Genomic DNA, 44566 nt, shown 5'->3' with positions numbered 1-44566 from the left:
GGCAGGTTTTTTTTCATAATTGCTATATTCTACTTTCCAGTATCACACTTGTCAATACCCACCACCTGAATCCTTACGTTGGTGCGGGTGTGGCACGGATTGGGGATATCTTTACTCGTCAGCCTGGTTTCTGTGGGTGCGGGTTTAATTGTGGGAGCGGTTTTGGGGCTAGTGGCCGGCTATTTTCGGGGGTTTCTGGAAATTGCGATCGGCACTTTGGCGGATATTTTGTTAGCTTTTCCTTCTATTTTACTGGCGATCGGTGTTGTTACCGTCACCGGACCGAGCCTGCAAAGCGTAATTATCGCTGTCAGCCTCGTGCAAATTCCGATTTACATCCGTTTAACTCGCAGTATGGTGCTGTCTCTGCGGGAACAAGAATTTGTTTTGGCTGTTAAGGCCTTGGGCGCCAGCGACTTACGGATTATTTTTCGCCACATTTTGCCGGGAAGTCTCGCGCCTCTAGTTGTACAAGCAACTCTTTCGACTGGTACGGCGACACTAGAAGCTGCCGGTTTGGGTTTTTTGGGTTTGGGCGCACAGCCGCCGGTTCCTGAGTTGGGGACGATGCTTTCTGATGCTTTTAAGGGCGGCTACGCTCTTTCTTCTCCTTGGACTATTTTGTTTCCAGGTTTGCTGATTACCTTGACTGTTCTTGGTTTCAACCTTTTGGGGGATGGGCTGCGAGACGTTTTAGATCCCAGAGGGAATTAGAGGGGGAAGTGGGGGAATTTATACTGTTGCGTTTTGCCTTATGCCTTTTATCTTCTGCCTTCTTTCCTCTGCGTCCTCTGCGCCCTCTGCCGTTCATCCCCTCTTCCTTCTTCCTCCCTCTAAAATCTCAAATCTAAAATCTACATATATAGTGACTTGACTGCTGTCACAATCTACGCGAAACTTTACATACAACTGATGTATTGCTTCTACCTATTAATAAGTTCTGTTAAGTTGTGACTCAAAACCTATCAATTCGTCAAAATTGATATAGCGCTTTGTCAGTCAGCCAACTCTCAAGAAGCTACTTCAGGAGGCATCGTCCCTGGCTTGCTGGTGTCGGTGTCTGTTCTCAATATTCCTATTCAGTCAGCCCGCATTATGGAAACACTAGAGTTTGTGATCTATCCAGATGGCCGCGTACAGGAAACAGTCACCGGCATTGTCGGTGCTTCCTGTGCTGAGGTAACGGCTGCAATTGAAGCTCAGCTCGGCGTGGTGCTTCACCAAGAGTCAACATCTGAATATTTCACGCAAGCGCTGCATCAGTCAGCCGAAGCGACGGCCCAAGTGGCTTTTAGCGATTGGTAATTTTTTTGTTGAGTTCACTTAAATTTTTTTGGAACCACCATGTCACATTTTAGCCAAATTAAGACCCAGATCCGCAATTTGAATTCTTTGGAAGCTGCTTTAACTGACTTGGGTATCGACTGGAAGTCGGGCCCAACTGAGGTGCGTGGCTATCGCGGCCTAACCAGCACCGCTGAGGTCGTGATTGAGCAAAAAAACGGCTACGACGTAGGTTTTAGCTGGAACGGGACTGAGTATGAATTGGTGGCTGACTTGCAGTTTTGGCAGCAAGCTTGGTCTGTAGACCGTTTTCTGAATAAGGTGACTCAGCGCTACGCTTACCATACTGTGGTGAATGAAAGCGCTAAGCAGGGTTTCCAAGTTTCTGAGCAAAAGCAAAATCAAGACGGTTCGCTCCGCTTGGTGGTGCAACGCTGGTGCGCTTAGTAATTTTGCGAGATTTTTGCAATCTTGTTTCATCAAAGTCCGGCTGTGCGGACTTATTTACTATTGTGGGGGTCTAAATGTCTGAGCTTTCTGGACTCGGAATAGATACAGCAAGCGATCGCTCTGGTTTTGAGCCGGAGTTGGGAGGTTTTTTGCGGGATGCGCCCGATCGCTCTGGTTTTGAACCAGAATTGGGCGGTGTGTTGCGCCAAAAAGGTGTCTATGTTGATGAGATTACCTGTATTGGCTGCAAGCACTGTGCTCACGTTGCTCGCAATACTTTTTATATTGAACCGGATTACGGTCGATCGCGCGTAGTTCGACAAGACGGGGATTCTGAAGAGTTGATTGCTGAGGCGATCGACACTTGTCCGGTGAATTGCATTCACTGGGTTGATTACACCGAACTCAAGAATCTGGAAGAAGAACGCAAGGATCAGGTGATTCCTGTCGTTGGTTTTCCGGTGGATTTGGCGATGGTTCAGGCCAGTGTTCGCCAGCGACAAAAGAATAAGTTGCGCGATCGTAAGTTCAAAGGTAGCCATTGAAATCCCCAATTCCCATCCGCAGCTTGAAACCTGTGGATCGAACAACAAAAACAGCCCGCGCGGGCTGTTTTTTATATACATTGTATAATTAAATTTATTTGAGAGGATGGTGTTCAGCGAGAATTTTCTCAACTCTAGCTTCGTCGATTCTGGCAGTTAATGTTGTTGCCTCGTTGTTATCGCGAATGGTTTTTGCTAAAGTAAAAGACGAGCCGACAGAAAAAGTTAAACCCATACCCATAAAAGCTTTCTGCCAGGGGTCTACCTGTAAATAAATGATACCTACAGTAGTTGCGGAAAGGGCAACAATAAAAGAAACCCAGCACTGAAGTATCCAAGCATTAGTATCTTTTTGGCGTATGATTTGTTTCTGCATAGTGCCTCTAGATCAAATATATCTTTTGGTTGATTAACTTAAAGAATAGATAGCGTGAGTGAAGCGGTCAGGAGAGCAAGGGACAGTTTCGATAAGTGAACAGTGCGATCGAACTTTTTACTAAAAACTCTAACGCTGTAGATAGGATTTGAGGCTCAACAAAGACTCGCATCCAGTAGACAGTTTGAAAACTCCACTAAGGAAAGCCAGTTTTTTCTCAAAATAGCGTAAGGTGCGCCGAAGAGCACCTTACTTCTCCCAGTCGGCCTCCGCAGACTTCGTTTGACTCTCGACAGCGGTTGAAACCGCCGGGTCTTATCTAGTTCGTTTGTGTAGCCCCGGTTTCAACCGCCGAGTTTTATTTACTTATTTTTCTGCTGAGTCTTAGCTTGTTCGATCGCAATTTCCCTCACTGCTTGGAACGAATTCAAATTCGACGCACCTTCAATTGCTTTTACCGCCAAATCTTGCACCTGTTTCAAAGCAGAATCAAGTTGTTTCGACAAGCTAGCAAGGCGCGCATCTTGATTTTGAATTGTCTGCAACATCCCTTGAATTTGCAGTTCATAATTTTGCTTTTGCCCTTCGATATCTTTAGCCGACAAATCCGCCTTAATTTTAGCTTGATAATTGCCAATATTGCGGCCGTTATCTTTCCCGTTCTTGATATTAGCTTCCAGTTCTTTCGGGAAAGCTTCTACCTTCGCTTTCACCTCAGCATAAAGTTTTTCCCGTTCCGAAATAGATTTTTCGCGTTCCGCCCACTGTTTCTCCTGTTCTTGCTGAAACTCTTCGATTTCTTGATACAGCGTTTTCTGGCGCTGTTCATATTCTTCGATGTCCATATCTCGCTGAAGATTCAAATCATAATTATACAATTCTTCATCCCGATCGCGAGCTTTTTGCTGATTCTCATTGCGTTCTTTAACAGCCAACTTATGGACTTCCTGCTCTTTTTCCCACGCTTGCCGCCGTTCCAACAATTCCTGTTCAACCGTTTCGCGCTGTTCGCTGAGTTCGCCAGCAAAAGTTTTCGCGCTTTCTTCGTACTGTTGAATTAAATTGTCCAGCGTATCTTCTGCAACATCTTCTAAACTGTGCAACTCTTGCAGTTGTTGAATTTCCTCGCCCACAGTGCGCCGCAATTCTTCGACTTTAGCAGCTTCTGAAGTTAATTTTTCAGACAACTCGCTGACAGCGCCACCAAAGCTAAATTGCAGTAAGATTAAATTGTCGATTGTAGACTGCATTTTTTGTTGATTTTGAGTTAATGCCATGGGTTTCTTTGCCTCCACAATAGGTTTTTCTGGGGCGGTTGTTTGCTTTTGGGAAGCGTTTAGCTGTTGGATTTGTGATTCTAGCTGCGCTTTTTCTTGCGCTGCTTCCTTGTACGCTTCTAAGATTTCAGCCTTGGTGCTTTTGTCGCTAACTTTTTTGTTCATGACTTTTTATTTCTTAATAGCGTGGAAAATTTCTGTCATTTTTTTGTAAGGTGTGTATTGCACACCCTACTAGGTTTTAAGCTTTGCTGGCAAAAGCTTTCATTGCCAAATCTTGCGCTTGCTTCATAGTGGCTTGCAGTTGCGCGGAAATTTCGGCAATTTGTTCGGTTTGTCGCCCAATTGTCTGCTGTAGAGATTGGACTTTCAATTCATATCCTTGCTTGCTTCCTTCCCACTCTTTCTCCACTAAATCTGCCTTGACTTTAGCTTCGCGGGAAACTTCTTGAATTGCTTCTTCTTTGGCTTTGACATAAGCCTGTTTGAGTTCTTCTTCAAATCCGGCGGCTTTTCTTTGATTCTCTTCAAACTCCGCTTGATTATCGCTGAGGACTTTTTCCCGTTCCACCCAATTTTTTTCTTTTTCGCGGGTAGATTCTTGCAAATGCCGTTCTAGTTTGCGCTTCGTTTCTTCGTATTCGTCGGTTTCGATTTGGCGACTGCGCTGTAATTCGTATTGATAATCGGCTGTTTCTTCCTGGCGCTTTTTAGTTATGAGTGCAGTTTCTTCTTGAACTGCTGCATCAAATTCTTGCTGTTCTTTTTCCCAAATTTTGCGTTTTTGGGTCGTGTCTTTTTCGATAATTTCGCGTTGGTTAGCAGCGTTTTGTTCGAGCAGTGTCAATTTTTCTTGGTGCTCTTGAGTTAAAATGTGGAGGGCGTCTGCTACAACTCTGATTTGCTGCAAATCTTGCAATTGCTCGGCTTCTATTTCGATCGCGCGTTTTAATTCGTCTAATTTGGAAGATTCCGCCTTCAGTTTTTCCGAAAGTCCGCTGATGGTGCTGCCGAAATCTAATTGCAAGTCAGCCAAGCCTTTGACGATGCTGTCAATTGTGTAGGTGGAAGCGACTTCGAGGAGTTGTTTGTTTTTGGCTTTTTCGGCTGACTGTTCTTTGGTTTCGACTTTAGATTCGATCTTTTTTTGGTCTGCTAAAATCTGCTGAAAGTTTTGCAAAATTTGGGATTTGCTATCCTTGGCAGGTGCTAGTGTCATAATGCTTTTTTCTCCTGATTCTATTTTTTTGAGTCTTTTGAGTGACAAATTTTCAGTTATTCTAAGTCGCGGAGTTGGCTGAGAATAGCTTGGTATTTTCTGGCTGCGTCGGGTTTTTCTTCGGGATTGGCGCTGGCTAGAGTTCTGAGAATTTTCCAGCAGCGAGCGCACCGATTTCCTTCCCAGCAGCCGCACTCATCAATTATACTTAAAAGTGTGCCTTTTAGCAATTGATTTTCGGCTAACAAAGCTCGGTAATTCCGCTGGACTGATTCGGCTACTAAAGTCATGTGCTGGAAGTCTTCGGTGAGACTTTCGATGTCGTTAACTGCATCTGTCCGAATTTGGTCTAGCAGCTCAAGATTCTCTTTCAAACGACTTTCTTGCAGGTTTGGTTTGGTTTTCAGCTTGGTTAATTTCTTCATTTCACTCTGCGTTGTAACAGTTATGGTAAAGGCGCGAGTAAATCGCGCCTTTACAACAAAATTAGAACAAGTCAGCAGTTAATTGCTCTTCGGCTGGCGGTAGCGACATACTGCCGTTGGAATTCAAAGCAATAGCATCGCTTTCACCGCTAGCGTGAGCAGCCATCAAGCAGGCAACTTGCTGCGCCGGCAGGTTATCTAAACACACCATAGCTTTTGTTCCTTCTAAGTCAATCATCCGCGATTGATTGCTAGAATCTGACAAAACTGCTGCGGCTTGGTCGATAACCGCCCAATCTTTCCGCTCGTTCCAAGACCATTTCAAGCTGTAGTAGTTGATCGGTTTTACTACTCCGCTGTCGTCTGGTTTCTGACCGGAATGCTTGACAAATTCGGGAACAAAAATCCCGGTCGCAGGTTCTACGCCGCGAGATTGAACTGATGCTACCAAACGGTTAAAATCGTTCAAGCTGCGGTTTTTGATGTATGTCACCATGACAACTCCTTGCGGCAATTCTCCACTTTCTGCGACAAACCACAGTTGACCCCACAATGTGTGCGAAGTTTGACCTAAACTGCCGAAGAATTTGGAGAATTTGAGGATTGTCATGGAACACTTGGAACCGTAGTCTGTATCGCCGATCGCCCATTGGCCACTTTGGCAGTTATTGCGGACGGCGATCGGGATTTCTGGTACTAGCAAAGCATTGCTCGGTTTGGCACCAAATACTGAAAATGTAGGTCTTTCTTGTGTTTTAGTAGTCATTGTTCGTTTTTCCTTAGTTATTGATTTATGTTCTGACAATTAGGAATCGGTAATTGGGAATTGAGAACTCACAACAATCGAATTATTTTTCTTCCTTCTTCCTTCTTCCTTCTTCCTTCTTCCTTCTTCCTTTTTCCTTCCATTACCTAATGAGATGTGTTGTCGCTTTTGGTTCTGGATAGGTATACTCAAGCATCGCCTCTTGTTGAGCTTTGATAATCCGCAGCGCGGCGAGCAAATGCTCTAATGTTTCTAGGTGCGCTGGGGTGAAGTGGATGCTGAAGCCTTCGCCATCCCGCGCGTAGCCGGGACAAACCAGTGAGGCTGAGCTTTGTTCTTCGTGGGTGGCGATGTATAGCCAGTCATCGTCTTCGAGCTTGTAATGCGTGTCTGTCCAGGTTCTCAGCATTTGCGATCTGCTCCTCCTTATTTGCTGCGTACAAGCGTTTTGACGCCCAGCGCTTCTCACTCCTCTGAAGTTGACGACGCTATACGTAGCGTGTGAGCTAGGCTAATTTGCACCCTTAACCCTACCAGTCAGGCTCAGGTGGTTGATTAAACCGTCAACTAACCTCATGGTAGCGCGGGTTGATTTTCCCGTCAAGTATTTTGTTGAACTTTTCATCAAAACAGGCTAGAATGCTTGTCAGGAGGCGAAAAACCGTGGAACAAACATTTGGAAGACTGATCCGTCAAGCTCGCAAGGACAAAGCTTACTCACAACGTGAGCTAGCAGCTATGCTAAGTGTGGACTTTACTTATTTGTCGAAGTTGGAGAACGATCGAGCGGATTATGCGCCAAAAGAGGAGGTAATCCGATCGCTAGCGCGGAATCTAGACATAAACGAAGAGGAATTGATTTTCTTGGCGGGGAGGCTGCCACAGCAGTACGAAGCGCTGCTGAAGCAGAATCCGAAGGAAATGCAGGCTCTTTTCCGCCGGATGCAAGAAAATCCCGATTGGCTCAAACAGTCTTTTGAAGCGTAAGAGAGGCCCCTCATAGTGAGTATTTTTAAGCCGTATTGCTTCTATCCCAAAGAATCGATCGAGCGTTTGGCAAATGACATCTTGATGCAGATGCAGAAAACGCAAAATTTTGCTCCGAGATGGCCTTTTGATGCGACAACGGTTGCTGATTTTCTGGATTTGGGCGTAGTTTGGGAGTGCATTGAGCCGGATGAAGAAGGTGCGATCGCGGCGAGGATTTTGCCGCAGCAGCGGTTAATCGAAATCAACGAACAGATTCTCGAAAAACCGCCGGGGTTCATCGAATCGACGATCGCCCACGAAATCGGCCACTGGGTGCTGCACGTCAATCAAGACGAAGCAGACGGCACTGTGGAACAATTGGAATTAAACTTAGGGAATGAAGGAAAAACGGCGTCTGATGTCGAGGAACCGTTTGTTTGTCGGGGTGCGAGTGCTGATAATAAGGTTTTGTCGATCGAATGGCAAGCGCAATATTTTGCAAGCTGTTTGTTGATGCCTCGGTGTATTTTGGAGGAAAAAAGACAGGGACGCGATTTAACTAAGTGGTCGCATTTATACAAAATGAGAGATGAATTGGGAGTGAGCATTTCCAATTTAACCAACCGCTTGCAAGAATTCGATTGGATTTACATTCCCAAGGGAACGCGCGAGATTTATGCCGGGAAAGATGCGGCAAACGGGCAGCAGCGATTGTTTGGATAGAAGTGCGATAGAATTTGAGGTTTGAGATTGGGAAGCGATTCTCTAATCTCAAATCTTGAAAATTACTTTCTAATTAAGTTACATTTTATGCTAACCAATATTGAAATCCTGCTGGCAGCTTGTGAGGAATTACATATCCCTTACGAAATCCTGCATCCTTCCCAAAACTTGGTTAGACTCAAACAGGGCGGCGAAGAATATTATTTTGTCAATTACATGACGGCATTTAACAGCGCGTCAGTAGCAGAGATTTTTAAAGACAAAGAATATACCTATCAACTATTAAACGGCAAAATAAATACTCCCAGAACTTTCGGTTTTGTCTCGCCTCACTGCGAGGAGAAGTATAAAAAGTATTTGACTTTCCCAAATATTGAATCAATAGTTTTAGAAGTAAACAAAAATTTCGCTTTCCCGGTGATTCTCAAAAGAAATCGCGGTGCTGGTGGCAACAATGTTTTTTTATGTGAAAGTAGAGAGCAAATTAAAGCAGCCATAGAAATTATATTTAACGTCAACAGCAAAGATTATGACTATGTGGCGCTAGCTCAAGAATATATCGAAATTGCCCACGAATATCGGGCTGTATTCTGCAAAGAAAAGCTAGTTTTGCTGTACGAAAAAGACAAATCTCAGGCTAAATTTGCGGGGAATTTAAGCCCGCTGCACTGGGAAGGTGCAAAAGCCAAACATATAATTAACCCCACTCTCATGTCTGAGATTGAAGATTTTGTTAAACCTGTTTTTGCCGAAATGGCAATTAATTATGCTGGGTTTGACATAGCGCTAGATACAAAAGGAGCATATTGGTTGATTGAAATTAACTCAAGTCCTAATTACGATATTTTTGTCAGAGATAACGATCGCCAAATTGTGGTAAAAATGTTTCAAGGCATCTTGGATAGCTTGGTTGTTAACAAAAAGTCGTAAATGCTCTATTTTAGAGATGCGCTATAATTACTAAATCCAACTCTTAAAAAAAGTAACAGCAATGACAGCAAAAGTGTTAGAACTAGAGGGAACGTGGGAAGAAATTCTCGCCCAATCAGCCAAATTTGTCGGTCGCCGAGTTCGCGTTATTGTTCTTGCTAACGAAGATGAAGAGACACTCCCATCTCCAGAAGAGAGCTTTCGGCAAGCATGGCTGGAAATAAAGACCGGGAAAACTAGACCTGTATCGGAACTGTGGGAAGGTATTGATGCAGAGTAAATCTTCTTCAATTAAGGTGTACTTTGCCGATGAATTTAAGCGAAATTTACGCGCACTGTCCAAAAAGTACCGCCACATTCGCTCTGACGTTCAGCCGATTGTTGAACAACTTCAAGCGGGAGAATTGCCGGGAAATCGAATACCGGGAATTAATGATATTGTGTTTAAGGTGCGAGTCAAAAACACCGATATCAAAAAGGGCAAAAGTGCTGGCTATCGACTGATATATTACGTTCAGATGCCTACGGCAATCTTCTTGATGAGTATTTATGCAAAATCAGAACAAGTGGATATTTCAGCAGAACAAATTATACAAATTATCAGTCAGTTGAATGATGCCATTATTCCTGAAAAAATACAAGATGAAGATGCTAACCATCGCCCTGATGGTTAAAAATCAAAATCCAAACTATGACAACACAACTGCTAGAAATAGAGGGAACTTGGGAAGAAATTATCGCCCAATCAGCCAAATTTGCAGGCTACCGAGTTCGTGTTATTGTTCTTGCTGAGGAACCGCTGAAGTCAGCCGAAGAGTGTTTTCGTCAAGGATGGCACGAAGCAATGACAGGGCACACTTTACCGCTTTCTGAACTGTGGGAGGGAATTGATTTCGATGAATCTGTCGATCGGATATAATCATCGAAAACACGGCAACGGAGGACACGGCAGTGCCGTGTCCCTACCCCAAAATAATCACGATCGCTCAATGAGAGATGTAAACATCGCCAGATTAATTGTAGGGAAACGGCACTGCCGTGTCCTGATTTCGGGTAAGATCGTTTCCGGCTGCATAGGTATTGTTCAAGACTTTGGAAGGACTAAAGTCCTCACTACAAACCTTAGATTACATCCTTTCTAACACCTTAATCCCCAACAACTCCAAACCCAACTTCAAAGTCCTCGCCGTCAAATCGCACAAAATCAACCGCGAAGTCCGCAACGGTTCCTCAGCTTTCAAAACCGGACATTGCTCAAAAAATTGATTGAACTTTTGACTCAATTCAAACAAATACTGACAAATTCGATTCGGCAACAAATCGCCGCCAACAGCATTCACAACTTCATTCAACTGCAATAAATGCTTTGCCAATACCAACTCGGCATCAGACTGCAAAATCACTTTCGCATCAGCATCTAAGTTATCAAAATTAATCTCACCTTTGCGGCGAATTCCCTGCACGCGCACGTAAGCATACAGCATATAAGGAGCAGTATTTCCTTGCAAAGCTAGCATCTTGTCGTAACTGAAAATATAGTTGCTGGCGCGATTTTGACTTAAATCGGCATACTTAACGGCACTCAAACCAACTGTTCGAGATACGTTAGCAATAAATTCTTCAGTTTCCTGTCTTTCCTCGGCTTTTAATCTGTCTTCTAAATCTTGGCGCGTGCGGACGATCGCCTCATCTAACAAATCTTGCAGCCGCACCGTTTCCCCAGAACGAGTTTTGAGTTTTTTGCCATCTTCTCCCAATACCAAACCGAAGGGAATGTGGACAATTTCGACATCTTCGGGAATCCAACCGGCTTTTCGCGCAACTGCAAATACTTGGGCAAAATGGTTTGCTTGTCCAGAATCCGTGACATAAATTAAGCGCTTTGCATTGTCTTTTTGGATGCGGTAGCGCACTGCTGCTAAGTCGGTGGTGGCGTAATTGTAGCCGCCGTCGGTTTTCTGCACGATTAGCGGCAGTGGTTCGCCTTCTTTGTTGGTGAAACCGTCTACAAAAACGCATTTCGCGCCGTCACTTTCTACTAGCAAACCTAGAGTGGTTAAATCTTCGACTACTGCGGGCAATAATGGATTGTAAAACGATTCGCCGCGTTCGGTTAATTTGATATCGAGCAAGTCGTAGATTACTTGGAATTCGCGGCGCGATTGATCGCACAGCAATTTCCAAGCGCGGCGGGTGTCTTCTGCGCCTGCTTGCAGTTTTACTACTTCTTGGCGGGCGGTTTCTTTGAAGGTTTCGTCTGTGTCAAAGCGCTGTTTTGCTTGGCGGTAAAATGCGACTAAATCGCCTAAGTCTAGGGCGTCAGCGGTTGTGAGGGCTTCGGGGTGAACTTCGCGCAAGTATGCGATCAGCATTCCGAATTGGGTGCCCCAGTCGCCGATGTGGTTGATTCTGAGTACGTCGTGGCCTTGAAATTCGAGGGTGCGGGCGATCGCATCTCCGATGATTGTCGATCGCAAATGTCCGACGTGCATTTCTTTGGCTATATTCGGACTCGAAAAGTCGATCGCGATTGTCTGAGGCGTTTTCGCCGGTTCAATCCCCAAACGCGAGTCTGCCGCGATCGCACTAATTTGCGCTTCCAAATAAGCCGGTTTCAGCTTCAAATTGATAAAACCGGGCCCGGCGATTTCTGGGGTTTCGCAGATGTCAGTAATATCTAGGTTTTCGATGATTGTCGAGGCGATCGCCCGCGGCGGCTTTCCTAACTTTTTCCCCAAACTCATCGCCGCGTTGCACTGAAAGTCCCCAAAGTTGGGATTGCTGGCGGCGGCTAGCATCGGATCTGCACCTGCATAACTTTCGCCGAATGCAGCGGTGAATGCTTTTTCAAATTTTGCTTTTAACTGTTGAGCGATCGAGTTCATGTTTAATATTTTGATTGGATGTTTATTTTTAACTCTAGATTAATGACTTTTTGCCAATAATACTCTTACTACTTAGGTAATTTCCCTCTGGTTCTCTTCCTCTCGTCCTCTCCTCCTCTCCTCACCTACTAGGAAATTTTGTACTTAGCTTTGAGCTGGTGATGCGATCAAAAGCACTGACCGTAATAGCACAGAGTACATTTTATCACAGTTGCGATCGCTACACAAATTAAAAATTATCACATCTAGTCAATGATCTCGATCGCTAAATCATTTTGTTAAATCGCTTACATTAAGGTATGTTAAAATTTTTTCAATGCTCCCAAAAATCCTACGAAAGGAAGTAGTTATGTTATCTCAACCTATTTTTGGCGATCGCTCTCTGACAATCGCCTTTTATCAAGCAGTAATCGCTCGCTTCTACGACGGTTTCAGTCTCTCCACCCAAGCACTATTGCGAGAGTGTACCCTTGGCTTCGCTCCTTGTCCCGATGGAGTCAAAACCTTTTTCATCATCGCGCCGAGTCTCGATGCAGCAGAGCAACTAATGGAAAAAATGGACAGTATTTTAGAGCGAGTTGCCGAACTCATGGCTGGAGTCGGACAAGTTGCCCTGTGCATAGTTCCCCCCGGCAGCGAAACAGAGCAACCGGTAGATCTGCAAGACTTAGAAAAAGTTCCCCCAGATTGTCTGGCTTGCAAATTCTTTACAATTATATGGGCCGATGCTGCGGCCGATCGGTAAAATTGACAGTTAGCAACCAGCAAATCAACAGGGTTCGGCCCAAGCTGTGCCAGTGTCGGCGCGGGGTAGATTGTCTGTTAGTTACAGCCCCTGGAATTATCGGGCAAAGCGTGCAGGTAATTTAGAGCGTTTGCAAGGTTGCACTCACAATCTTTGGCAAGTGTTAAACCAGACAAAATAGATATCAAAGGCCAGCTTGTCAGTCGCTCAGATTTTCACCTGCCGGCTCAAACAGCCGTGCATCTACTTTTTACATTCCCCATAAAGGCCACCAAAAAGCCGCATCAACTCTCCTGGGTGTCTCGCTTCAAAAGACAGCCGCAGGAATTAGGCGGTATCGCTAGAAAATAGATTTTTGCGAAATATCTGCTGATGTTCAGAATAAGCAGAAATATTCTCAAAAACAGATAAGAGTTCCGCAGGTTCACCTCAGAAACCCGGTTTTTACCCCCGCGCTTCATATTCGCGGTTCGCGGGGAAATTGACAGAAAATAGGCTGTTTGTGGGAGAGTCAATCGATTTTAGATTTGAGATTTGAGATTTTAGATTGACCCCACGGATAAATGCGGGGGCTTGAGGATTTTGGATTTTGGATTTTGGATTGATTCCACGGATAAATCACGTGGCGGGTACCATCAAGAAATTCCTGGTCACCAGCTAGAAACAGAGCAAAGCTTTACTCAAAAAAAGATTATTTTTCCAGCCACACCCCTGGCAGTGCAGAGCGATCGTACCACAAGCTCATAGAATTTGTTAAAAATTTCAGTTGAAAATTTAAATTATTAAATTTTATGCCTAACATTGGGGATAAAATCTAAGATTGAAATTCTTAAATCTGAAATCAAGGAATCATGGTAAAACTGACACCGAACCCCAGCTTTAGTTTAACAATTCGGGTTGCTCTGCCGAACCGGCCGGGAATGCTGGCAAGCGTCACCAGCGCGATCGCATCTGTCGGCGGCAACTTCGGCCAAATCGACTTGATCGAGCAAACCCGCGCCACTACCGTTCGCGATATCACCGTCGATGCTTACAGCCTCGAGCACAATGAAGAAATAGTGCAAGCAGTGAAAGGACTACCAGATATCAAAGTGATCGAGGTGTACGATCGCACTTTCAACTTGCACCGTGGCGGAAAAATCAGCGTAGTTAGCAAAATTTCCCTCAAACGCCAGTCAGATTTGGCAATGGCATACACCCCGGGAGTCGGCCGCATCTGCACGGCGATCGCCAATGACCCGCAACAAGTTTATAACCTCACAATCAAACAAAATACTGTTGCCATTGTTACCGACGGTAGCGCAGTTTTGGGACTGGGAAACCTCGGCCCTGCCGCCGCACTGCCAGTCATGGAAGGCAAAGCCATGCTATTTAAAGAATTTGCAGGGATTGACGCCTTTCCTATCTGTTTGAATACCCAAGATACCGAGGAAATTATTCGCACAGTGCAGAATATCGCCCCGGTTTTTGGCGGCGTTAATCTCGAAGATATTTCTTCTCCCCGCTGCTTTGAAATCGAAGCAAGATTGCGGGAAACCTTAGATATTCCGATTTTTCACGACGACCAGCACGGCACTGCGATTGTTAGTTTGGCAGCATTAATTAATGCCTTGAAAATTGTCAAAAAAACCATCGCAGAAGTGTGTATCGTGATTAACGGAGCCGGTGCGGCCGGAGTTGCGATCGCCCGCTTGCTGCGTAAAGCAGGTGCCCAAAACATCATCATGTGCGACTCCAAAGGCGTTCTCTCCGAAGACCGCACGGATATGAACCCAGAAAAACTAGAATTTGCCGTCGCTTCGAGCGGTACTTTGGAAGATGCGATCGCCGGTGCCGATGTATTTTTAGGCGTCAGCGCCCCAGGCGTGCTCACCCGATCCATGGTGCGTTCGATGGCCGAAAATCCCATTGTTTTTGCCATGGCAAATCCCATTCCCGAAATTCAGCCAGAATTAATTATGGAAGATGCCGCGATCATAGCAACCGGACGCAGCGATTACCCCAATCAAATTAACAATGTTTTGGCATTTCCGGGGATATTTCGAGGTGCTTTGGACTGCAAAGCTGCCACGATTACGCCCACTATGTATTTGGAAGCAGCTTATGCGATCGCCTCTTTAGTCAGTCCTTCACAGCTTGACAAAGAGCACATTATACCGTCTGTTTTTGACGAAAGAGTTGCCATTGCTGTCGCCGGTGCAGTGCAGTTGGCAGCCCGATCCGAAGGTATTGCCCGCGATTAATAGAAGGAAGAAGTTCGGCAACGGATTCTGTAACGGATGTAACGGATGTAACGGATGTCAGTCCGAAGGAAGAAGGAAGAAGGAAGAAGGAAGAAGGAAGAACTTTGAAGGGAAGATACCATGTATAAATTAATGGTCTTTGTACCTGTTTTGTACTTCTTATTTTGTGATTTTGCGGGTTTCTTCTCATTCCCTCTTTCCTCCTCCCCGTTGATTATTACTCACTTTTGTTTCCCCATCGTGTCTTTTTCCTCAACATCCATCCGTTAAATCCCGATCGCGTGATCGTTGCCGAACTTCCCTCGAACCTCGAACCTCCAATCTCTTCCTTCTTCCCTCCAAGCTCAGCATCTATCCGTTACATTTGTTAAATCCCGATCGCGTGATCGTTGCCGAACTTCCTTCTTCCCTCTTTTTTAATTAAGGATAAAACTCACAGCAATAAACAAGATAATAAAGATATAATTAAATAAACCAAGTCCAGCTAGGTCAGATGCAAAGCCAGTTAGGAAAAGCCAAGCGCGATCGCTCCCGTCGTCAATTGTTAGAACTCAGCCCTATCGGGCTGGCATTGTGCCGGGCGGACGGGACTTTTCTCGACGTAAATCCAGCTTTTGCAAGTATTATCGGCCGCACAGTTGCAGAAACTCTCCACCTCAACTACTGGGAAATTCAGCAAACACAGTGCCCGCGCCCAGAAAAATATCTAGAATGTCAAGCAAAAAATAGCCACACGCACCTGTGCGAAGCAGCATACAAACATAAGAACCAGCATCTCGTACCCGTGCTAGTTTCTGAGCGGGCAATTGAAACAGAGGGACAGTGCGCGATTTGGCTAAGTGTTGAAGAAATATTTAATAATCGGGATCAAAATAGCGCTCCCCTGGAATCAACGCCGCCGCAAAGCAATTCACATCTAGAAAAATTGCTTGCAAAGCAGACTGCCGAACTGGAAAAAACTCAGAAATTACTCGAAGAAAAAATCGCCGAACTGGAAGAAACTCAGGAAAAATTACGTCTACAAAGTCAAATTATCGACCAAATTCACGAGGCTGTAATTGCTACAGATATGGACGGCTCGATCACCCTTTGGAATCAAGCCTGCCAAAACTTATACGGCTATCAAGCAACTGAGGCTATCGGACAGCACGTTTCTTTAATTTACCCGCCAGAACAGCACGAATTTTTATTAGAGCAAGTCATCAAACCGCTACAAGAAAAAGGCGAACATGAAATAGAAGTTATCACACGTCATAAATCGGGAGAACAATTTTTCTCGCACCTGATGCTTTCGCTATTGAAAGATCATAGGGGAGAAGTTGTCGGGATGATGGGTTCTTTAACAGATCTCAGCCCTTGCAAAGCTTTAGAACAAGAATTAGCACAAAGACAAGCACTATTTGATGCCTTTTTGAAGGAGGCGCCGGCGGGAATTTGCATTTTGGACTCCCAACTGCGGTACGTGCAAATTAATCAATTTCTAGCAGAAATAAATTGCTTGAGTCCAGCAGAACACATTGGCAAGACTGTACGAGAAATATTGCCAAATATCGCTCCAATAATAGAGCCTTTGTACGAACAAATTTTGAGGACGAAACAACCCTTAATTAATATCGAGATGAGTGGTGACAATCCAAGAAATCCGGGGTTTGTCCGACACCTGACCGGATCTTATTTTCCCCTGCTCGACAAAGATGGCGAAGCCATCGGCATCGGTGCAGTCATAATTGATATTACCGATCGCAAACAAGCAGAAGCTGCGCTGCAAAAAAGCGAACAGCTTTACCGCACTATGGCAAGCAACTTTCCGAACGGCGCGGTGATGTTGTTCGATCCAGAACTGCGCTACACGCTGGTAGAAGGTACAGAATTAGCAGCAGTGGGGCTTTCCAAACAATTGATGGAAGGCAAGACAATCTGGGAAGTATTCGAGCCAGATGTTTGCGCTGATCTTGAGCCAACTTATCGGGCGGCACTGGCAGGAGAAACAGTTGTTACAGAAATTTTTTACAGCGATCGCGTTTACCTCGGTTATGCTTTGCCACTCAGAAACGAACGGCAAGAAATTATCGGCGGATTGCTAATGACTCAAAACATTACGGCTCGCCAATTAGCAGAAGAAGCGCTCAAGGAAAGCGAGGAAAAATACAGGTGTATTGTCGAGACAGCGGACGAAGGAATTTGGATCATAGATGCGGAGGGTAAAACTACTTTTGTCAACAAAAAAATGGCCGATCTGCTCTGCTGCACCCCAGAGGAAATGATCGGGGAGTCGCTATTTGCTTTTATGGATGCAGAAGGAATGGCGATCGCACAAGTCAATCTCCACCGCCGCCGTGAAGGAATTAGCGAACAGCACGATTTTAAGTTCCTTCGCCGAGACGGCAGGGACTTGTGGGCGATGGTTTCTACTAATTCCTTGGCCGACAAACAGGGACGCTATGTGGGTGCTTTGGCAATGGTTGCAGACATTACCGATCGCAAGCAAACAGAAGCCGCATTGCAGCAGTCGGAAGCCAAATTTCGATCGCTCTACGAATTAACCAGTTTGCCTGTTTTTATGCTATGTGACAATGCCATCACCGATGCCAACACAGCCACCCTAAAACTATTCGGCTGCACCGCAGCGCAACAGTTGTACGGCCAAAACCCTGGCAAACTCTCGCCTCCTTTCCAACCCAACGGCAAAGATTCTTTGAGCTTGGTTAACGAAATCATGGATATCGCCTTTGAGCGGGGAAACCACCGTTTTGATTGGGTTCACCGGCGTTTAGACGGTACTGATTTTCCCGCAGAAGTCGTGCTGACAATCATCGAGGTTGGAAATGAAAAAATCATCCAAGCAGTGCTCCAAGATTTAACGGATCGCAAACTGGCCGAAGAAACTTTAGTGCGATCGGAACACGCGCTCAGACAACAAGCTCAGCGAGAATTACTGCTCAATCAAATTGCCAACCAAATCCGCACTTCTTTAGATTTAGACACAATTTTAGCAACCGCAGTTCAAGAAATTCGCAATCTGATGCACCTAGATTGGTGCATCTTCACTTGGTATCGCCCCAACAACAATCCTCCGGTTTGGGACGTAACTTTTGAAGCCAAGAATGCAGATTTGCCGAGTATTCTCGGCACTTATCTTATAGACGACAAATCTTGTTTCCCTGTGCGACAGATTTTGCGGCGAGAAATTCTGCGAATTGATGATGTCAGCACTTTTGAAGATGTAGAATTTCGCGCACTTTTCCAGTCTTCAAAATTTAACTCAGTGCTGTCGCTGCCAATTCATACTGCTGCCGGCGATATTGGGGTGATTACCTGCTATCAGGCTATGTCCGTGCGAAATTGGAGTGACTCGGAAGTCGAACTAATGCAAGCGGTAGTCGCTCAAATTGCGATCGCGATCGACCACGCCGAACTCTACACCCAAACCCGCACAGCGGCCCGATTAGCTCAATCTCAAACTCAACAGCTAGAAGAAACTTTGCGCGAACTCCAACGTACCCAAACTCAATTAATTCAAAGTGAAAAAATGTCAAGTTTGGGACAGTTAGTAGCAGGTGTTGCCCACGAAATTAACAACCCAGTTAATTTTATCTACGGCAATCTTAGCTACACCAGCGAATACACTCAAAAATTGCTAAAAATTCTGCAACTTTACCAGAAGGAATACCCGCAGCCTAGCGCAAGAATTGTAGATGCCAGGGAAGACTTTGAAATTGATTATCTTATTGAAGATTTACCGAAAATTTTAGCATCTATGAAAGTCGGAGCCGATCGCATCCGCGACATAGTTTTGAGCCTGCGGACTTTCTCAAGACTTGACGAAGCCGAAAAGAAACAAGTTGACATTCACGAAGGCATTGAAAGCACGCTGCTGATTTTGCAAAACCGCCTGAAACATAAAGCTGACCACCCGACAATTAATGTGATTAAAGAATACGGTGATTTGCCTTTAGTTGAATGTTATCCAGGTCAGTTAAATCAAGTATTTATGAATTTGTTGAGCAATGCGCTAGACGCATTGGAAATGGAGATGAAGAAATCCGAGCGCACCGCCAAAAATCTCGCAATTACGATTCGCACCCAAGTAACCGACAATAACAGCGTTGCCATCTGGATAGCTGACAGCGGCCCTGGGATGAGCGAAGATGTGCAAAAGCGTTTGTTTGACCCGTTTTTTACTACTAAACCCATTGGCAAAGGCACTGGCTTAGGATTGGCGATTTCGCACTCTATTATAGTAGAAAAACACGGCGGTAAGCTTTCTTGCAATTCTGTAGTGGGAGAAGGTTCCGAATTTGCGATCGAGATTCCTCTGCAGCAAAAAATAAATTAAAACCCATTGCATTGGTATCATATCATCTCCGCTCGATCCACCGGATTTGATAGGATTCAAATCCGGCCCTTTACCACCAGACGCACACCACCAGCGGGTGCCATTGTCAAACCCCGGCGTACTGGCAAAACCGGACGATTTTCTGCAAGTTCTAAAGAATATCGTGACAGCACTTTCGCCAATACTAATTTCATTTCAAACATGGCAAATGCCGCCCCAATACAGCGGCGGTTCCCTCCCCCAAACGGCAAATATTCGTAAGGCGAAAATTGACGTTCGAGAAAACGTTCTGGTTTAAAGCGCTTAGGTTCCGGGTAAATATCAGAACGATGGTGAACCAAATAAATACAGAGAGAAAGTATCATTCCTTTGGGAATATTATAACCCATTAACTGCATTGGAGCTTGCAGAAGGCGCGGAAATGTAAAAAATAGGATCGGATAAATCCGCAGCGTTTCGCAACATACAGCATTCAAATACGGGAGTTTAGTTATTTCCGCCGGATCGCAATTTTCGACATCAATAGAATTGAGTTCTTGGAGCAGTTTTTCACGGACTTCTGGGATGTAGTGAATCCAATACAAAGCCCAGGCTAAAGCTGTGGATGTAGTTTCGTGTCCTGCGAATAACATTGTCATTAATTCATCCCGCAATTCAACGTCGCTCATCGGCTGTCCTGCTTCGTCACTAGCTGAAATTAACAAGCTCAGGATGTCTTCTCCCAATGGTTCAGACTGAGTTTTGCGTGAAGCGAAGCTATCCCGCAGGGAATCGCGAATTTCTTGATAAAGCAGTTCATCTAAACGCTGTCTTTTTTGCATAAATCCTCCCCAAGGACTCCAAGCACCTAAATCTTTTTGCAACGAATTGATAAACAGAAAGGTAGCGCTTAAGGGATTGCTAAAAAAATTTAACATTTTAACAATAAGTTGCTGGATTTGCTGGTAGCGTTCTCCTTCGCTCAGCCCGAAAACCGCGTGCAAAATTACTTCCAAGGAAATTTCCTGCATAGTTGATTGCGCGATTACCGAGTTACCAGGAGTCCAATTCTTAATTACTTTTTCGGTGGTATTGCGGATGATTTGTCCGTAAGCTTTCATGCGTTCACCATGAAAAGGTGGCATTAAAAGTTTGCGCTGCTGCAAATGTCGATCGCCATCTAATAAAAATAACGAATTGGAGCCTACTAAAGGTAGCGCTATCTGGTTTCCCGTACCGGATTCAAAGAGTTGGGAATCGGATGTAAAAATTTCTTGAATAGCTTGAGGATTGCTAATAATTACTTGCGGCGGAAAGTTGCTGAATTTGCTGGTAAAAAGGTCGCCGTAGCGTTGATAATTACTATCTAAATAATACAGAGGATTTAAAATTCCCCGCACTGTCTGAACAAATCTAGCGTCTTGAGGGCCGTCTAGCAATTTGTTGGTAGCATGATTTTGAGAGTGAGAGTTTTCTGTGGGGATAGTCATTTGTTTTTCTCCTAGTTTTAGGGTTTCACAGGACTAATGAAAGCATAAGTCTTATTTCAAAAAACTCTCAAATCCCTCAGCTATTGAAAAATACTACGCGGTAGGCATCATAAATTAGTACGGCAGTAGTAGGATACAGAGTAACTCCCAGGCCAAAAGCTCTTTCTATCGGCTCTTTGAGATAGCCTATCCAAAACGCTATTCTTCCCAAAACAAACAAAGTTGCCAAAATTGGAATCAGCTTGATGCTGTAAGTATCTAAAAAAGTAGAAAGGATTAAACTGCCTACAAAAAACAGCACAAATTGCTCTAGAGTGTTGCTCAGATAACGCACATTAATCCGCATTGCTTCTGATTCGGCATTCGCTAAAGGGTTGATGGCTGGACTGCTAAATCTACCATTACCAACTGCAACTATGCCGGCAAATAACATCAGTACCGGAAAGATTTGGCAGCGAAGGGTGAAAATTAGGCGCGACTCTGGGGTATTTAATAGGGGTAGGGGCAGCGCTATCAAAAAATAACCAATCAGTACAAAAGTAAAGCAGAAGATTAAGGCAGAAAGGCCTCGCCAAACAACTCTTTGCTGTTGTGGATTGAAACTGAGTAAATTAATCATTGTTTACAGAAACCCAACCTTATTATAGATTTTTTATACCTAGATATTTTACGTAAACCCGATCGCACCTTGGCGTCTCCACACCCGTTGTCGGTAGATATCCGCTATTTTCGTACAGTTTAACAGCTTCCTTGAGAATGCTAGCAGTTTCTATCCAAATTTCCTCAAAGCCGCGAGCGATAATTTTAGTTTCCAATTCTTGCAGTAAAAATTTCCCCAAACCTTGTCCTCTTGCTGCTGGCAAAATATACATTTTGCGAATTTCCACAGCATTCTTACCGCGCTCAATCGGATAGTAAGCCGCCGTACCCACTATTTTATCCTGCCGTTCAACTACCCAAAATTCGCCGCCTTGATTATGATAATGAAGTTCTACATCATAGACATCTCGATCTGCCCCGTGAGGTTCGCATTTTAAACCGTACTCTGCTAAAACATCCCTAATTAAATAGAACGCCTCAGCGCGATCGCGCGTTTCCCAGGAACGAATTAAAAAATCCAGATGTTGGGTTTTCATTAGTTGTTGCAACGTATATTTATTTTTTGACTTTAGCAACTGTAAAATTAGTGATTTTTTGTATTTTACAGTCTTTAAATGCACCTAGATTTTAACTGTGAATTCTCGGTTCGGGATGAAGACTTGCCAGCAACTCGCTCTCTACTAAGGATAATTCCTCCAACCTCTGCATCACCATATCCCGATCGAAATAAGTTGTTGCCAAAATCCAATATACACCGTAATGGCGCGCTTCCGAAGCCATCAAACTGCGATAAAACTTAGCTAATTCCGCGTCGGGACAGCGATCGCCCAGCAGCCCCAACCGTTCGTGACTGCGCGCTTCTATCAAACCAGAAACCAACAAAGAATCCAAAAGTCTCTCCGGTTCTTGCTTGCGAATTTGGCCGGACAAACCGGCACCATAGGGAGGTGCGGCCAAAGGGCCTAAAGCAATGCCGCGCTGTTCTAAACGCTGGTTGACTTGCTCGAAATGCTCTAATTCTTCGCGGGCGATCGCCGTTAGCATCCTCACCAATTTTTCCCTGGCTGGGTAGCGAAACATTAAATTTAACGCTACTCCCGCCGCTTTCCGCTCGCAGTGAGAATGGTCTAATAAGATTGTATCCAAATGGGCGATCGCCTGTTCTATCCAAGCTTCAGAACTCGGTTGTTTTAAAAACTTAATAGTTGGTATTGTTGAAGTCATTAGTCATCAGTCATTAGTCATCAGTTATCAGTCATTAGTCAGCAGTCACTAGCCAGCATTTATCCTATTTTACACAATTTTTCAAACACCGCATACATATCACCAGCAAACTTTTTCGGATTCCACAGCGGCGACAAATTGGCTGGATCTTTAGATTTCACCAACTGTGCTTTAATTGCATTTCTCAATTCACGCTCTTTGCCCAATTTTACACCCACTTCCACATATTCCGACCAAGACAAAGCCACACCAGCTTCAATTCCCAAAGCCTGCAAAAACGAATAACCCATTCTCGACAAAAACTGCTCTCCTGTGCGAGTCACCACTGGCAAATTAAACCACAAAGCCTCTAAAGTGTGAGTTCCTCCGTTGTAAGGATAACAATCTAACAACACATCTGCCAGCAAATAGATAGTTCTGTGTTCTTCCTCAGTAGCAAACCTTGGCAAAAACTTAATGCGGTGCTTGCTCACTTTTTCTGCTTCGCAAGCTTGGTGATAAGCAGCCTCAAACACCGCAGCATCGCCTAAAGCTTTGTGAATTAAAATACTGTTTGGCACTTGTTTGAGAATCGCAATTTGGGCTTTTACCAACTCGTAATTGAATTTTCTGCCGGGTGCCACGCACAGGTAAACTATCTGATCCAAACCGATCCGATTCGATCTTCTCAATGCAACTGGATCGACTCCATATCTCTGAAAACCGGACACCGCTACAAAGGAATCAGGCATCCTAATTAGCTGCTCGTCATAATATTTTTCTCTGTCAGCGGGGTGCGAGTGCCAGTCTGTAAGAAAGTAATTTTTCGGGGATATGTAAGGGGCGTCAAATCCCAGCCAAGAAACACAAACTGGTGCGGGTTTTTGGTAGAGAATGTCAGCGTGAACTGGTACGCTGAGAGAATCTAAATCAACTAAAACGTCCAATTCATCTTGCTGAATTTGGTCGATAATTTCGGCAGAATTGGCAAGTCCGTTCGGGTAGGTGGTCGGAAAAGTCATTTTGCCAAAACTTTCAAATTGCTTAGTGCGATCGTCAGGAATAATTCTTTCGGAAGCGTACAAATACACATGGGGTGTGATGTCGGACAATTCGCGAATGATGTCAGCGCTGCACCAACCTACAGAATGGCGGCTAAAGTGATTGGACAAAAAGCCGATTTTTAACTGGCTGGATGGGGCACTTGGTTTGAAACTGTAATTTGCAGGTTGAGAAAAATTAGGTTTAATACATTGGTCGATATACTTTTGGGCAATTAATCTGTAAAGTTTTGAGTTGGCTGCCAAGTCATCTCGCAAATACGGTGTGCTGAATAACAAGTTTGCATAAAGCGATTTAATTTCCACCGGGCTAGCGGTTTCTAAGTTTTGCTGCAAGTAGGACTCTAGCTCTAAAAATCGATCGCCCGCAATTTGATTTAATCCCGACACTTGATAGGTGCTGATGAAGTAAATCGCGGTCATAATTGGATCGGTTTCGGCACACATTTGGCTGTAGTGGTGCACGGCTTGCCGCGCGGCAGCTAAATTGCTAGTATCTCTGAGGATGCCGCACAAATGTTGGTGGGCAGAAATAAAATCGGGTTTAATTTCTAGAGCTTTTTGAAGGTTGGGTATTGCTTCTTTAAATTGACCCTGGTGGCGCAAAACTCGACCAATTTGACAGTATGCTTCGGCTAAATCGGGTTTAAATGCGATCGCCTGCTGCCATGCAGCCACCGCCTCATCTAACTTCCCTTGCTGCGCTAATGTATCTCCTAAATTTAAGTGAAAATCTACCTGAGCAAGGTGGGGATTAAGTTCGAGAGCTTTTTGCTCGTATGCTACCGCTGCATCCTGCTGCCCCTGCTGCTTCAGTGCCCCTGCCAAATTCCAGTAAGCAGCAGCCAAATTTGGTTTAAGTTCGATCGCCTTTTCGTAATTGACAACCGCCTCCACCAAATGCCCTTGTTTGTAGAGCATACTGCCCAAATTAGCATAAGCCTCAGCAAAATCGGGATTCAGAGCGATCGCCTCGGAATAAAACCGCATCGCTTCCTCAATTTGGCCGCTTGCTTGCTGCACATTGCCCATTGTCACGTAAGCCGCCGCCCAATCCGGTTGCAATTCCAGAGCTCGGCGACAAGCAGCGACGGCTGCTGCTAAATTGCCTTGAGAGTAATAGGTTTCTGCAACCACTGTCAGCGATGCAGCATCTTCAAATTGGGGTGTTTCGGATTGGTTGCGAAAATCGGAATTCATTTTGCGGCCTATCTGTGCTATCAAGTTAAAGGTTGAATCTATATTATTTTGCAGAGTAGCAGTTTTAGCGGAACTACGGGCGATCGTCACAGAGAATTTATGAGCGACAAGCAAGCGACACAGCGCCAACATAACATCAAGTGGAAACCAAACCTTCTGCTGGGGATACTCTTGTTAACCTTAGCAATCCCCTTACCCTTTGCCCAAAAGACTTTCGCACAGCAGCAGCAGACAGCCAGCTTTCGGCAAAAATTATTTCAAACTGCTCTTTATTTCACCCTATATTTTGAGGGCGGATTCAGCAATCACCCAGCCGATAAGGGCGGCAGAACTTATCGGGGCGTCTTGCAAACGGAATACAACGCCTACCGCTACAGTCGTGGGCTTCCGCCCCTCGACGTGACGCAGATGTCGGAAGCAGAGCTCCTAGAAATTTATAAATATTACTGGGATTCGAGCCTCTCCGGCACGATGCAGCCGGCTTTGGCGATCGTCATGTTTGACACCGCCGTTAATTTCGGTATTAATAACTCAATTACCTTTCTTCAGCAAGCATTAGGATTGCCGCAAACGGGAGTTTTTGACCCGCGCACCAAGGAAGCGCTGAAAGGGGCAAATAACAGAAATACCGCGCTGCAAATGATTAATGAACGAATTATTTACCGCTACAAAAGGGTGCAAGAAGATCCGACTCAGATGGCTTTTTTCCGGGGTTGGCTGAGTCGCGATTACAGTTTGTGGGGGTATGTGAACAAGATTAAGAATTAACAGTTAACAGTTAACGGCTAACAGTTAACTGTTAATAAGCAGGCGCGAATCTAATTTTTACTATCTTGTTTCTTTAAACTATTGTCTGGTGGGCAGGAGCGCCAGCCCGAAAATTCCCATCTCCATGCACAACAGCTTATCGTGTCGGCTTAAATAACCCTTGTATAGCAATCCTTGCAGGAGTCATGAGAAGGAGTCAGAAGACACAATTCAGAATTCAGAATTCAGAATACCCCATGCCCCAAGTCAGGGGTAACGGCCACGGAAAGAATTTTTTGCGATCCGCGATTAAAATCGGGGGCTTTAAACCTTGATTCTCCATTCTGTCGCACAGAATTCCTTCTGGATTCTGGCTCCTGAATTCTGAATTCTTCTTCGGTAAATTTTTTGCCCCACAACTCTCCCCGAACCCGCGGGGAGAAAGTAAGAAATTCACAAATGATGCGAGGATTGCTATATCTCTAAGATCCTCTCGTATAAAAATCAGTCTATTCAACTTAACACATCAACCATTTGTCAAGTAAATTAATTTCATATAATTCACAATCTTGATTCATAAAAGTCATATTTATCAAGATATATTTCACCACTCAAAAAACCTAGTAAATTTCAACCCAACCGTCTATAACAGAAATAGAAAAACCAAATGTGTTGCTGCTGCACGACTAACTTAAGCCATAAAACTATGACGGTAGAAGAAGCAATAATTTTTTTGGACAATCTGGTATACGAACAAACGGAAAAACACCTGAGTCGGTTGCAACAGTCGATAATTCGAGGTGTTGTAGGGGGTTTGACGTACAAAGAAATTCAGCAAAACGATCCGATCGCCCGCGGGTACACAGTGGGCTACCTGGGGCGGTATGTTGGCTATAACTTGTGGAAATATCTCACCAAGGTACTGAAGCAAGCAGAAATTATTGGACAAGAAGAAAGAGTCGTCGGAGCAAATCTTTGGGACTGCATCATGAGAGCTGTACAAAAAGGCACACAACCAGCTAATTCTGTCGATCCCATGTTGCAAAAGCTGCTGCGGATGCGTTACCGAATCAGAGAACATTTGGTGAATACGGAGTACAGCGATACCTATCTGGCTGAAGATGAAAATTTGCCCGATCGCCCTTTGTGCCTCGTCAAGCGCCTGAAAAGCCAGTCTGAGAAAACCAGCCAGTTATTCGATCGAGAAACGCGGGTTTTATATCGATTGGGCCAACACGATCGAATACCAGAATTGTTAGCTCGCTTTGAAGAAGATGGATATTTTTATTTAGTCTATCAATTCATCGAAGGGCAACCCTTGTATCAAGAACTAATCGAAGGTCAACCCTGGGAAGAACATCAGGTTATCGCCTTGTTGAAAGATATCTTGGAAGTGCTTGTTTTTGTTCACAAACAAGATGTAATTCACCGTGACGTTCACCCTCAAAACTTAATCAGGCGCACATCAGATGGCAAAATTGTATTAATTGACTTTGGGGCCGTTAAAGAAATCAACACTTCACAAAACAGCATCGGTCAAACGAAATCGTGCGGCGGTACTCAGCAAGATTATATTCCCCCCGAACAAGCCATCGGTTCACCGAAATTTTGCAGCGACATCTATGCTGTCGGGATTATCGGGATTCAAGCCTTGACAGGGATGCGCCCGAAACAACTCAGAGTTGATAATTTAGGGAATCTCATCTGGCAGAAAAATGCAACTCTCACCCCGGAGTTGGCTCGCGTTTTAGACCAGATGGTGCTGTACGCTTTCCCCAAGCGTTACCCCTCAGCAACCGAAGCTTTGCAAGCACTTCAAAATTTGGGAGTTAGTTGACTGTTGTCAGTTGACTGTTGTCAGTTGACTGTTGACTGTTGACTGTTGTCAGTTGACTGTTGTCAGTTGACTGTTGACTGTTGACTGTTGTCAGTTGACTGTTGACTGTTACCAAATCCGACTTTAATATCCCCTCTTTAGTCCCTCTCTGCTGGGACGAAAGTTTGTGTAGTAGCGGTTTCAACCGCCGAGTCTTATCTGTTCTGCCGATCGCATTTCCCACGGCCACAGCAGCCGGTTTACAATGCGAGTGATCTTGTTGCAGAGTGATTCATCCGCTACCATTATCCCTCCATGTACCGAGTAAAAACACTCCGTCTTGCCGATGAATCGGCCGCTAATTTCCGAAATCGAAGGGACAACGAACAAGGAACAAGGAATTTTTTATTAAAATTTACACATAAAAAAATTAGTCAATTCTGCCGAATGCCTTCTACATAAGAGCCTTCAACATTCATTTGACGATCTCTCTAAAGTTAGATAAAATAATCCATATTTTATGATTAGCAGCTTTGAGAAAATCTTAAGCAGCTTTGTATATTAGGCAACAATATTACTAGAGTATGTATTGTTACCTTAAATACGTAGAAACCAAATAATTAGAGGGAGCGAGAAATTGGAAGTTTTTGAACGATCGCAACAGCGGCAAACGCCCTCAACCCGAATGGCTGCTGTCGAGTCTTTTTCCAAAAAAGCGAGTATTGCAGTAATGGCGATCGGCTTTACAGTCATTTTGGGTTGGATATTCGATCTGCAACTCTTAAAAAGCATTCTGCCCGGACTCGTTACCATGAAAGCCAATACTGCGGTCTGCTTTATTTTGGGCGGGTTTTCTCTATTCATCCAACAGCTCCGGCGCGCCAAATTAACAGCAAGAAAGTCTCAAAAGAAATACACAAATTTAATTTTGGGAGCCTCATTTTTAATTATATTAATTAGCCTATTAACCCTAGTTCAATATAGCTTTAATTTAGACTTAGGCATCGACCAACTGCTATTTGAAGAAAGTTACACCTTGACAATCCCCGGAACACCAGGACGAATGGCACCGAATACTGCTGCTGCTTTTTTATTGCTGGGAACAGCGCTGCTGCTGCTGTCAGAACGTCGGCCTAAATACCTGCGGATTCAAATCTTAAGCTGTTCAGCATTGTTAATTGCATTTACGGGTTTGATAGGCTATTTCTACGACAAAGCTTTATTTTACCAAATTGGCAATAATACAGGGATGGCTTTGCACACCTCCGCAGCATTTATGTTGCTGAGCTTTGGCATTTTATTTGCCAGTCCAGAGCGAGGATTGATAGCAGTAATGACGAGCGATCACGCCGGTGGCATCATGGCGAGGCGCTTGTTGCCACGGGCAATCATTATCCCGCCTTTAGTCGGTTATTTCATCCTATTGGGAGATCGGTTACAAGCCTACACGCCAGAGGTAGGGATATCGCTGTTAAGCGTATTGAACGTGATTATTTTTACAGTTCTGATTTGGCAGAATGCCAAAACTCTCTGCACCGCCGACCGGAAGCGCTATCGAGCGGAACTGGGACTGAGGAAAGCTAAATTAGACTTAGAAAATCAAGTTGAGAAACGGACTCTCCAACTGCAAACCGCCAACGAGCAATTGCAGCAGCAAATTTTCGACTCTCAAACAACAAAGCAGGCCCTTCAAAAAAACTACAACCTTTTGATGGCAGTCATCAACAGTACGTCGGCAGCCCTATTTGTCAAAGATATTCAGGGCCGTTACCTAATGCTTAATGCTGCGGGAGCCAGTATAATTGGCAAGTCTGTAGACGACATTATCGGCAGAGATGACAGCGAGTTATTTCCGCCGGAAATTGCGGGCAATATTAGGAAAACAGATCGCCCAATTATGACAGCCGGCCACACGCAAGCGATCGAAGAAGAACTAACAGTCCAAGGTAATTTGAGGACATTTCTTTCTACAAAAAGCGCTTATCGGGACGGGCTAGGAAATATCATCGGTATAGTTAGCATCGCGCGGGATATTACTGAGAGCAAACAAGCCGAAATCGCCAACAGAAGTCTGGCAGCAATTCTGGAAGCAACCCCCGATTTTGTAGGTATCTGCAACCTCGAAGGACGCCCCATTTACATCAACAAAGCAGGCAGAAAAATGGTGGGTATAGGCGAAAACGAAGATATATCCAACCGACAAGTTGCAGAATTCACGGCAGCGTCAGCCCGCAGCACTTTGAAACAAGCGATCGCCACCGCTGTTTCCGGGGGCGTTTGGAGTGGAGAAACAGCCTTTGTGTCAGCATCGGGACTCGAAATTCCCATCAGCCAAGTTATCATCTCCCACTCCGCACCGGACGGCAAACTCGCATACATTTCGACGATCGCCCGCGACATCAGCGATCGCAAACACGCTGAAAAAGCCCTGCAACTGTCTCAAGCTCGTTTCGCCGGCATTGTAGAAATTGCCGACGACGCGATTATTTCCGTGGATGCTGACCAAAAAATTATCCTGTTCAACCAAGGTGCAGAAAGGATTTTCGGGTGGACAGCAGCGGAGGCGATCGGGCAATCCCTGAGCCTGCTGTTGCCCGAAGCTTTTGTCGCCCCTCACAGCCACCTCGTCAGCAATTTCGGCGGCGGCGTTAAACAAGCCCGAAAAATGGGCAACCGCAAAGAAATTTTCGCCCGCCGCCGAGACGGTACTGAATTTCCAGCCGAAGCTTCTATTTCCAAACTCGAAGTTGCAGGCGAAATCATATTCACAGCAATTTTGCGCGACGTGACAGCCAGCCGGCAAGCCGAAGAATTTGTGCGTTTGAGCGAGGAAAGATACCGATCGCTGGCAATGGCCACGGCACAGATGGTTTGGACAACCAACGCTAGCGGAATCTTCGACAGGCCTCAGCCTGATTGGATGGCTTATACGGGCATCAGCTTGGAAGAGAAGGACAACTCGATAGAAGCAGTACACCCAGAAGACCGCGATCGCACAATACAAGCTTGGAAGCGCGCCATAGAAACAAAAAGTCTCTACGAAGTCGAGCACCGCTTGCGAGCTGCAGACGGCAGCTACAGACACTTCTGGGTGCGGGGCGTCCCCCTTTTGGCAGCCGACGGCAGCGTTCGCGAGTGGGTGGGAACTCACACAGATATTAGCGATCGAGTCCAAGTTTTGGAAGCACTCAAGCAGTCGGAGGGACAGTATCGATCGCAAGCAGCCCAGCTCGAAAAAGCTGTCCAAGAGTTGCACCAAGCTCAAACTCAACTCATCCAAACCGAAAAAATCTCTTCTCTCGGGCAGCTAGTCGCCGGCGTCGCCCACGAAATTAACAATCCGATTAACTTCATTTACGGCAACATCACCCACGCCACCCAATACGCCACAGATTTGCTCGGTTTGCTCCACCTTTACCAGGAAAAATACCCAAATCCCGTCCCAGAAATTGTAGAAGCAGCCGAAGATATTGAAGTTGATTACTTAATGGAAGACTTTACGAAGATTTTGGAATCAATGAAAGTAGGAGCCGATCGCATCCGCGACTTAGTTGTATCCTTACGCAACTTTTCCAGACTCGACGAATCGCAGATGAAGCGAGTAGACATTCACGAAGGCATCGAAAGCACTTTGCTAATTTTGCAGCACCGAATCAAAGCTAATGTACTTCGCCCCGCTATTGAGATTATCAAAGAATACGGCAATTTTCCAAAAGTCGAGTGCTATGTAGGTCAGCTAAATCAAGTATTTATGAATCTTTTAGGAAATGCGATCGACGCCCTCGAAGACTACAACAGCACTCATTCTTCACAAGAAATATATTCTCGCCACAACCGAATTCGGATTAGCACCAGTGCGAATTCAGACACAGTAACAATTCGGATTGCCGACAACGGGATGGGAATCAATCAAGAAGTTATTGGCAAGTTGTTCGATCCATTTTTTACTACTAAACCCGTCGGCAAAGGCACAGGCTTGGGACTGTCAATCAGCTATCAGATTATAGTTGAAAAACACCGAGGCAAATTGCAGTGTATTTCTGCCCCCGGCGAAGGTGCAGAGTTTGTCATCGAGATTCCCCTTTGCCAGGAAGTATCAGCGCTGCCTGCCGAAAATACAAAGGAAATGGTCATGAGTCATTAGACAGTTGACAGTTGGCAGTTGGCAGTTGGCAGTTGGCAGTTGGCAGTTGATGGTTGATGGTTGTGATTAATCATCAATTTCTCAACGTCTCCCCATCTCCCCGTCTCCCCATCTCCCGTCTCCGTCGCTCGATCGCCCTAAATCGAAATAATTCTTTACAATAAAAAAGTAACATTCCAATTAACTTTGACAACCTCCCTTGAAAATGCCTGTAAACCAACTTTCTCCAACACCAGCCTCCACGCAAACACAGACACTCGACTTTGACATAGCCATCGTCGGAGGCGGCATAGTCGGGGCCACCTTAGCCAGCGCCTTAAAAGATTCCGGCTTAAAAATAGCAATAATTGAAACCCAACTCCCCGCAGTCGCAGCAGCCAAAAAACAAGCTTACGCAATCACCCTGCTATCAGGAATGATTTTAGAAGGCATAGGCGTATGGCAACAAATCTTGCCGCAAATCACCACTTTCGAGCAAATTAGCCTCTGCGACGGCGACTATCCCGGTGTTGTCGAATTCCACCGCCCCGACTTGGGAAATACTGGCAAATTGCCCGTACCAAAAACAGCTTTAGGTTACGTTGGCGAACACCGAGTCATGCTGTCAGCTTTGCAAGAATCTTTGGCAAAAAACCCGAATTTTAGTTGGGTTTGTCCGGCGGAAGTTGTCGAGGTAAAATATTTAACTCATTGCGCCGAAATAGAAGTCAAACAACACGGCGAAACTCGGACAATTCGCAGCAAATTATTAGTCGCCGCCGACGGTTCGCGATCGCGCATCCGCACCGAAGCCAACATCAGCACTCGCGGCTGGAAATACTGGCAATCCTGCGTTGCTATCACTATTAAAGCAGAAAAACCGCACAATGATATCGCTTTTGAGCGCTTTTGGCCGAGCGGCCCGATGGGAGTCTTACCATTACCGGGGAACCGTTGTCAAGTAGTTTGGACAGCACCCCACGCGGAAGCAAAAGCTGTGCAACAAATGGATGAAAAAGAGTTTTTGACTTTGTTAGAAAAGCGCACGGGCGGGCTTTTAGGGCGTTTGGAATTGGAGAGCGATCGCTTTTTGTTTCCGGTGCAGTTAATGCAGAGCGATCGCTACGTTTTGCCAAGATTAGCGCTAATTGGCGACGCCGCCCACTGCTGCCATCCCGTCGGCGGCCAGGGATTAAATATGGGCATTCGAGACGCTGGGGCGATCGCCCAAATCTTGCAGCAAGCGCACCAAAAAGGCGAAGACATCGGCGATTTGCGAGTATTGAAACGGTATCACAACTGGCGCAAAAAAGAGAATTTAATCGTGTTAGGATTTACCGATTTTCTAGACAGATTATTTTCTAATACTTGGCTGCCAATAGTAGCATTTCGCCGCTTTGGATTGTGGTGTTTGCGGACAATTCCCCCAGTGAGGTTTTTAGCTTTGCGCTTGATGACAGGTTTGATGGGGCGGCCACCTGAATTAGCGCAAAATTAGGTTCTTTCATACATCCTGTAGGGGCGGGTTCACCAACCATAATCGCCCCAAACAAACTATCTCAAAAAACCCGCCCAACCCAACCAACAATCATCCGGTTTTGGTGATGTGATGCAAATTTCAGGTTGATGTAGGCGATCAGTGGTGTGGGGGCGGGTTTATATAGATGGTTGGTAATTGTTATGTATTGTTGGTGAACCCGCCCCTACAAAATATCGTACAATACCACCAAAGAAACCGGGTTTTTTCCTGAATCTTTGCAATGTTACGAAGTTGGTCGCAAAAACGCGGTACAATGATCGACTCAGCTCAAACCCAGCCCTGACGGCAATAAAAAAACCATGCAACCCGAACAAGAACAAGAAATTCTCAACCTGCGCGATCGCCAATTAACGCCCAAACAAATTGCCCGAAAGTTAGGACTGAAAGCATCCGAGGTCAGTACGTTTCTTCAATCTCATGCAGAACAAACAGCCCTCGCTAGCGCCGAAAAAGGAGAGTTATTGCCCGTTGCTCAATGTCTCGTGGATGTAAATTTTGCGAAGGTATTGTTGGGGAATGAAACCTCTGAAGCGAGCGGTTTGGGTTTAGTGGTTGTTACCCGTTCCAAGGGATACAATCGTTTTGTTGCAGCCTCTTATTTGATCGACTACTGGTGTTTGGGAGTCAAGGATGTCATCCCGCCACGTAACTGCAACGATAGCCAATATAAAAATTTCGTTCAGCTTTCTTACTCGCAGTTTATGCAAGAGTACGAGGAGATTAGTTTAGAGCAAGCACAAGCCCTGGTTTGGGGTGCGATCGCTTATGCCAAAACATTAGGCTTTGAACCGCATCGCGATTTCGAGGAGTCGAAGGCTCATTTAGGAGAATCAACCAGCGAAATTGGCTTGAAATTCGGTCGCAATGGAAAACCTTATTATATTGAAGGGCCTCACGATAATACAAGGAAAATTATCAATACGCTTAAAAACTCTGTGGGAGACGGTAATTTCGATTACTTGTTCGGGATTGGGTAGAAATTGATAGGGTGCATCTCACTTTGGCGAATGTGTCAAAAAAGAGATAAAATGAAAAAGCTAGTAAAATCGTCAAATAAATATAAGGCAAATAAAATGACACCATCAGACCAACAACAGCTAAAATCCCACTTACAAGCGGTAGCAGAAATTTTTTACAGAAATACAGATTCAACCGAGTTAAAAAGTTTTGAAAGTATAGAAAAATCACTGCGAAGCGAAAATGTTAGAAGAAGTTGGTCCAGAACTAGGTAGGTTTTTTGGGAGCATCTCACTTTTGTAACCAAGCTAGAAATTGGAGTTTTGAGGCAGGAGACAGGAGGCAGGAGGAAAGAGGCAGAAGGAAGGAGTCAGAAGAAGTGTTTTTACAAAGATGAGATGCTCCCAGCTAATGTCAGCAGGCGATCTAAATGTGCTATGCCATAAGCATCAGCAAATTCTTTAGCTGTCTGAATGTAATCAATTAGTTGTGTCATGTTTATCTCCTGGCTTTTTCAAAGTTTGCGCTGGCAGGCTTAGCACTAAATAACAGCTTATAAGCTACTTTCAAAAAAGTCCCAGAAAAATTTTTCTGGTATTTTGACAAACCGGAAAAAAATTCTAATTACGCGCTAGTTATGGTAAACTCAACAAGAGGGACGCCAAGTTATGAGAGAAGTTGGGGTGACTAAGACTGTGAAGTTATGGCAAAGCTGTTTAAGATTAGAGATAGTTAAGCTGTTGTGCCTTTAAATAGGGTCTAATAAAAGATTAGTTTAGTCAATAAATACAAAAATACCAGCCAAAAACCATCTCAATCCCAAACAAATAGATCAACTACAGAAAGCCTTAAAAGAGGAAGAAAAGGCAAACATTAAAGAAATAATTTTGATTTTATTACTGCTCAATGACGGAAAAACGCAATCTAAACTCGCTGATTTTTTGGGTTATTCAGTAAATAAAGTATCTAAAAGAGTGTCTGAATGGAGACCCCGACAATAACGAAGTCCGCGCAACGCGAGACTAAGAGATACAAGGAATTTGGGATGATATCTATTAGGAAGAATAGTCGATCGCGTAATTTTCGGCAAGTTGCACAATGATGATGATGTTAGTGCGATCGGGGGCGATCGGGCTAGATAATGGGCTATTCTGTTGCTGACATTGGGTTGTGGTGATTTAATGGAGTAGATAGGGCGATCGCGAGAAGAAATCATGATACAGCCAGTCATTTTAGAAAAATTAGCAGAACTCCCTGAGTCTCTTCAGACAGAAGTGCTTCATTATGAAGTTGCGAGTCGGAGCGGTGTGCTCGCACTCGTAAATTTGTAGCGTGTATAAGTTTACGTAATTTCGCTGAGGCTTTATCCTGAAATTTTATTACAATTAGGTAGGACAAGTTATGTAGCAGCCAGTATCAGGAGTTACAGATGAACAATCAAAATTTATCTCCAGGACAAGCAAATTTAAAACTTGCACTTTGGAATGCAGAAGCTGAGTCAATAAAAAGTAGTGAAGTATACGCGCAACTTCAAGAGCTTGGGCTTCCCAAAGAATTTATCAGTCGATTGCATGAGCTAATTACCTTTACAAAAAAGGTTGGAGGTAAAGTTTTTGCTGTTGGAAAAATTGTGCTGCTAAAAATTCTTGAGTTCGTTAAGGCTCATCCATTTTTAGTAGTCGGTGCTGGGATAGGTGCTGTAGTTGGGGCTGCTATTGCAGGTTTAATAACTTCAATACCATTTTTAGGGCAAGTTTTAGTTCCGGTGGCAGCAGCATTGGGAATAACTGTTACTGTAATGGGTGCAGTGGTTGGGCATAGACTAGACAAACAATTTCCAAACGTGGGTGAAGATGTTGGTGAAATTGTTCAACATTTCTTTTCTCTGTTTGCCGACGTATTCAATACTGTATTTCGTAACGTTATTACTGCTTAATCTCCAACCTGAAATTACTGAAATTTAATAATGTCTAACAAGCAAGAATTGACGAAAGAACAACTGCTCAAACTAATTGAAGAACTAAAGAATAATCCGAGTGATGGAGTGGGACTTATTGCTGATGCTGGAGTGACTGCATTAGGCGCTGGTGGAGCTGGAGCAGCAGCAGCAATTTTAGGGTCAACCACCGCTTCCATACCCATTTTCACAGCCGTAACGGGTCTTGGTATGCTTGTAGCTGCTCCTGCTGCCCTCGTTGCGGGTGCTGCTGTAGTTGGCGGAGCCACTGTATATGGTGTATCGAGATTCATCAAAGATGGTGGCTTTCATGAAGGTAAACGCAAGCAGTTATTGAATGAGTATGAAGAACAGTTAAGAGAAGTTGAAGCTAAAGAGAGACGGTCTAACTTTGATGAGCAGGATAAGACAAGATTTTATTTGGTGCTGAAAGAAGCAGTCACCAATAATTTAATTAGTCCTGACGATGCTCATCGATTGGTGCAATCGTTAGAAAATGGTCATATTTCCCTTAGTGAAGTCTATGAACTTTTAGAGCAACTTTTTTCAGATAGCCCAATAACTCAACCTATAAAAGTAGTTATTGCTTGTCCAAATTGTTCTCAAAAGCTACGCGCTCCAAGTAATTTAGGACAACTGAATTTAAGCTGTCCCAAATGCAAGCATAGTTGGTCCTGTGTTCCCAAGTAATATTTCGAGCGAGCAAAGGTTACTAGCCGCGGCTCACCTTTGCCGTTAGAAAACTAGGAAAGATGCGATCGCCCACTCTTGACTGTGAAAATTAGGGGCGATCGCTTGTTGTGATTGTGTTAAAATATGGTTCGAGTCCCCCGCAATTCTAGCTTATTTGAAAACAGTCATTGAAACATCACATAACCATCATGCAAACCAAAACGATCGCAATTCGCGTTAATGCTGAAGTTGCTAAGATATTTGAGGCTGCTTCTGAAGAACAGCGTCGTAAATTAGAGGCATTACTTAGCCTGAAACTTAGTGATGCAATTCGACGCAAAAGACCCCTAGAGGAGGTAATGAGTGAGATGAGTCGGAATGCTCAATCGCGAGGATTGACCCCAGAAATTTTGGATTCAATTCTTTTTGATGAGTAAGATGCGCTACGTTTTTGATACAAATGCAATCATCAGTGCGATTCTGTTTGATAACAGTAAACCCGATCGCGCCCTTCGATATGCTTTAGCAAACGGAGAGGTGTTACTATCACTTGAACTGCTAGAAGAATTGAATGAGGTATTGGGTCGCGAAAAATTTAATCGGTATGTCACAAGTGAAGAAAGGGAGGAATTTTTAGCAGCCTTGGTGGACAGGGCAGTTCTAGTAGAGATAATTGAGAAGGTGCAAGAGTGTCGCGATCCAAAAGATGACAAGGTTTTGGAGTTGGCATTAAATGGAGAAGCGAACTATATCATCACTGGTGACAGGGATTTGCTCGTATTGCACCCATTTCGTGGTGTGGTGGTAATCACAGCAGACGAGTTTTTGAAGACGATCGAACCTGAGTAGTTTTGATTTGGAATACGAGTTACCGATCGCACTTAAAGAAAAAAACTCATATCCACCTGGAAAAAATCAGCTAATTTCCTGGCTTCATCTATTTCGATCGCCCTTCCCCTAACAAAAACTTTATCAACCTCTGTTTCCGTTCCCAAAACAGGAATCAGATCGGATTTTTCCAAATCTCTCGCATCCATTAAATGTTGCAACATTAAAGCAGCATTTCCTGTTGGAATCGGATAATTTTCAGTTTCAAATTTTTCAATCAGCGTTATCAAAAGCTCCAGAAATAGCTCTTCCTCCAGCGATCGCATAGGGCGGTGTTCGAGTTCGCAAGCGAGAGCGATCGCGGCCTCGTTTTCTGCTTCATTTGCGATCGGTTTTGGTTGATACCGAACAAGTAAATCTGTATAAGATTTTGCATCAAAAGTACGGATCATTTTTCCACTCATCCTTACTTATCTTGATACAGGTAGCGATTGATTTCCCTATTTAAGCTACAGTAAAAGCTATATTTTCTAGCACTACATTAGGTACATTTCCACTACCTAAAACCTGTGTAGCATCTAAAACTTCTATCCCTACCAATAACTCATTTTCCCCAATATTTAAAGCAATTTCGTCAGTTAACTGTAAAGTGCGACACTGATGCTTACCTTCTACAAGTCTAATATAGAGAGCATCAATTTCGGAATCATAACTAATCTTCATAAACTTTTACCTCAAAAATAAAATGTATACACTGTGATCACAACTAACTCAGTATCAGTCTCGGCAACAATCGGTATTACTTTCTTGAGAGAATAGAATTTATCCTGCCAATCATTATTATACTGAAAAGTAGCTTGATATTTGTACCTACCATTTTTAGCAAGTTGTCGATTACCTGTCATAATGGTATCAATAATTTCGGCTTCATTGGTACCTCTTTCAATCGCTTGTTCCTGGGCATGATTAGTTAATCTAATAGGTTTCACTCTTTCTTGTCCAATAAATGAAAATTTTAAATTCCTAATTTACATGGATATTTACAGTTTCCATGCTCTTAAAAAACTCAGTCCATAAACTAACTTTAGTCCAACGCGGATGGTTGTGCAAGAGCTAGTTCATGAGCGATGCTTGCAGGAGAGGATACCAAATCCTGATTTAATAACCTCTTATTCTTCAGTCCGCGTCGGCAGACTTCGTTTGTTTAGTAGCGGTTTCAACCGCCGAAGCCTAAAGCAAATGACTAACAACTCCCCAAAAAAACTAAAGCCCTTTTCCGTTGTTGCGGGAAAAGAGCTTTAATTTATTATTAACCTGGCACTGAGCTATTTTACCGGGCAGTGACCCGCCGAGTATCTTCGCCATAGCAACGTTTAACAACCGAGTTCGGGATGGATCGGAGTGGTTCCATTACATCATAAGCACCAGGAAAGCTTTGAAAACTTTTAATCCTGTGTCTGCGTTTAGCTTAATCTTAAGCTTGATGCGCTGCATCTCTTTCGCTCGACTTAATTACCTTATCAAGTTTTCCCTAGTCTGTCAACCCCTTTGTCAAAACTTTTTTTCGATCGCCCGAAACCGCCCCCAATAGCCGAGTTTGACGTATTATTTGCCAGTGTTGCCGATCGACCTTTAACTCACAAATCCAAAAACGCCGCCTCGACACCCTGTTCTCTGCGAATCTTCCCGTCCTTCACAAACCACGCCACAACCTGCTTAACTGTTAATTGCTCGATCGCGCTTTCAGATTCTGTCGCAATTTGCCTCAAAGGCCGCAAAGACGCAATTACCAAATTCGTAAAAAAGTTTTCAAAACTAGCATCAAGTTCGATCGACCCTTTAATACTCTCATCATTCTTAATCCAATCCATCACCTGCCCATTAGTCACCTCAGCCATCGGCAAACCCGTCTCCCCAGCAATTTGCTTGAGCACCCTCAAAGCATAAATTGCCAGCCGCGCCGAAAACTTTTCCTTCGACGACAGCAGCGCCATATCAACTTCCGCGCACTCTTCCGGCTTTAAAAAATCTGCTAGCGGTTCCATAGTAATTAGTTACTTGTTATTTGTTATTGGTTATTGGTAATCGGTAAAAGCAAAAAACACCCATCCGTGTATCCGTGTCAAAATCCGTGTCGTGCTGTTGGTAATTGGTAAAAGCAAAAAACACCCATCCGTGTATCCGTGTCAAAATCCGTGTCGTGCTGTCGGTAATTGGTAAAAGCAAAAAACACCCATCCGTGTATCCGTGTCAAAATTCGTGTCGTGCTGTTGGTAATCGGTAAAAGCAAAAAACACCCATCCGTGTATCCGTGTCAAAATCCGTGTCGTGCTGTTGGTAATCGGTAAAAGCAAAAAACACCCATCCGTGTATCCGTGTCAAAATCCGTGTAGTGCTGTCGGTAATTGGTAATTAGTAAAAATACCCATCCGTGTATCCGTGTCAAAATCCGTGTAATACCTTCCCTCATCCTTCTTCCTTCTTCCTTCTTCCTTCTTCCTTCCTTCTTGCAATCAAATAACCGCAGCGGTGTTCCCCATTAATAATCCAGTGAGTCCGCTCCACAGTACAGTCCGGCAACACCCCCGCAAACATTTCCAACTCATTGCCACACACACTCGGAAAAGTTTCAGCAACATTAGAAATCGCGCAGTTGTGTTCCATCAACACAAATCGATCGCCCAAACCAGCGCGATCGCAGATCCCAACCTCTACAGATTCTACAGGATAACACTCAGCCATATAACCTTCAGCCCTGCGGAGTTCCATTAGCTTAGTCACCCGCTCTTCCAGCGAACCCGCACCCACCAGCCGCCGATACTCCGTCGCCTTGCGCTGCCACTGTTTTCGCAAGATAGTAATCACTTGCTCGCGGCCGACAGTTTCCGCCAACGTATCCAGGAAAGAGACTGCAAAATCACCGTAACGATTCGGGAATCGATCGCGCCCCTGACTGGTAAGCTCATAAATGTGCTGAGGACGCCCCATACCAGCCTGAACCGACTGATACTGAATCAGCCCCTCCGCTTCCAAATCCTTCAAGTGACGGCGAATCGCCTGCGGGCTGATATCCAAAGACTCCGCCAACTCAAGAGCCGTCCCCTGCCCCCCCTTGAGCAAATATTGCAGGATGTCTTGTTTCGTGGAAGTCTGCTGAGTAGTCTCCATCATCTTCACAAAAAATTATTAATTTGACTTTGACAATATCACTATTGTTAATGTAGCTTAAAATATAGTAAAGCAACAAAATTGTTGTTTTACTTCCCAGAGCAGTCCAGCAGAACTCGCTCAAGCCCAGACAGGCATTGCCCCGTCTGCCATCCAGAGAGCATTATCTAGAACACTGAACACGCAAAATAATGAGTTCTACCACAGTCAAAACCTTAGTCAACCAGCCCTACAAATACGGTTTCGTCACCGACATCGAGTCAGACACCATCCCCCGCGGCTTGAGCGAAGATGTAGTCCGCCTGATTTCCGCCAAGAAAAACGAACCGGAATTCATGCTGCAATTCCGCCTCAAAGCATACCGGAAGTGGCTGACAATGACCGAGCCCACCTGGCCCCACGTCAACTATCCCGCGATCGACTACCAACAAATTATCTACTATTCCGCCCCCAAACAAAAACCCAAAAAGCTCAACAGTTTGGACGAAGTAGACCCGACACTGCTAGAAACCTTCGAGAAACTCGGCATTCCCCTATCCGAACAAAAACGGCTCGGAAATGTTGCCGTCGATGCCGTTTTCGACAGCGTTTCAATTGCCACAACATTTAGAGAAAAGTTAGCCAAAGATGGCGTTATTTTCTGTTCCATCTCAGAAGCAGTCAAAGATTATCCCGAACTAATAGAAAAATATCTCGGCAGCGTCGTACCAGTCGGCGATAACTTTTTCGCAGCCCTCAACTCCGCCGTATTCAGCGACGGTTCCTTTGTTTACATTCCCAAAGGCGTCAAATGCCCAATGGAATTGTCAACCTATTTCCGCATCAACAACGGAGATTCCGGCCAGTTCGAGCGCACCCTAATTGTTGCAGAAGAAAACAGTTCTGTGTCTTACCTAGAAGGCTGCACCGCCCCCATGTTTGACACCAATCAACTGCACGCCGCCGTCGTGGAATTGATAACAATGGACAATGCCGATATCAAATACTCCACAGTGCAAAACTGGTACGCTGGCGACGCCAACGGCAAAGGCGGCATTTACAACTTCGTGACGAAACGGGGTTTGTGTCAGGGAGTCAATTCTAAGATTTCTTGGACACAAGTAGAAACCGGTTCCGCGATTACTTGGAAATATCCCAGTTGCGTGTTAGTCGGCGACAACTCGGTGGGCGAATTCTACTCGGTAGCGCTGACAAATAACAAGCAGCAAGCTGACACCGGCACCAAAATGATCCACGTCGGTAAAAACACTCGCAGCACGATTATTTCTAAGGGCATTTCTGCGGGAAATTCATCCAACAGCTATCGCGGCTTGGTGAAAATGGGGCCGAATGCTAAAGGCTCTCGCAATTACTCTCAGTGCGATTCCATGCTGATTGGCGACAACGCTCAAGCGAATACTTTCCCTTATATTCAAGTGCAGAACCACACTGCTAAAGTGGAACACGAAGCTTCTACTTCTAAAATTGGGGAAGAGCAATTGTTCTTCTTCGCACAGCGGGGAATTTCCGCAGAAAATGCTATTTCGATGATGATTAGCGGTTTCTGTAAAGATGTTTTCAATCAGTTACCGATGGAATTTGCGGCGGAAGCTGATAAGCTGTTGAGTCTGAAACTCGAAGGAAGTGTCGGATAATTTTTGTGGGCGAGAAACCCTTCCCGGCCGAGTCCATCGGCGACAACTTAAGATTGCAACCCATAATAAATGTCGCTTTTATTCGAGTCTAGATCCCCCTAAATCCCCCTTAAGACGGGGGACTTTGAGAATACTTCTTGTGTCCCCCCTTCCTTATTAAGGGGGACTTTAAGAACACTCTTGTCCCCCCCTTATTAAGGGGGGTTAGGGGGGATCGAGACTTCGATACAAACAAGAGAGACGGTAGGTTTAACTTTAAGTGGTCAGCAATAGGCAGAGCCTAAAAACGAGAAGAACGAGAGAAAAACTGTAAAGTGCATTGAGGAAAAGGACAAAAATAGATGATTGTAGAAAATAGTCAAGTGGTGCTATCCGTCCGCGATTTAACTGCGAATGTGGAAGATACCCAAATCCTTAAGGGTTTGAATCTGGAAATTAAATCGGGTGAAATTCACGCGATTATGGGCCCCAACGGTTCGGGGAAAAGCACTTTATCCAAGATATTAGCCGGCCATCCTGCTTATACGGTAACGGGCGGAGAAGTTACTTTTTTGGGTCAAAATTTGCTGGAATTAGCGCCGGAAGAACGTTCTTTGGCGGGCGTATTTCTGGCTTTCCAATATCCTTTAGAAATTCCCGGCGTTAGCAATCTGGATTTCTTGCGCGTGGCTTACAATGCTCACCGCAAACATCGCGGCTTGGAAGAATTGGATGCTTTTGACTTCCAAGATTTAATCGAGGAAAAGCTGGATATTGTCAAGATGAATGATTCTTTTTTAGGCCGCAGCGTAAATGAGGGTTTTTCCGGCGGCGAGAAAAAGCGGAATGAAATTTTGCAAATGGCGCTGTTGGAACCGAAATTAGCTATTTTGGATGAGACTGATTCGGGTTTGGATATCGATGCTCTCAAGATTGTCGCCGGCGGTGTGAATCAGTTGTCAACTGCTGAAAATTCGATGTTGGTGATTACTCACTATCAGCGGTTGCTGAATTACATTATTCCTGATTTTATTCACGTCATGGAAGCGGGTAGAATTATCTTGACTGGCCCGAAAGAGTTGGCGCTGGAATTGGAAGAGCGCGGTTATGACTGGGTGGTGGAAGAGGAAGCAGCAGGAGTAGGCGCGCGATGATGAATACGCAAGTTGCTAGTAGGGAAATGTTTTTGACTGATTTGGTGAATCAGTGCGGTAATTTGGAGGCTGCTAATAGCAAAAGTTCTGCTTACGGGTTGCAGGATTTGCGGGATTCGGCGACTGAATACGTGCTTGCTTCGAGTTTTCCGACGGTGAGGGATGAAGAATGGCGCTTTACTGATTTGTCGCCGGTGTTGCAAATTCCTTTTCATATACCGCAGAGCAATCAGTCAAAAGTTAAGCTGGCTGATATCATTATGCCAGTGAAAAATCGGGATGATTTACCATTAAGATTGGTATTTGTCAACGGTTTTTATGCGCCGGATTTGTCAACGGTGGAGTCGTCGGTTTTTCCGAATTTGCCGTTAGCGGAGCCCTCGAAGAGGCTCGACTTTTACGCAGGTAATCTATCTAATGTGCCCGAAAAATATCAAGGGCGGATAGCCGATGTTTTGAGCAAGCACAGACAGCAAACTGAGGTGTTTACCGCGCTGAATACTGCGGGTTTGGCGGATTCTGCGGTGGTGTTCGTGCCGGCCAATATGTCGATCGACCTTCCGATTCACTTGCTGTTCCTGACAGCGCCCGGTGCATCTCCCACGATGTCCCAGCCGCACTGCTTGGTCATAGCTGAGCCTGGAAGCAATGTGACGCTGGTTGAGGATTATGCAACTATCGGGAATGTCGCTGCATTTACGAATGCTGTAACGGATGTTGTTGTCGGCGAAAACGCCACTGTGAATCACGTTCGGCTGCAGCGGGAAGGTGGAGAGGTTGTTCATATCGGCAAAAGTGCGATCGAGCAATCTCGCAATAGCCGTTATACTTGTCATGCTATCAGCTTGGGAGCCAAAATATCGCGGCACAATTTAGAAGTTTTTCAGCGCGGCGAAGCCACTGAAACAACTTTAAATGGTTTAACCGTAGCCTTTGGCGAACAGTTATCAGACACTCACAGTTTAATCGATTTCAATCACCCCCACGGTACAAGCCGCCAACTGCACAAGTGCATTATCGGTAACAAAGCTCGCGCTGTATTTAACGGCAAAGTTTTCGTTCGCAAAGCCGCACAATTGACAGATGCCGGACAGTTAAGCCGGAATTTGTTGCTGTCGCCAAGAGCTCGCATAGACACTAAACCGCAGTTGGAAATTGTCGCCGACAACGTTAAATGTTCCCACGGTGCAACTGTCAGCCAATTAGAAGATGATGAACTTTTCTACTTGCAAAGTCGCGGTTTGGATTTAGAAAGAAGTCGCTATTTGCTAATCGATGCTTTCGC

General features: G+C 44.7%; 44 protein-coding genes, 1 rRNA gene and 1 pseudogene (1 of these 46 running past the window's edge). 27 read left to right on the top strand and 19 right to left on the bottom strand.

Annotated features, from left to right (window positions below; genetic code table 11):
• The first annotated feature begins 87 nt into the window (after window positions 1-87).
• The 4 genes from QUA43_RS05535 to QUA43_RS05520 all read left to right on the top strand — a co-directional run bounded on the left by QUA43_RS05535 (window position 88) and on the right by QUA43_RS05520 (window position 2279).
• Window positions 88-714 (top strand): ABC transporter permease, encoded by a 627-nt coding sequence (locus tag QUA43_RS05535; protein WP_333371714.1) that lies wholly within the window; start codon window positions 88-90, stop codon window positions 712-714.
• 381 nt (window positions 715-1095) lie between these two features.
• Window positions 1096-1305, top strand: coding sequence for a DUF2997 domain-containing protein (locus QUA43_RS05530; protein WP_015176940.1), 210 nt, complete (start codon window positions 1096-1098; stop codon window positions 1303-1305).
• A 39-nt stretch (window positions 1306-1344) separates the two neighbouring features.
• Window positions 1345-1731 carry a DUF1257 domain-containing protein gene (locus QUA43_RS05525; RefSeq protein ID WP_015176941.1) on the top strand — a complete coding sequence of 129 codons (387 nt, stop codon included), beginning with the start codon at window positions 1345-1347 and terminating at the stop codon, window positions 1729-1731.
• A gap of 77 nt (window positions 1732-1808) precedes the next feature.
• A complete protein-coding gene (locus QUA43_RS05520) occupies window positions 1809-2279 on the top strand; it encodes a ferredoxin (RefSeq protein ID WP_333371712.1) in 471 nt (156 codons plus the stop codon).
• 94 nt (window positions 2280-2373) lie between these two features.
• Here the strand turns inward: QUA43_RS05520 and QUA43_RS05515 are convergent, their stop codons facing one another.
• The 6 genes from QUA43_RS05515 to QUA43_RS05490 all read right to left on the bottom strand — a co-directional run bounded on the left by QUA43_RS05515 (window position 2374) and on the right by QUA43_RS05490 (window position 6751).
• On the bottom strand, window positions 2374-2655 hold the full coding sequence (locus QUA43_RS05515) for a YiaA/YiaB family inner membrane protein (protein ID WP_172189332.1): 282 nt from the start codon (window positions 2653-2655) through the stop codon (window positions 2374-2376).
• 362 nt (window positions 2656-3017) lie between these two features.
• Entirely contained in the window at window positions 3018-4097 is a 1080-nt protein-coding gene (locus tag QUA43_RS05510) for a hypothetical protein (protein WP_333371710.1), read from the bottom strand.
• A 76-nt stretch (window positions 4098-4173) separates the two neighbouring features.
• Entirely contained in the window at window positions 4174-5151 is a 978-nt protein-coding gene (locus QUA43_RS05505) for a hypothetical protein (protein ID WP_333371708.1), read from the bottom strand.
• Between the two features lie 56 nt (window positions 5152-5207).
• Entirely contained in the window at window positions 5208-5576 is a 369-nt protein-coding gene (locus QUA43_RS05500; protein ID WP_333371706.1) for a hypothetical protein, read from the bottom strand.
• 61 nt (window positions 5577-5637) lie between these two features.
• On the bottom strand, window positions 5638-6342 hold the full coding sequence (locus QUA43_RS05495; protein WP_333371704.1) for a hypothetical protein: 705 nt from the start codon (window positions 6340-6342) through the stop codon (window positions 5638-5640).
• Window positions 6343-6484: 142 nt separating this feature from the next.
• The gene (locus QUA43_RS05490) at window positions 6485-6751 is read right to left on the bottom strand and encodes a hypothetical protein (protein ID WP_006634886.1); all 267 of its coding nucleotides are present in this window, start codon (window positions 6749-6751) and stop codon (window positions 6485-6487) included.
• Window positions 6752-7005: 254 nt separating this feature from the next.
• On the opposite strand from QUA43_RS05490, the gene QUA43_RS05485 reads away from it, so the two are divergent.
• From QUA43_RS05485 to QUA43_RS05460, 6 genes are all read left to right on the top strand, one after another.
• Window positions 7006-7329: a helix-turn-helix transcriptional regulator gene (locus QUA43_RS05485; RefSeq protein ID WP_333159648.1), complete on the top strand. Its 324-nt coding sequence runs from the start codon at window positions 7006-7008 to the stop codon at window positions 7327-7329.
• Window positions 7330-7344: 15 nt separating this feature from the next.
• Window positions 7345-8034, top strand: a complete 690-nt coding sequence (locus QUA43_RS05480; protein ID WP_242716182.1) for an ImmA/IrrE family metallo-endopeptidase — start codon at window positions 7345-7347, stop codon at window positions 8032-8034.
• Window positions 8035-8121: 87 nt separating this feature from the next.
• Complete coding sequence (locus QUA43_RS05475) at window positions 8122-8964, top strand: YheC/YheD family protein (protein ID WP_333371703.1); 843 nt, start codon at window positions 8122-8124, stop codon at window positions 8962-8964.
• A 61-nt stretch (window positions 8965-9025) separates the two neighbouring features.
• Window positions 9026-9244: a hypothetical protein gene (locus tag QUA43_RS05470; RefSeq protein WP_333371701.1), complete on the top strand. Its 219-nt coding sequence runs from the start codon at window positions 9026-9028 to the stop codon at window positions 9242-9244.
• Window positions 9234-9638, top strand: a complete 405-nt coding sequence (locus tag QUA43_RS05465) for a type II toxin-antitoxin system RelE/ParE family toxin (RefSeq protein WP_333371699.1) — start codon at window positions 9234-9236, stop codon at window positions 9636-9638. The genes QUA43_RS05470 and QUA43_RS05465 overlap by 11 nt, the downstream gene beginning before the upstream one ends.
• 17 nt (window positions 9639-9655) lie before the next feature.
• The gene (locus QUA43_RS05460) at window positions 9656-9883 is read left to right on the top strand and encodes a hypothetical protein (protein WP_333371698.1); all 228 of its coding nucleotides are present in this window, start codon (window positions 9656-9658) and stop codon (window positions 9881-9883) included.
• A gap of 208 nt (window positions 9884-10091) precedes the next feature.
• Here the strand turns inward: QUA43_RS05460 and argS are convergent, their stop codons facing one another.
• A complete protein-coding gene (gene argS, locus QUA43_RS05455) occupies window positions 10092-11849 on the bottom strand; it encodes an arginine--tRNA ligase (protein ID WP_333371696.1) in 1758 nt (585 codons plus the stop codon).
• A gap of 349 nt (window positions 11850-12198) precedes the next feature.
• On the opposite strand from argS, the gene QUA43_RS05450 reads away from it, so the two are divergent.
• From QUA43_RS05450 to QUA43_RS05435, 4 genes are all read left to right on the top strand, one after another.
• Window positions 12199-12594 (top strand): hypothetical protein, encoded by a 396-nt coding sequence (locus QUA43_RS05450; protein ID WP_333371694.1) that lies wholly within the window; start codon window positions 12199-12201, stop codon window positions 12592-12594.
• Window positions 12595-13445: 851 nt separating this feature from the next.
• Window positions 13446-14837 carry a malic enzyme-like NAD(P)-binding protein gene (locus tag QUA43_RS05445; protein ID WP_333371692.1) on the top strand — a complete coding sequence of 464 codons (1392 nt, stop codon included), beginning with the start codon at window positions 13446-13448 and terminating at the stop codon, window positions 14835-14837.
• Window positions 14824-14970 (top strand): hypothetical protein, encoded by a 147-nt coding sequence (locus QUA43_RS05440; protein ID WP_333371690.1) that lies wholly within the window; start codon window positions 14824-14826, stop codon window positions 14968-14970. The genes QUA43_RS05445 and QUA43_RS05440 overlap by 14 nt, the downstream gene beginning before the upstream one ends.
• A gap of 360 nt (window positions 14971-15330) precedes the next feature.
• Entirely contained in the window at window positions 15331-19173 is a 3843-nt protein-coding gene (locus QUA43_RS05435; RefSeq protein WP_333371688.1) for a PAS domain S-box protein, read from the top strand.
• Window positions 19174-19229: 56 nt separating this feature from the next.
• On the opposite strand, the gene QUA43_RS05430 is transcribed toward QUA43_RS05435, so the two are convergent.
• From QUA43_RS05430 to QUA43_RS05410, 5 genes are all read right to left on the bottom strand, one after another.
• A complete protein-coding gene (locus QUA43_RS05430; protein ID WP_333371686.1) occupies window positions 19230-20642 on the bottom strand; it encodes a cytochrome P450 in 1413 nt (470 codons plus the stop codon).
• 76 nt (window positions 20643-20718) lie between these two features.
• A complete protein-coding gene (locus QUA43_RS05425; protein ID WP_333371684.1) occupies window positions 20719-21261 on the bottom strand; it encodes an MAPEG family protein in 543 nt (180 codons plus the stop codon).
• Between the two features lie 22 nt (window positions 21262-21283).
• Complete coding sequence (locus QUA43_RS05420; RefSeq protein WP_333371683.1) at window positions 21284-21778, bottom strand: GNAT family N-acetyltransferase; 495 nt, start codon at window positions 21776-21778, stop codon at window positions 21284-21286.
• A gap of 91 nt (window positions 21779-21869) precedes the next feature.
• A complete protein-coding gene (locus QUA43_RS05415) occupies window positions 21870-22466 on the bottom strand; it encodes a tRNA isopentenyl-2-thiomethyl-A-37 hydroxylase MiaE (protein ID WP_333371680.1) in 597 nt (198 codons plus the stop codon).
• Between the two features lie 59 nt (window positions 22467-22525).
• Window positions 22526-24706 (bottom strand): tetratricopeptide repeat protein, encoded by a 2181-nt coding sequence (locus QUA43_RS05410; protein ID WP_333371678.1) that lies wholly within the window; start codon window positions 24704-24706, stop codon window positions 22526-22528.
• Between the two features lie 99 nt (window positions 24707-24805).
• Between QUA43_RS05410 and QUA43_RS05405 the strand changes: the two genes are divergently transcribed.
• Window positions 24806-25474: a glycosyl hydrolase 108 family protein gene (locus QUA43_RS05405; RefSeq protein ID WP_333084781.1), complete on the top strand. Its 669-nt coding sequence runs from the start codon at window positions 24806-24808 to the stop codon at window positions 25472-25474.
• A gap of 685 nt (window positions 25475-26159) precedes the next feature.
• Window positions 26160-27290, top strand: a complete 1131-nt coding sequence (locus tag QUA43_RS05400) for a serine/threonine-protein kinase (protein WP_333371675.1) — start codon at window positions 26160-26162, stop codon at window positions 27288-27290.
• On the opposite strand, the gene QUA43_RS05395 is transcribed toward QUA43_RS05400, so the two are convergent.
• Entirely contained in the window at window positions 27283-27519 is a 237-nt protein-coding gene (locus tag QUA43_RS05395; RefSeq protein WP_333371674.1) for a hypothetical protein, read from the bottom strand. The genes QUA43_RS05400 and QUA43_RS05395 overlap by 8 nt on opposite strands.
• Before the next feature lie 387 nt (window positions 27520-27906).
• Here QUA43_RS05395 and QUA43_RS05390 point away from each other — a divergent pair, with 387 nt between their 5' ends.
• The 8 genes and pseudogenes from QUA43_RS05390 to QUA43_RS05350 all read left to right on the top strand — a co-directional run bounded on the left by QUA43_RS05390 (window position 27907) and on the right by QUA43_RS05350 (window position 37367).
• Window positions 27907-31413, top strand: a complete 3507-nt coding sequence (locus tag QUA43_RS05390; RefSeq protein WP_333371672.1) for a PAS domain S-box protein — start codon at window positions 27907-27909, stop codon at window positions 31411-31413.
• A 205-nt stretch (window positions 31414-31618) separates the two neighbouring features.
• Complete coding sequence (locus QUA43_RS05385) at window positions 31619-32890, top strand: FAD-dependent hydroxylase (protein ID WP_333371670.1); 1272 nt, start codon at window positions 31619-31621, stop codon at window positions 32888-32890.
• A 341-nt stretch (window positions 32891-33231) separates the two neighbouring features.
• Window positions 33232-33909, top strand: a complete 678-nt coding sequence (locus QUA43_RS05380; protein ID WP_333371668.1) for a DNA-binding response regulator — start codon at window positions 33232-33234, stop codon at window positions 33907-33909.
• A 96-nt stretch (window positions 33910-34005) separates the two neighbouring features.
• A pseudogene (locus QUA43_RS05375) lies at window positions 34006-34177 on the top strand (ISKra4 family transposase); the annotation flags it as partial.
• 1141 nt (window positions 34178-35318) lie between these two features.
• The gene (locus QUA43_RS05365) at window positions 35319-35825 is read left to right on the top strand and encodes a hypothetical protein (RefSeq protein ID WP_333371664.1); all 507 of its coding nucleotides are present in this window, start codon (window positions 35319-35321) and stop codon (window positions 35823-35825) included.
• Window positions 35826-35855: 30 nt separating this feature from the next.
• Window positions 35856-36536: a hypothetical protein gene (locus QUA43_RS05360; protein ID WP_333371662.1), complete on the top strand. Its 681-nt coding sequence runs from the start codon at window positions 35856-35858 to the stop codon at window positions 36534-36536.
• Window positions 36537-36706: 170 nt separating this feature from the next.
• Window positions 36707-36955 (top strand): hypothetical protein, encoded by a 249-nt coding sequence (locus QUA43_RS05355; protein ID WP_333371660.1) that lies wholly within the window; start codon window positions 36707-36709, stop codon window positions 36953-36955.
• A complete protein-coding gene (locus tag QUA43_RS05350; RefSeq protein ID WP_333257788.1) occupies window positions 36948-37367 on the top strand; it encodes a putative toxin-antitoxin system toxin component, PIN family in 420 nt (139 codons plus the stop codon). The genes QUA43_RS05355 and QUA43_RS05350 overlap by 8 nt, the downstream gene beginning before the upstream one ends.
• Window positions 37368-37399: 32 nt before the next feature.
• Here QUA43_RS05350 and QUA43_RS05345 read toward each other — a convergent pair whose 3' ends face one another.
• The 6 genes from QUA43_RS05345 to sufR form a co-directional block, all read right to left on the bottom strand.
• A complete protein-coding gene (locus QUA43_RS05345) occupies window positions 37400-37810 on the bottom strand; it encodes a transcriptional regulator (RefSeq protein ID WP_333371658.1) in 411 nt (136 codons plus the stop codon).
• A 40-nt stretch (window positions 37811-37850) separates the two neighbouring features.
• Window positions 37851-38069, bottom strand: coding sequence for a DUF2283 domain-containing protein (locus QUA43_RS05340; protein ID WP_106332875.1), 219 nt, complete (start codon window positions 38067-38069; stop codon window positions 37851-37853).
• 11 nt (window positions 38070-38080) lie between these two features.
• Window positions 38081-38335, bottom strand: a complete 255-nt coding sequence (locus tag QUA43_RS05335) for a DUF4258 domain-containing protein (protein ID WP_333371657.1) — start codon at window positions 38333-38335, stop codon at window positions 38081-38083.
• Window positions 38336-38658: 323 nt separating this feature from the next.
• Window positions 38659-38775: ribosomal RNA gene (rrf, locus tag QUA43_RS05330) — 5S ribosomal RNA — on the bottom strand.
• A 208-nt stretch (window positions 38776-38983) separates the two neighbouring features.
• Window positions 38984-39391: a hypothetical protein gene (locus QUA43_RS05325; protein WP_333371655.1), complete on the bottom strand. Its 408-nt coding sequence runs from the start codon at window positions 39389-39391 to the stop codon at window positions 38984-38986.
• 421 nt (window positions 39392-39812) lie between these two features.
• Window positions 39813-40517 (bottom strand): iron-sulfur cluster biosynthesis transcriptional regulator SufR, encoded by a 705-nt coding sequence (gene sufR, locus QUA43_RS05320; protein WP_333371653.1) that lies wholly within the window; start codon window positions 40515-40517, stop codon window positions 39813-39815.
• A gap of 188 nt (window positions 40518-40705) precedes the next feature.
• Here sufR and sufB point away from each other — a divergent pair, with 188 nt between their 5' ends.
• The 3 genes from sufB to sufD form a co-directional block, all read left to right on the top strand.
• Entirely contained in the window at window positions 40706-42148 is a 1443-nt protein-coding gene (gene sufB, locus QUA43_RS05315; RefSeq protein ID WP_333371651.1) for a Fe-S cluster assembly protein SufB, read from the top strand.
• Between the two features lie 341 nt (window positions 42149-42489).
• Window positions 42490-43281 carry a Fe-S cluster assembly ATPase SufC gene (gene sufC / locus QUA43_RS05310; RefSeq protein ID WP_333322357.1) on the top strand — a complete coding sequence of 264 codons (792 nt, stop codon included), beginning with the start codon at window positions 42490-42492 and terminating at the stop codon, window positions 43279-43281.
• Window positions 43278-44566 carry the 5' portion of a Fe-S cluster assembly protein SufD gene (gene sufD / locus QUA43_RS05305; RefSeq protein WP_333371649.1) on the top strand. It continues 76 nt past the right edge of the window, so 1289 of the gene's 1365 nt are visible here — the first part of the coding sequence; its start codon is at window positions 43278-43280; the stop codon falls past the right edge of the window. Before sufC ends, sufD begins: the two co-directional genes overlap by 4 nt.

It is taken from the genome of Microcoleus sp. N9_B4 (assembly GCF_036701635.1).
Taxonomy (GTDB): domain Bacteria; phylum Cyanobacteriota; class Cyanobacteriia; order Cyanobacteriales; family Microcoleaceae; genus Microcoleus.
The sequence above is the reverse complement of the archived record's forward strand: the minus strand, read 5'-3'. Positions and strand labels throughout refer to the sequence as shown.

Excerpts from the sequence above, each read along its gene's own strand:
- QUA43_RS05525 (WP_015176941.1), top strand. The coding sequence starts at position 1,345 with ATGTCACATTTTAGCCAAATTAAGACCCAGATCCGCAATTTGAATTCT.
- QUA43_RS05515 (WP_172189332.1), bottom strand. The coding sequence starts at position 2,655 with ATGCAGAAACAAATCATACGCCAAAAAGATACTAATGCTTGGATACTT.
- QUA43_RS05425 (WP_333371684.1), bottom strand. The coding sequence starts at position 21,261 with ATGATTAATTTACTCAGTTTCAATCCACAACAGCAAAGAGTTGTTTGG.
- QUA43_RS05325 (WP_333371655.1), bottom strand. The coding sequence starts at position 39,391 with ATGGAACCGCTAGCAGATTTTTTAAAGCCGGAAGAGTGCGCGGAAGTT.
- QUA43_RS05410 (WP_333371678.1), bottom strand. The coding sequence starts at position 24,706 with ATGAATTCCGATTTTCGCAACCAATCCGAAACACCCCAATTTGAAGAT.
- QUA43_RS05350 (WP_333257788.1), top strand. The coding sequence starts at position 36,948 with ATGAGTAAGATGCGCTACGTTTTTGATACAAATGCAATCATCAGTGCG.
- QUA43_RS05340 (WP_106332875.1), bottom strand. The coding sequence starts at position 38,069 with ATGAAGATTAGTTATGATTCCGAAATTGATGCTCTCTATATTAGACTT.
- QUA43_RS05400 (WP_333371675.1), top strand. The coding sequence starts at position 26,160 with ATGACGGTAGAAGAAGCAATAATTTTTTTGGACAATCTGGTATACGAA.
- QUA43_RS05365 (WP_333371664.1), top strand. The coding sequence starts at position 35,319 with ATGAACAATCAAAATTTATCTCCAGGACAAGCAAATTTAAAACTTGCA.
- QUA43_RS05405 (WP_333084781.1), top strand. The coding sequence starts at position 24,806 with ATGAGCGACAAGCAAGCGACACAGCGCCAACATAACATCAAGTGGAAA.
- sufR (WP_333371653.1), bottom strand. The coding sequence starts at position 40,517 with ATGATGGAGACTACTCAGCAGACTTCCACGAAACAAGACATCCTGCAA.
- QUA43_RS05345 (WP_333371658.1), bottom strand. The coding sequence starts at position 37,810 with ATGAGTGGAAAAATGATCCGTACTTTTGATGCAAAATCTTATACAGAT.
- QUA43_RS05510 (WP_333371710.1), bottom strand. The coding sequence starts at position 4,097 with ATGAACAAAAAAGTTAGCGACAAAAGCACCAAGGCTGAAATCTTAGAA.
- QUA43_RS05445 (WP_333371692.1), top strand. The coding sequence starts at position 13,446 with ATGGTAAAACTGACACCGAACCCCAGCTTTAGTTTAACAATTCGGGTT.
- argS (WP_333371696.1), bottom strand. The coding sequence starts at position 11,849 with ATGAACTCGATCGCTCAACAGTTAAAAGCAAAATTTGAAAAAGCATTC.
- QUA43_RS05465 (WP_333371699.1), top strand. The coding sequence starts at position 9,234 with ATGCAGAGTAAATCTTCTTCAATTAAGGTGTACTTTGCCGATGAATTT.
- QUA43_RS05530 (WP_015176940.1), top strand. The coding sequence starts at position 1,096 with ATGGAAACACTAGAGTTTGTGATCTATCCAGATGGCCGCGTACAGGAA.
- sufB (WP_333371651.1), top strand. The coding sequence starts at position 40,706 with ATGAGTTCTACCACAGTCAAAACCTTAGTCAACCAGCCCTACAAATAC.
- QUA43_RS05430 (WP_333371686.1), bottom strand. The coding sequence starts at position 20,642 with ATGACTATCCCCACAGAAAACTCTCACTCTCAAAATCATGCTACCAAC.
- QUA43_RS05420 (WP_333371683.1), bottom strand. The coding sequence starts at position 21,778 with ATGAAAACCCAACATCTGGATTTTTTAATTCGTTCCTGGGAAACGCGC.
- QUA43_RS05385 (WP_333371670.1), top strand. The coding sequence starts at position 31,619 with ATGCCTGTAAACCAACTTTCTCCAACACCAGCCTCCACGCAAACACAG.
- QUA43_RS05460 (WP_333371698.1), top strand. The coding sequence starts at position 9,656 with ATGACAACACAACTGCTAGAAATAGAGGGAACTTGGGAAGAAATTATC.
- QUA43_RS05490 (WP_006634886.1), bottom strand. The coding sequence starts at position 6,751 with ATGCTGAGAACCTGGACAGACACGCATTACAAGCTCGAAGACGATGAC.
- QUA43_RS05495 (WP_333371704.1), bottom strand. The coding sequence starts at position 6,342 with ATGACTACTAAAACACAAGAAAGACCTACATTTTCAGTATTTGGTGCC.
- QUA43_RS05360 (WP_333371662.1), top strand. The coding sequence starts at position 35,856 with ATGTCTAACAAGCAAGAATTGACGAAAGAACAACTGCTCAAACTAATT.
- QUA43_RS05380 (WP_333371668.1), top strand. The coding sequence starts at position 33,232 with ATGCAACCCGAACAAGAACAAGAAATTCTCAACCTGCGCGATCGCCAA.
- QUA43_RS05435 (WP_333371688.1), top strand. The coding sequence starts at position 15,331 with ATGCAAAGCCAGTTAGGAAAAGCCAAGCGCGATCGCTCCCGTCGTCAA.
- QUA43_RS05505 (WP_333371708.1), bottom strand. The coding sequence starts at position 5,151 with ATGACACTAGCACCTGCCAAGGATAGCAAATCCCAAATTTTGCAAAAC.
- QUA43_RS05475 (WP_333371703.1), top strand. The coding sequence starts at position 8,122 with ATGCTAACCAATATTGAAATCCTGCTGGCAGCTTGTGAGGAATTACAT.
- QUA43_RS05470 (WP_333371701.1), top strand. The coding sequence starts at position 9,026 with ATGACAGCAAAAGTGTTAGAACTAGAGGGAACGTGGGAAGAAATTCTC.
- QUA43_RS05500 (WP_333371706.1), bottom strand. The coding sequence starts at position 5,576 with ATGAAGAAATTAACCAAGCTGAAAACCAAACCAAACCTGCAAGAAAGT.
- QUA43_RS05520 (WP_333371712.1), top strand. The coding sequence starts at position 1,809 with ATGTCTGAGCTTTCTGGACTCGGAATAGATACAGCAAGCGATCGCTCT.
- sufC (WP_333322357.1), top strand. The coding sequence starts at position 42,490 with ATGATTGTAGAAAATAGTCAAGTGGTGCTATCCGTCCGCGATTTAACT.
- QUA43_RS05450 (WP_333371694.1), top strand. The coding sequence starts at position 12,199 with ATGTTATCTCAACCTATTTTTGGCGATCGCTCTCTGACAATCGCCTTT.
- QUA43_RS05415 (WP_333371680.1), bottom strand. The coding sequence starts at position 22,466 with ATGACTTCAACAATACCAACTATTAAGTTTTTAAAACAACCGAGTTCT.